General features: G+C 67.1%; 52 protein-coding genes, 1 tRNA gene and 2 pseudogenes (1 of these 55 only partly in view). 36 read left to right on the top strand and 19 right to left on the bottom strand.

Features of this window, described 5'->3' with window-relative positions; all coding sequences use genetic code 11:
- The 6 genes from MMB92_RS21820 to ftsB all read left to right on the top strand — a co-directional run.
- A protein-coding gene (locus tag MMB92_RS21820) for a DNA internalization-related competence protein ComEC/Rec2 (RefSeq protein ID WP_277562916.1) crosses the window boundary here: on the top strand, positions 1–686 show its end. It extends 1,795 nt beyond the left edge of the window; 686 of the gene's 2,481 nt are visible here — the last part of the coding sequence; its start codon lies beyond the left edge, outside the window; its stop codon occupies positions 684–686.
- 228 nt (positions 687–914) lie between these two features.
- Positions 915–1,760, top strand: coding sequence for an alpha/beta hydrolase (locus MMB92_RS21815; RefSeq protein WP_006493957.1), 846 nt, complete (start codon positions 915–917; stop codon positions 1,758–1,760).
- Between the two features lie 179 nt (positions 1,761–1,939).
- On the top strand, positions 1,940–3,598 hold the full coding sequence (locus MMB92_RS21810; RefSeq protein ID WP_006478404.1) for a CTP synthase: 1,659 nt from the start codon (positions 1,940–1,942) through the stop codon (positions 3,596–3,598).
- Positions 3,595–4,449, top strand: a complete 855-nt coding sequence (kdsA, locus tag MMB92_RS21805) for a 3-deoxy-8-phosphooctulonate synthase (RefSeq protein WP_006485302.1) — start codon at positions 3,595–3,597, stop codon at positions 4,447–4,449. The genes MMB92_RS21810 and kdsA overlap by 4 nt, the downstream gene beginning before the upstream one ends.
- A gap of 106 nt (positions 4,450–4,555) precedes the next feature.
- On the top strand, positions 4,556–5,839 hold the full coding sequence (eno, locus tag MMB92_RS21800) for a phosphopyruvate hydratase (RefSeq protein WP_006478406.1): 1,284 nt from the start codon (positions 4,556–4,558) through the stop codon (positions 5,837–5,839).
- An 81-nt stretch (positions 5,840–5,920) separates the two neighbouring features.
- On the top strand, positions 5,921–6,346 hold the full coding sequence (ftsB, locus tag MMB92_RS21795; RefSeq protein WP_006485304.1) for a cell division protein FtsB: 426 nt from the start codon (positions 5,921–5,923) through the stop codon (positions 6,344–6,346).
- 92 nt (positions 6,347–6,438) lie between these two features.
- Here ftsB and MMB92_RS21790 read toward each other — a convergent pair whose 3' ends face one another.
- From MMB92_RS21790 to MMB92_RS21780, 3 genes are all read right to left on the bottom strand, one after another.
- Positions 6,439–6,804 carry a hypothetical protein gene (locus MMB92_RS21790; protein ID WP_060265349.1) on the bottom strand — a complete coding sequence of 122 codons (366 nt, stop codon included), beginning with the start codon at positions 6,802–6,804 and terminating at the stop codon, positions 6,439–6,441.
- A gap of 137 nt (positions 6,805–6,941) precedes the next feature.
- Complete coding sequence (hslO, locus tag MMB92_RS21785; RefSeq protein ID WP_006485303.1) at positions 6,942–7,892, bottom strand: Hsp33 family molecular chaperone HslO; 951 nt, start codon at positions 7,890–7,892, stop codon at positions 6,942–6,944.
- A 25-nt stretch (positions 7,893–7,917) separates the two neighbouring features.
- Positions 7,918–8,442, bottom strand: coding sequence for a gamma carbonic anhydrase family protein (locus MMB92_RS21780; RefSeq protein ID WP_006478410.1), 525 nt, complete (start codon positions 8,440–8,442; stop codon positions 7,918–7,920).
- 143 nt (positions 8,443–8,585) lie between these two features.
- Here MMB92_RS21780 and MMB92_RS21775 point away from each other — a divergent pair, with 143 nt between their 5' ends.
- From MMB92_RS21775 to MMB92_RS21725, 11 genes are all read left to right on the top strand, one after another.
- Positions 8,586–9,443: a ferritin-like domain-containing protein gene (locus MMB92_RS21775; RefSeq protein ID WP_012492704.1), complete on the top strand. Its 858-nt coding sequence runs from the start codon at positions 8,586–8,588 to the stop codon at positions 9,441–9,443.
- A 177-nt stretch (positions 9,444–9,620) separates the two neighbouring features.
- Positions 9,621–10,511 carry an alpha/beta hydrolase gene (locus tag MMB92_RS21770; protein ID WP_043206048.1) on the top strand — a complete coding sequence of 297 codons (891 nt, stop codon included), beginning with the start codon at positions 9,621–9,623 and terminating at the stop codon, positions 10,509–10,511.
- An 81-nt stretch (positions 10,512–10,592) separates the two neighbouring features.
- Entirely contained in the window at positions 10,593–11,423 is an 831-nt protein-coding gene (locus MMB92_RS21765) for a 3',5'-nucleoside bisphosphate phosphatase (RefSeq protein WP_034178618.1), read from the top strand.
- Positions 11,424–11,492: 69 nt separating this feature from the next.
- Positions 11,493–12,125: an L-threonylcarbamoyladenylate synthase gene (locus MMB92_RS21760; protein WP_059722818.1), complete on the top strand. Its 633-nt coding sequence runs from the start codon at positions 11,493–11,495 to the stop codon at positions 12,123–12,125.
- Positions 12,126–12,172: 47 nt separating this feature from the next.
- On the top strand, positions 12,173–12,835 hold the full coding sequence (locus MMB92_RS21755; RefSeq protein ID WP_006487048.1) for a site-2 protease family protein: 663 nt from the start codon (positions 12,173–12,175) through the stop codon (positions 12,833–12,835).
- Positions 12,836–12,843: 8 nt separating this feature from the next.
- Positions 12,844–14,046, top strand: a complete 1,203-nt coding sequence (locus tag MMB92_RS21750) for a tryptophan--tRNA ligase (protein WP_006487046.1) — start codon at positions 12,844–12,846, stop codon at positions 14,044–14,046.
- An 8-nt stretch (positions 14,047–14,054) separates the two neighbouring features.
- A complete protein-coding gene (locus MMB92_RS21745) occupies positions 14,055–14,657 on the top strand; it encodes a class I SAM-dependent methyltransferase (RefSeq protein WP_012492702.1) in 603 nt (200 codons plus the stop codon).
- A 46-nt stretch (positions 14,658–14,703) separates the two neighbouring features.
- Positions 14,704–15,606, top strand: coding sequence for a 4-hydroxy-tetrahydrodipicolinate synthase (gene dapA / locus MMB92_RS21740; RefSeq protein ID WP_006487058.1), 903 nt, complete (start codon positions 14,704–14,706; stop codon positions 15,604–15,606).
- Between the two features lie 111 nt (positions 15,607–15,717).
- Positions 15,718–16,863, top strand: coding sequence for an outer membrane protein assembly factor BamC (gene bamC, locus MMB92_RS21735; RefSeq protein WP_006487057.1), 1,146 nt, complete (start codon positions 15,718–15,720; stop codon positions 16,861–16,863).
- Between the two features lie 4 nt (positions 16,864–16,867).
- Positions 16,868–17,644, top strand: coding sequence for an MBL fold metallo-hydrolase (locus MMB92_RS21730; RefSeq protein WP_058901597.1), 777 nt, complete (start codon positions 16,868–16,870; stop codon positions 17,642–17,644).
- A gap of 101 nt (positions 17,645–17,745) precedes the next feature.
- The gene (locus MMB92_RS21725; RefSeq protein WP_006487056.1) at positions 17,746–17,949 is read left to right on the top strand and encodes a hypothetical protein; all 204 of its coding nucleotides are present in this window, start codon (positions 17,746–17,748) and stop codon (positions 17,947–17,949) included.
- Here the strand turns inward: MMB92_RS21725 and MMB92_RS35300 are convergent.
- Positions 17,950–18,196: pseudogene (locus tag MMB92_RS35300) on the bottom strand (hypothetical protein). It lies immediately after the preceding gene.
- A 56-nt stretch (positions 18,197–18,252) separates the two neighbouring features.
- Positions 18,253–19,473, bottom strand: a complete 1,221-nt coding sequence (locus MMB92_RS21720) for a cupin domain-containing protein (protein WP_006487051.1) — start codon at positions 19,471–19,473, stop codon at positions 18,253–18,255.
- A gap of 32 nt (positions 19,474–19,505) precedes the next feature.
- Between MMB92_RS21720 and MMB92_RS21715 the strand changes: the two genes are divergently transcribed.
- Positions 19,506–20,048 (top strand): peptidylprolyl isomerase, encoded by a 543-nt coding sequence (locus MMB92_RS21715; RefSeq protein WP_006498638.1) that lies wholly within the window; start codon positions 19,506–19,508, stop codon positions 20,046–20,048.
- Here the strand turns inward: MMB92_RS21715 and MMB92_RS21710 are convergent.
- Together MMB92_RS21710 and mutS are read right to left on the bottom strand one after the other, a co-directional pair.
- Positions 20,028–21,275, bottom strand: a complete 1,248-nt coding sequence (locus tag MMB92_RS21710; RefSeq protein ID WP_006498639.1) for a hypothetical protein — start codon at positions 21,273–21,275, stop codon at positions 20,028–20,030. The two genes, MMB92_RS21715 and MMB92_RS21710, sit on opposite strands and share 21 nt — an antisense overlap.
- 4 nt (positions 21,276–21,279) lie before the next feature.
- The gene (gene mutS / locus MMB92_RS21705; RefSeq protein WP_062884442.1) at positions 21,280–23,937 is read right to left on the bottom strand and encodes a DNA mismatch repair protein MutS; all 2,658 of its coding nucleotides are present in this window, start codon (positions 23,935–23,937) and stop codon (positions 21,280–21,282) included.
- A 352-nt stretch (positions 23,938–24,289) separates the two neighbouring features.
- On the opposite strand from mutS, the gene MMB92_RS21700 reads away from it, so the two are divergent.
- Positions 24,290–24,616, top strand: a complete 327-nt coding sequence (locus MMB92_RS21700) for an EthD family reductase (protein ID WP_006484001.1) — start codon at positions 24,290–24,292, stop codon at positions 24,614–24,616.
- Positions 24,617–24,738: 122 nt separating this feature from the next.
- On the opposite strand, the gene MMB92_RS21695 is transcribed toward MMB92_RS21700, so the two are convergent.
- Positions 24,739–26,361: an NAD(P)/FAD-dependent oxidoreductase gene (locus MMB92_RS21695; RefSeq protein WP_006483988.1), complete on the bottom strand. Its 1,623-nt coding sequence runs from the start codon at positions 26,359–26,361 to the stop codon at positions 24,739–24,741.
- A 307-nt stretch (positions 26,362–26,668) separates the two neighbouring features.
- Positions 26,669–27,472 carry an inositol monophosphatase family protein gene (locus MMB92_RS21690; RefSeq protein WP_006493635.1) on the bottom strand — a complete coding sequence of 268 codons (804 nt, stop codon included), beginning with the start codon at positions 27,470–27,472 and terminating at the stop codon, positions 26,669–26,671.
- A gap of 282 nt (positions 27,473–27,754) precedes the next feature.
- On the opposite strand from MMB92_RS21690, the gene MMB92_RS21685 reads away from it, so the two are divergent.
- Together MMB92_RS21685 and cysE are read left to right on the top strand one after the other, a co-directional pair.
- Entirely contained in the window at positions 27,755–28,579 is an 825-nt protein-coding gene (locus MMB92_RS21685) for an RNA methyltransferase (RefSeq protein WP_006483995.1), read from the top strand.
- A 295-nt stretch (positions 28,580–28,874) separates the two neighbouring features.
- Positions 28,875–29,648 (top strand): serine O-acetyltransferase, encoded by a 774-nt coding sequence (cysE, locus tag MMB92_RS21680; RefSeq protein WP_277562915.1) that lies wholly within the window; start codon positions 28,875–28,877, stop codon positions 29,646–29,648.
- A gap of 58 nt (positions 29,649–29,706) precedes the next feature.
- On the opposite strand, the gene MMB92_RS21675 is transcribed toward cysE, so the two are convergent.
- The 4 genes from MMB92_RS21675 to MMB92_RS21660 all read right to left on the bottom strand — a co-directional run bounded on the left by MMB92_RS21675 (position 29,707) and on the right by MMB92_RS21660 (position 32,452).
- On the bottom strand, positions 29,707–30,507 hold the full coding sequence (locus MMB92_RS21675) for a UDP-2,3-diacylglucosamine diphosphatase (protein WP_006483982.1): 801 nt from the start codon (positions 30,505–30,507) through the stop codon (positions 29,707–29,709).
- 27 nt (positions 30,508–30,534) lie between these two features.
- On the bottom strand, positions 30,535–31,026 hold the full coding sequence (locus tag MMB92_RS21670) for a peptidylprolyl isomerase (protein WP_006483987.1): 492 nt from the start codon (positions 31,024–31,026) through the stop codon (positions 30,535–30,537).
- A gap of 88 nt (positions 31,027–31,114) precedes the next feature.
- The gene (locus tag MMB92_RS21665; protein ID WP_062884444.1) at positions 31,115–31,690 is read right to left on the bottom strand and encodes a peptidylprolyl isomerase; all 576 of its coding nucleotides are present in this window, start codon (positions 31,688–31,690) and stop codon (positions 31,115–31,117) included.
- Between the two features lie 39 nt (positions 31,691–31,729).
- Positions 31,730–32,452, bottom strand: coding sequence for a tetratricopeptide repeat protein (locus MMB92_RS21660; protein WP_077021989.1), 723 nt, complete (start codon positions 32,450–32,452; stop codon positions 31,730–31,732).
- Between the two features lie 234 nt (positions 32,453–32,686).
- Between MMB92_RS21660 and cysS the strand changes: the two genes are divergently transcribed.
- The 6 genes from cysS (at position 32,687) to MMB92_RS21630 (ending at position 39,298) form a co-directional block, all read left to right on the top strand.
- Positions 32,687–34,084 (top strand): cysteine--tRNA ligase, encoded by a 1,398-nt coding sequence (gene cysS, locus MMB92_RS21655; protein ID WP_006484007.1) that lies wholly within the window; start codon positions 32,687–32,689, stop codon positions 34,082–34,084.
- 43 nt (positions 34,085–34,127) lie between these two features.
- Positions 34,128–34,955, top strand: a complete 828-nt coding sequence (locus MMB92_RS21650; RefSeq protein ID WP_006484005.1) for a DNA-3-methyladenine glycosylase — start codon at positions 34,128–34,130, stop codon at positions 34,953–34,955.
- Positions 34,956–35,058: 103 nt separating this feature from the next.
- Entirely contained in the window at positions 35,059–36,030 is a 972-nt protein-coding gene (locus tag MMB92_RS21645; protein WP_006478433.1) for an acetyl-CoA carboxylase carboxyltransferase subunit alpha, read from the top strand.
- A 46-nt stretch (positions 36,031–36,076) separates the two neighbouring features.
- On the top strand, positions 36,077–37,498 hold the full coding sequence (gene tilS / locus MMB92_RS21640; protein ID WP_062884446.1) for a tRNA lysidine(34) synthetase TilS: 1,422 nt from the start codon (positions 36,077–36,079) through the stop codon (positions 37,496–37,498).
- 342 nt (positions 37,499–37,840) lie between these two features.
- Positions 37,841–39,094 (top strand): aspartate kinase, encoded by a 1,254-nt coding sequence (locus MMB92_RS21635; RefSeq protein WP_012492698.1) that lies wholly within the window; start codon positions 37,841–37,843, stop codon positions 39,092–39,094.
- Between the two features lie 110 nt (positions 39,095–39,204).
- Positions 39,205–39,298: transfer RNA gene (locus tag MMB92_RS21630), tRNA-Ser, on the top strand.
- Between the two features lie 243 nt (positions 39,299–39,541).
- Here MMB92_RS21630 and MMB92_RS21625 read toward each other — a convergent pair.
- Positions 39,542–39,807 (bottom strand): annotated as a pseudogene (locus MMB92_RS21625) (hypothetical protein); the annotation flags it as partial.
- Positions 39,808–40,265: 458 nt separating this feature from the next.
- Here MMB92_RS21625 and MMB92_RS21620 point away from each other — a divergent pair.
- The 5 genes from MMB92_RS21620 to cyoD all read left to right on the top strand — a co-directional run bounded on the left by MMB92_RS21620 (position 40,266) and on the right by cyoD (position 45,907).
- On the top strand, positions 40,266–41,795 hold the full coding sequence (locus MMB92_RS21620; RefSeq protein ID WP_080324470.1) for an NADH-quinone oxidoreductase subunit M: 1,530 nt from the start codon (positions 40,266–40,268) through the stop codon (positions 41,793–41,795).
- Between the two features lie 273 nt (positions 41,796–42,068).
- Positions 42,069–42,956 (top strand): ubiquinol oxidase subunit II, encoded by an 888-nt coding sequence (gene cyoA, locus MMB92_RS21615; protein WP_012492697.1) that lies wholly within the window; start codon positions 42,069–42,071, stop codon positions 42,954–42,956.
- Positions 42,957–42,959: 3 nt separating this feature from the next.
- The gene (cyoB, locus tag MMB92_RS21610) at positions 42,960–44,966 is read left to right on the top strand and encodes a cytochrome o ubiquinol oxidase subunit I (protein WP_006498653.1); all 2,007 of its coding nucleotides are present in this window, start codon (positions 42,960–42,962) and stop codon (positions 44,964–44,966) included.
- The gene (gene cyoC, locus MMB92_RS21605) at positions 44,966–45,574 is read left to right on the top strand and encodes a cytochrome o ubiquinol oxidase subunit III (RefSeq protein WP_006483998.1); all 609 of its coding nucleotides are present in this window, start codon (positions 44,966–44,968) and stop codon (positions 45,572–45,574) included. Before cyoB ends, cyoC begins: the two co-directional genes overlap by 1 nt.
- A complete protein-coding gene (gene cyoD / locus MMB92_RS21600; RefSeq protein ID WP_006478441.1) occupies positions 45,575–45,907 on the top strand; it encodes a cytochrome o ubiquinol oxidase subunit IV in 333 nt (110 codons plus the stop codon). It abuts the gene before it with no gap.
- Positions 45,908–46,015: 108 nt separating this feature from the next.
- Here cyoD and MMB92_RS21595 read toward each other — a convergent pair whose 3' ends face one another.
- The gene (locus tag MMB92_RS21595; protein ID WP_058901589.1) at positions 46,016–46,315 is read right to left on the bottom strand and encodes a DUF4148 domain-containing protein; all 300 of its coding nucleotides are present in this window, start codon (positions 46,313–46,315) and stop codon (positions 46,016–46,018) included.
- A 217-nt stretch (positions 46,316–46,532) separates the two neighbouring features.
- Between MMB92_RS21595 and MMB92_RS21590 the strand changes: the two genes are divergently transcribed.
- Genes MMB92_RS21590 through MMB92_RS21580 form a run of 3 tightly spaced genes read left to right on the top strand, consistent with a single transcriptional unit; the run spans position 46,533 to position 49,295 of the window.
- Positions 46,533–47,207 carry a response regulator transcription factor gene (locus MMB92_RS21590; RefSeq protein ID WP_006483985.1) on the top strand — a complete coding sequence of 225 codons (675 nt, stop codon included), beginning with the start codon at positions 46,533–46,535 and terminating at the stop codon, positions 47,205–47,207.
- A gap of 11 nt (positions 47,208–47,218) precedes the next feature.
- Positions 47,219–48,610, top strand: coding sequence for a HAMP domain-containing sensor histidine kinase (locus MMB92_RS21585; protein ID WP_006484004.1), 1,392 nt, complete (start codon positions 47,219–47,221; stop codon positions 48,608–48,610).
- A 19-nt stretch (positions 48,611–48,629) separates the two neighbouring features.
- On the top strand, positions 48,630–49,295 hold the full coding sequence (locus MMB92_RS21580; RefSeq protein ID WP_006483996.1) for a winged helix-turn-helix domain-containing protein: 666 nt from the start codon (positions 48,630–48,632) through the stop codon (positions 49,293–49,295).
- Between the two features lie 82 nt (positions 49,296–49,377).
- On the opposite strand, the gene MMB92_RS21575 is transcribed toward MMB92_RS21580, so the two are convergent.
- From MMB92_RS21575 to MMB92_RS21560, 4 genes are all read right to left on the bottom strand, one after another.
- Positions 49,378–49,635, bottom strand: coding sequence for a DUF4148 domain-containing protein (locus MMB92_RS21575; RefSeq protein WP_006498655.1), 258 nt, complete (start codon positions 49,633–49,635; stop codon positions 49,378–49,380).
- Positions 49,636–49,745: 110 nt separating this feature from the next.
- A complete protein-coding gene (locus tag MMB92_RS21570) occupies positions 49,746–51,161 on the bottom strand; it encodes an efflux transporter outer membrane subunit (RefSeq protein ID WP_034201572.1) in 1,416 nt (471 codons plus the stop codon).
- Positions 51,154–52,329, bottom strand: coding sequence for an efflux RND transporter periplasmic adaptor subunit (locus tag MMB92_RS21565; protein ID WP_275523343.1), 1,176 nt, complete (start codon positions 52,327–52,329; stop codon positions 51,154–51,156). The genes MMB92_RS21570 and MMB92_RS21565 overlap by 8 nt, the downstream gene beginning before the upstream one ends.
- On the bottom strand, positions 52,319–55,537 hold the full coding sequence (locus MMB92_RS21560; protein WP_006498658.1) for an efflux RND transporter permease subunit: 3,219 nt from the start codon (positions 55,535–55,537) through the stop codon (positions 52,319–52,321). The genes MMB92_RS21565 and MMB92_RS21560 overlap by 11 nt, the downstream gene beginning before the upstream one ends.
- Positions 55,538–55,831: 294 nt before the next feature.
- Here MMB92_RS21560 and MMB92_RS21555 point away from each other — a divergent pair, with 294 nt between their 5' ends.
- Entirely contained in the window at positions 55,832–56,188 is a 357-nt protein-coding gene (locus MMB92_RS21555) for a hypothetical protein (protein ID WP_012328786.1), read from the top strand.
- The last annotated feature ends 245 nt before the right edge of the window (positions 56,189–56,433 follow it).

The raw sequence follows: 56,433 nt of genomic DNA, 5'->3' as shown, positions 1-56,433 counted from the left end.
GTACGCGGATCGTCGCGCCGGCGTTGCGGGCGCGCGGCATCTCGACGATCGATTCGCTCGTGCTCAGTCATGCGGATGCCGATCATGCGGGCGGCGCGGCGGCCGTTTATGCGGCGGCCGACGTGCGCCAGTTGCTGGCCGGCATTGCGCCGAAGAGCCGGCTGTGGCGCGACGCGCAGGCCGCCGGCGTGGCCGATCGGCTGCCGTGCGCGGCCGGGCAGCGCTGGACCTGGGACGGCGTCGCCTTCACGATGTTGTGGCCGCCGGGCGGCCGGAGCGCGGGTTCGTCGAACGGGCAGTCGTGCGTGCTGCGCATCGACGCGGGCGGCACGTCGGCACTGCTGACGGGCGACATCGAGGCCGGCGCCGAGCGCCGGCTGGTGGCCGATGCGCGCGATGCGCTGGCCGCGCAGATCCTGGTCGTTCCGCACCACGGCAGTCGCACGTCGTCGATGGAGCCTTTCCTCGATTCGGTCGGGCCGCGCGTCGCGGTATTTCCTGTAGGCTATCGCAATCGTTTCGGGCATCCGCACCGGACCGTGCTGGCCCGCTACGAGGCGCGCGGGATTCCGCTGCCGCGTACCGATCGCGACGGCGCCGTGCGGTTCGACGTCGCGCCGGCCGGCGGCGGGTTCGGATTCGCGCGCTATCGCGACGAGCGGCGCCGCTACTGGATGGACCGGTGAGCGCGAAGGCCGGCGATCAGGATAGAGAACTCGGGGCCGGCGTGCCGTGCGTGGTGCCGACGGAGTACGAAGCATGGGACTGGCGTGAGAGCCGAGGCGCCAACGCCAGTCGACCACGAAGCATAAGACGGGAGCAAGTGCTGAAGCCCGATTCCCGTCGTCCGCGAAGCATGGGACGGGAGTAACCGCTAAAGCGCTAACTCCCGTCGACAAAGGAGACATCGGCGTTTGAAGGACATCCTCCACTTCTCGCATGCGAACGGCTTCCCGGCGTCGACGTACCGGACGATCTTCGCCGAACTGGCCGACGACTACGAGCTGCGCTACATCGAACGGATCGGCCACGATCGCCGCTACCCGGTGACGCGCGACTGGCCGCATCTCGTCGAACAACTGCTCGACGACATCGGCCGCCGCTACGAGCGCCCGGTCTGGCTCGTCGGCCATTCGCTCGGCGGCTACCTGTCGCTGATGGCCGCGCTGAAGAAGCCGCAGTGGGTGCGCGGCGTCGTGATGATCGATTCGCCGATCATCGCGGGCTGGCGTGCCGGCGCGCTGCGCGCGAGCCAGTGGGCGGGGCTCGACGAGCGGCTGTCGCCGGCCGCGGCGACGCGCAACCGGCGCACGCGCTGGACGAGCCGCGACGAAGTCTGGCGGCATTTCCGCGAGAAGCCCGCGTTCGCGCGCTGGGACGAGCGGATGCTGGCCGACTATATCGACTACGGAATCCCGCAGGCCGGCGCCGACGGCGAGCGCGCGCTCGCGTTCGACCGGCAGGTCGAATACCTGATCTACCGGACGCTGCCGCACACGCTCGGCCCGCGGCTCGCGCACGGCGCGCCGGTGCCGCTCGGCTTTCTCGCGGGCACGCGCTCGCGCGAGGTGCGGCAGGTCGGGCTCGATGCGACGCGCCGCGCGACGCGGGGGCGCATCGAATGGCTCGAGGGCAGCCACCTGTTCCCGATGGAGCGGCCGATCGAGACCGCCCGCGCATTGCAGCGGATGCTGAATTCGCTGAAGGCCGACGAGGGCGGCGTTTCGCAGGCCGGCGCGCCGCTCGCGAAGCGCGCCTGACGTTTCGTCGGCCGGCCGGAGCGCTTGTCGGCGCATGCGCGCGGCGCGACCGGGCGGCCGGTTCGCGCCGCCGCGCACGGCCGGCGCGGGTCGGCACGAAAGGGCGCGATCATCACGTCAATTGCTGAGAGAAGGGCGGGCTTTACGGTATAATCCGTTTTTCCCGCGAGCATCCAGCGATGACCAAATATGTTTTCGTCACCGGCGGCGTAGTTTCTTCCCTTGGCAAGGGTATTGCCGCCGCTTCCCTCGCCGCGATCCTCGAATCGCGCGGTCTGAAAGTCACCCTCCTCAAACTCGATCCCTACATCAACGTCGACCCCGGCACGATGAGCCCGTTCCAGCACGGCGAAGTGTTCGTGACGGAAGACGGAGCGGAGACCGACCTCGACCTCGGCCACTATGAGCGCTTCATCAGCACGAAGATGCGCAAGGCCAACAACTTCACGACCGGCCAGATCTACGAATCGGTGATCCGCAAGGAACGCCGCGGCGACTATCTCGGCAAGACCGTGCAGGTGATTCCGCACATCACGAACGAAATCCAGGCGTTCATCGAGCGCGGGGCGGCATCGGCCACCTGCGGCGAGCCGGACGTCGCGATCGTCGAGATCGGCGGCACGGTCGGCGACATCGAGTCGCTGCCGTTCCTCGAGGCCGCGCGCCAGATGAGCCTGCGCCTCGGCCGCAACAGCGCGTGCTTCGTGCACCTGACGCTCGTGCCGTACGTCGCGACGGCCGGCGAGCTGAAGACGAAGCCGACCCAGCACAGCGTGCAGAAGCTGCGCGAGATCGGCATCCTGCCGCACGTGCTGCTGTGCCGTGCGGATCGCCGCATCCCCGACGACGAATCGAAGAAGATCTCGATGTTCTCGAACGTGCCCGAAGACGCCGTGATCTCGGTGTGGGACGCCGACAGCATCTACAAGATTCCGCAGATGCTGCACGACCAGGGCCTCGACCGGATCATCTGCGAAGAGCTGAAGCTGTCGCCGAAGGACGCCGACCTGAGCATGTGGTCGGCGCTCGTCGAGAAGCTCGAGAACCCGAAGCAGGAAGTGACGATCGGCATGGTCGGCAAGTACGTCGACCTGACCGAGTCGTACAAGTCGCTGATCGAGGCGCTGCGTCATGCGTCGATCCACACGTCGACCAAGGTCAACATCGAATACATCGACTCGGAAGAGCTCGAGACGAACGGTGTCGACAGCCTCAAGCATCTCGACGCCGTGCTGGTGCCGGGCGGTTTCGGCCGTCGCGGCACGGAAGGCAAGATCGCCGCGGTTCGCTACGCGCGCGAGTCGAAGGTGCCGTACCTCGGCATCTGCCTCGGCATGCAGCTCGCGGTGATCGAATTCGCGCGCGATGTCGTCGGCCTGAAGCAGGCGAACAGCACGGAATTCGATCCGGACACGCCGGAGCGCGTGGTCGCGCTGATCACCGAATGGTACGACCGCGAAGGCAAGGTCGAGACGCGCACCGAGGAATCCGACCTCGGCGGCACGATGCGCCTCGGTTCGCAGCGCTGCCCGATCAAGCCGGGCACGATGGCGGAAGAAATCTACGGCAAGGACGTGAACGAGCGCCATCGCCACCGTTATGAAGTCAATAACCGCTTCGTGCCCCAGCTCGAAGCCGGCGGCCTTATCATCAGCGCCCGTACCCCGAGCGAGGATCTGCCGGAAATGATGGAGCTGCCGCGCTCGATGCACCCGTGGTTCGTCGGCGTCCAGTTCCACCCGGAATTCACGTCCACGCCGCGTGACGGCCATCCCCTGTTCAAGTCGTTCGTCGAAGCCGCGCTCGCCAACAAGCAAGCGCGCGGAGTGCAAGCATGAAGCTGTGCGATTTCGAGGTCGGTCTCGACCAGCCTTTCTTCCTGATCGCGGGAACCTGCGTCGTCGAATCGGAGCAAATGACGATCGACACGGCGGGCCGCCTGAAGGAGATCTGCGAGAAGCTGAACGTTCCGTTCATCTACAAGTCGTCCTACGACAAGGCAAACCGCAGCTCGGGCAAGTCGTTTCGCGGCCTCGGAATGGACGAGGGCCTGCGGATCCTGTCCGAGGTGAAGCGCCAGCTCGGCCTGCCGGTGCTGACCGACGTGCATTCGATCGACGAGATCGAGCAGGTCGCGTCGGTCGTCGACGTGCTGCAGACGCCGGCGTTCCTGTGCCGCCAGACCGACTTCATCCATGCGTGCGCGCGCTCGGGCAAGCCCGTCAACATCAAGAAGGGCCAGTTCCTCGCGCCGCACGACATGAAGAACGTGATCGACAAGGCGCGCGACGCCGCACGTGAAGCCGGTCTGTCGGAAGACCGTTTCATGGCGTGCGAGCGCGGCGTTTCGTTCGGCTACAACAATCTCGTGTCGGACATGCGTTCGCTCGCGATCATGCGCGAGACGAACGCGCCGGTCGTGTTCGATGCGACCCACTCGGTGCAATTGCCGGGCGGGCAGGGCACGAGCTCGGGCGGCCAACGCGAATTCGTGCCGGTGCTCGCCCGTGCGGCGGTCGCGACGGGCGTCGCGGGCCTCTTCATGGAAACGCATCCGAATCCGGCCGAGGCGAAGTCGGACGGCCCGAATGCGGTGCCGCTGAACCGGATGGGCGCGTTGCTGGAGACCCTCGTCACGCTCGACCAGGCGGTGAAGCGCAATCCGTTCCTGGAAAACGATTTCAATTAAAGATCGAATGAACCTTGCGACGGCTTCGCGCGTCTGTAGCGAAAGCGGTTCCGGCACGCACGCCGTCGCAGTTTGAAGAATCCATCGTCATTCTCAGAGGAAACCCATGAGTGCAATCGTAGATATCATCGGCCGCGAGATTCTGGATTCGCGCGGCAACCCCACCGTCGAATGCGACGTGCTGCTCGAATCGGGCACGATGGGCCGCGCGGCGGTGCCGTCGGGCGCGTCCACCGGCTCGCGTGAAGCGATCGAACTGCGCGACGGCGAAGCCGGCCGCTACAACGGCAAGGGCGTGCTGAAGGCGGTCGAGCACATCAACACCGAAATCTCCGAAGCCATCATGGGCCTCGACGCGTCGGAACAGGCGTTCCTCGACAAGACGCTGCTCGAGCTGGACGGCACCGACAACAAGTCGCGCCTCGGCGCGAACGCGATGCTGGCCGTGTCGATGGCCGTCGCGAAGGCGGCCGCCGAAGAGGCCGGCCTGCCGCTGTACCGCTACTTCGGCGGTTCGGGCGCGATGCAACTGCCGGTGCCGATGATGAACATCGTCAACGGCGGCGCGCACGCGAACAACAGCCTGGACATCCAGGAATTCATGATCGTCCCGGTCAGCCAGCCGACGTTCCGTGAAGCGCTGCGTTGCGGCGCGGAAGTGTTCCACGCGCTGAAGAAGATCCTGAGCGATCGCGGCATGAGCACGGCCGTCGGCGACGAAGGCGGTTTCGCACCGAACTTCGGCAGCAACGACGAATGCCTGTCGACGATCCTGCAGGCGATCGAGAAGGCCGGCTACCGTGCGGGCGAAGACGTGCTGCTCGCGCTCGACTGCGCGGCATCCGAGTTCTACCACGACGGCAAGTACCAGCTCGCGGGCGAAGGCCTGCAACTGTCGTCGGCCGAATTCACCGACTACCTCGCGACGCTCGCCGACAAGTTCCCGATCGTGTCGATCGAGGACGGCATGCACGAAAGCGACTGGGACGGCTGGAAGCTGCTGACCGACCGCCTCGGCAAGAAGGTGCAGCTGGTCGGCGACGACCTGTTCGTCACCAATACGCGCATCCTGAAGGAAGGCATCGAGAAGGGCATCGCGAACTCGATCCTCATCAAGATCAACCAGATCGGTACGCTGACCGAAACGTTCGCGGCAATCGAAATGGCGAAGCGCGCGGGTTACACGGCCGTGATCTCGCACCGTTCGGGCGAAACGGAAGATTCGACGATCGCGGACATCGCGGTCGGCCTGAACGCCGGTCAGATCAAGACGGGTTCGCTGTCGCGCAGCGACCGTATCTCGAAGTACAACCAGCTGCTGCGCATCGAGGAAGATCTCGGCGACATCGCGAGCTACCCGGGCAAATCGGCTTTCTATAACCTGCGCTAACGCGCTACTATCGGGTTCGTCATCTCGACGCCGCTCTGTGCCTGTGCGCGGAGCGGCGCTTCTTATATCTGCGTCTCTTACATGCGGCTTGTCACTGTCGTCCTGATTGCCTTGCTGGCGCTCATTCAGTACCCCCTATGGTGGGGACACGGCGGCTGGCTGCGGGTGCATGAATTGCGTCAGCAGCTCGACGACCAGCTTCAGAAGAACGCGGACGAGAAGCTGCGCAACGAGCGCACGGCCGGCGAAGTGCAGGATCTGCAGAGCGGCACCGCGGCGATCGAGGAGCGTGCGCGCTACGAGATGGGCATGGTGAAGGACGGCGAAGTGTTCGTGCAGTTCGTGTCGCCGAATGCGCCTGCGGGGCCGGTGAACAACACGCCGTCGAATACGTCGACGCGCGGCGCTGTGTCCGCGGCGCCGGTGCGGGTCGTGCCGAATCCGCAGTCGATCGCGAAGCCGTCGCGGCATCACGGCGGCGACAAGGGCAAGGCGGCGCATCACTGAGCGCGATACCTCGAACCCATTGAAAAAGCGCGGGAAATGCCGCGCTTTTTTATTTCCTGTGAGTCGTCAATCGATCGGGCGACGCCTGCTGCTCACCACCACCAGCCCGGGTAGCCGTAACTGACGCCCGTGCCCCAGCGATTGCCCCATCCGCCGTAGTACCCGCTGTAGACCGTCACGGGCGGCGGCGAGTAATAGGCCCACGCGCGCGCGGCCGCTTCGGCTGCCATTGCGCTGTTCTGCTCGCGCAGGACCTGCTGGTCGATCTCGTCGTAGCGCTTGCGTTCGGCGCTCGACAGCACGGGCGGCTGGCCGCCCGACGCGCCCGGCTCGGGCAGGCGGCTCAGGATCGTGGAAGTCGGCGGCGGCATCGCGCAGCCTGCAAGCGCGAGCGTGCCGGCGGCCATGCTCGCCAGGGCGATGGTGCGGAGGGTGCCAAAGGGGCGGAGGTGACTCATGTGTTTCTCCTGCAGCGCGCCGGCCGTGGAAAACGGCTCGTGCCGAAGGTCGGGCCTCCGGCGCCGGAGCCGCGCGTGCGGCGCTCGTGCGTCATTATGCGCCCGTGCCGCGCCGGCGGCGGGCACGGGCGCGCGGCTCAGTGACGCTGGTCGGTCGCGGGCGCGATGCCGGTCTCGACACCGGGCGCCGCGAACAGCTGCGCGACGTCGACCGGATCGAATTCGTAGCGCTGGTTGCAGAACTCGCAGTGGATCTCGACGTGGCCGCGCTCGACGATCACGCTGTCGACTTCCTCACGACCGAGCATGCGCAGCATCGCGCCGACCTTCTCGCGCGAGCACGAACACTGGAAACGCGTGCCGGCCGGTTCGAAGTGCTGCACGTTTTCCTGCCAGAACAGCCGGCGGAACACGACTTCCGGTTCGACCTCGAGCAGCTCCTTCGCGGACAGCGTGCCGCCGAGCGTGCACACGCGTTCCCACGTGTCGATATCGGTTTCGGCGTTGCGCGGCACGATGCCGCCGTCGCCAGGCAGCTTCTGCAGCAGCATGCCGACCGCGCGGTCGCGATCGGCCGCGAGCCACAGCCGCGTGTCGAGCTGCTCCGAGTGGTGCATGTAGTGCTCGAGTACCTGCGACACCGATTCGAGCGGGCCGTCGACGCCGTTCAGCGGCACGATGCCCTGGTACGGCTGCTGGCCCGGCAGCTTGTCGGCCGGATCGAGCGTGATCACGCAGCGGCCGTGGCCGCTTGCGTTGACGAGCGCCGCGAAGCTCGTGTCGTCGCCGATCGTCTGCGCGGCGTCGCCGGAGAACTTCGCGGTGGCCCGCATCGACAGATCGGACCCGCACTGGACGACCAGCATCTGGACCGGCCCGTCGCCGAAGATCTGCATGATCAGGGTGCCGTGAAATTTCAGGTTCGCGGACAGCAGCGCGCACGCGGCCATCATCTCGCCGAGCACCGTGCGCACCGGGGCAGGGTAGTCGCGGCGGGCGAGCACTTCCTGCCACGTGTTGCGCAGCGAAACGATCTCGCCGCGCACGGGCGCCGCATTGAACATGAATTTCTGTAACTGGTCGCTCACTCTTCTTCCTTGAAATCCGTGCGAATCACCCGATCCGCACGAGTTGCTCCTTGAAATGCGCGCGTCGCTCGACATAGGTCTTCGCGTTGGCGCGCAGCCGCGCGACGTCTTCCGCCGACAGCTCGCGCACGACTTTTGCCGGTGCGCCGAGAATCAGCGAGTTGTCCGGGAACGTCTTGCCTTCCGTCACGACCGCGCCGGCACCCACCAGACAGTTGCGGCCGATGACCGCGCCATTCAAGACCACCGCCTGAATCCCGATCAGCGAACCTTCGCCGATCGTGCAGCCGTGCAGCATGGCCTGGTGCCCGATCGTCACGTTCTCGGCAATCGTCAGCGGAAAGCCCGGGTCGGTATGCAGGACCGCGCCTTCCTGGACGTTGCTGCCCGCGCCGACCGTAATCGTCTCGTTGTCGCCGCGAATCGTCGCGCCGAACCACACGCTCGCGTTTTCCTCGAGCACGACCTTGCCGATGATGGCCGCCGTGTCGGCGACGAATACGCTTTCGTGGATCGTCGGGGCCGTCTCGCCCAGCTTGTAGATCGTCACGGAGTCTCCTTGTCTCTTCGATGATGGGCGCCGGTAGAATGGCGCGTCCGGTTTGCCCGGCGCCAGGCGCCGCGGAACAAACGCATATTGTAAACCGTCGCGTGCCGATGCTCCCGCGATGCGTACGCAAGGTGTCCCCGTTTATGAGCATGGAGTCTTCCTCTTTCGGCCAGGCGCCGGCCTGTGTGCGTCGCGTCGCGCTCGACGCGCTGCGTATTGCCGAGCCGGCGGCCAAGGCCGCGCGGGTGCGCGCGCTGCACGATGCGCTGCGGGCCGGGCAGGCCGCGATCGCGCCGTCGCTGCAACTGCGCGAACCGGCCGATCTGCCCGGGCGCCCGGCGCGACCGCCGCTCGTCGAGCCGCGCCAGCTCGAGCGGCGCAGCATGCGCTCGCCCGAAGGGCGCGCCGTGCTGTTGCACGCGCTCGCCCATATCGAATTCAATGCGATCAACCTGGCGCTCGACGCCGTCTGGCGCTTCGCGGGCATGCCCGACGCGTTCTATGCAGACTGGCTGAAGGTCGCGGCCGAGGAGGCCTATCATTTCACGCTGCTGTCCGACCGGCTCGCAGCATTCGGGCACGCATACGGCGATTTTCCCGCGCACAACGGGCTGTGGGAGATGTGCGAGCGAACCAGGGGCGATGTGCTCGCGCGAATGGCGCTCGTGCCGCGGACGCTCGAGGCCCGCGGGCTCGACGCGTCGCCGCCGATCCGCGCGCGGCTCGTGCAGGCGGGCGACGATGCGTCGGCCGCGATCCTCGACGTGATCCTGCGCGACGAAATCGGCCATGTCGCGATCGGCAACCGCTGGTTCCGCCATTTGTGCGATGCTGCCGGCCGCGACCCCGTGCCGACCTATCGGCAGCTCGCCGAGCAATACCACGCGCCACGGCTGCGCGGCCCGTTCAATTTCGATGCGCGGCGCGATGCCGGCTTCGAGCAGGCCGAACTCGACGAACTGGCCGCGCAGGACGCGGCGGACGGGCGCGCCGCGCATTAGCCGGATCCCGTCCGGCTGGGCCGGGTTGGCCGCCGGCCGGCTTGCGCAGCCGGCCCATGGCGCCTTCCTGCCAGGCTCCGTAAGACCTCGCCGCTAGAGCGGTACCTCGATTGCCGGCCGCCGGAACCGGGGCGCCGCCGCTATAATCGAACGACCATTCTTTTTTTGGCGGCTGCAATGAGTGCCTCGAGTTCTGTTTCCGATTTCGTCACGGTGCGCGGCGTCCAGCTGCATGTGCGGCGCTGGGGCCGGCCCGATGCGCCGACGCTGTTCATGCTGCACGGCTGGATGGACGTCGCGGCGTCGTTCCAGTTCGTCGTCGATGCGCTCGCGGGCGACTGGCAGGTGATCGCGCCCGATGCGCGCGGCTTCGGGCTGTCCGACTGGCCGGTCGCGCGGCAGGGCGGCGGCCACTACTGGTTCCACGAATACCTCGGTGACCTCGATGCGCTCGTCGACCGCTACGCGCCGACCGGCGAGGTCAACCTGGTCGGACACAGCATGGGTGCGAACGTCGTGTGCCTGTACGCCGGCGCCCGGCCGGAACGCGTGCGCCGGGTGGTCGACCTCGAAGGGTTCGGGCTCGCGCCGGCCCGCGCCGAACAGGCGCCGCGCCGGCTGCGCGGCTGGCTGGACGAGCTGCGCGAGCCGCCCGCGCTGCGGCCGTATGCGTCCCTCGACGACGTGGCGGCGCGCCTGATCAAGACCAATCCGCGGCTCGACCCGCGCCGCGCCGCGTTTCTCGCCGCGCACTGGTCGAAACGCGGCGACGACGGCCTCTACCACTTGCTGGCCGATCCGGCGCACAAGATGCCGGGCCCGCTGCTGTACCGGCTCGACGAAGTGATGGCGATCTGGAAGCAGGTGCGCGCGAAGGTACTGCACATCGAGGCGGTCAATTCGCCGACGCTCGCGCATCTCGCCGGCGACATCCCGCTACCCGAATTCAAGGCGCGCTTCGACGCATTCCCCGACTGGCGCGAGAAGCTCGTCGAGGATGCCGGCCACATGGTGCATCACGACCAGCCCGAGCAGATCGCGGCGTTGATCGAGGCGTTCTGCGCGTAGGCGCGCGGCGCCGCGGCAGGGCAGGCGGGCGGCGCAATTGCCGCGTTGCAGTAGAATGAGGCCTTACCTGCCATGCCGACAATGAACGCCGATCTCCACTGCCATTCCAATGTTTCCGACGGGTTGCTGTCGCCTGCCGACGTCGCGCGCCGCGCGCATGCGGGCGGCGTGACCCTGTGGGCGCTGACCGACCACGACGAGATCGGCGGCCAGGCGGCGGCGCGCAGCGAGGCGGAAGCGCTCGGCATGCGCTACCTGAGCGGCGTCGAGATCTCGGTCACGTGGGCATCGCGCACCGTGCACATCGTCGGTCTTCACATCGATCCCGCCCATCCGGCGCTGGTCGACGGCCTGTACCGCACGCGCCACGGCCGCGCGGCGCGCGCGCTGGCGATCGCGGAGCAGCTCGCGACGCTCGGCATTCCCGGCGCGTACGAAGGCGCGCTGAAATACGTATCGAATCCCGACCTGATTTCGCGCACGCACTTCGCGCGCTTTCTCGTTGAAAACGGCCATGCCGAATCGACGTCGGACGTATTCGACCGCCTGCTCGGCGACGGCAAGCCCGGCTTCGTCCCGCATCGCTGGGCGTCCCTGTCCGACGCGGTCGGCTGGATCCGCGCGGCGGGCGGCGAAGCGGTGGTCGCGCACCCGGGCCGCTATCGCTATACGCCGGTCGAATTCGACGCGTTCTTCGGCGAGTTCATCGATCTCGGCGGCCGCGCGATCGAGGTCATCACGGGCAGCCACACGCCCGACCAGTACCGCGAATACGCGGACGTGGCGCGCCGCTTCGGCTTCGAAGTGTCGCGCGGCTCGGATTTCCATGCGCCCGGCGAGGGCCGCATCGAGCTCGGCAGCCTGCCGCCGTTGCCGCCCGACCTGACACCGGTCTGGGAGCGCTGGCTCTGACGCCGGGCGGCTTCGGGCCGCCCGCGTTGCCGATGCGCGCATCCGACTTCTCCCTCTTTACGTGTCCCCATGTCCCAGTTCTTCAGGATTCATCCGGATAATCCGCAGCCGCGCCTGATCAAGCAGGCGGCGGAGATCGTCAGCAAGGGCGGCGTGATCGCGATGCCGACCGATTCGAGCTATGCGCTCGCGTGCCATCTCGACGACAAGGACGCGGTCGAGCGCGTGCGCCGGATTCGCGGCCTCGACGAGAAGCAGCACCTGTCGCTGCTGGTGCGCGACCTGTCGGAGCTCGCCAACTTCGCGATGGTCGACAACCGCCAGTACCGGCAGATCAAGTCGGTGACGCCGGGCCCGTACGTGTTCATCCTGCAGGCGACGAAGGAAGTGCCGCGCCGGCTGTCGCATCCGTCGCGCAAGACGATCGGGCTGCGCGTGCCCGATCACGCGATCACGCTCGCGCTGCTGGAGTCGCTCGGCCAGCCGCTGCTCGGCACCACGCTGATCCTGCCGCCGGACGACGAACCGCTGAACGATCCCGACGAAATCCGCACGCGGCTCGAGAAACAGGTCGACCTCGTGATCGACGGCGGCGCGTGCCCGCGTGAGCCGTCGACGGTGATCGACCTGACCGGCGACGCGCCCGAACTCATCCGCGCGGGGCGCGGGGCACTCGAACCGTTCGGACTCTCGGCCGCATGACGCGCGGTGCCATTTTTGCGCGAGTGCGCTTGTTACAATAACGCGATATGGATGCTTCCCTGATACAGACCATCGCCGTCTACGCGCTGCCCGTGATCTTCGCGATCACGCTGCACGAGGCCGCGCATGGCTACGCCGCGCGTCTGCTCGGCGACAATACCGCCTACGTGATGGGGCGCGTGTCGTTCAATCCGATGCGCCACATCGATCCGCTCGGCACGATCGCGATTCCGCTCGCGATGTACTTCCTGACCGGCGGCGCGTTCCTGTTCGGCTATGCGAAGCCGGTGCCGGTGTCGTTCGGCAACCTGCGCAATCCGCGCTGGGGCAGTTTGTGGGTCGCGCTCGCTGGGCCCGCGTGCAACTTCGTGCAGGCGCTCGTCTGGGGCCTGCTGACCCTCGTGCTGCCGGCCGTGGGTGTCGACGAGCCGTTCTTCACGCGGATGGCGCTCGCCGGCGTCAGCGCGAACCTCGTGCTCGGCGTGCTGAACCTGTTTCCGCTGCCGCCGCTCGACGGCGGCCGCATCCTGGCGGCGCTGCTGCCGACCAGGCAATCGATCGCGCTGTCGCGCATCGAGCCGTACGGTTTCATCATCGTCCTCGTGCTCGTCACGACGGGCGTGCTGACGAACTTCTGGCTGCGTCCGCTCGTCAATGTCGGCTACGCCGTCCTGAGCGCCATCCTGTCTCCCTTCGCCTCGCTTTTCTAACGACAATCATGTTCCCAGAACGTATTTTCTCCGGCATGCGACCCACCGGGTCGCTGCACCTCGGTCATTACCACGGCGTGCTGAAAAACTGGGTGAAGCTGCAGTCCGAGTACCCGTGCTTCTTCTGCGTCGTCGACTGGCACGCGCTGACGACGCACTACGAGACGCCCGAGGTCATCGAGAAGAACGTGTGGGACGTGCTGATCGACTGGCTCGCGTCCGGCATCGATCCGGCGCAGGCGACGCTGTTCATCCAGAGCAAGGTGCCCGAGCACGCGGAACTCGCACTGCTGCTCGGCATGAGCACGCCGCTCGGCTGGCTCGAACGCGTGCCGACCTACAAGGAGCAGATGGAGAAGCTGAAGGACAAGGACCTGTCCACCTACGGCTTCCTCGGCTACCCGGTGCTGATGGCCGCCGACATCCTGCTGTATCGCGGCTCGCTCGTGCCGGTCGGCGAGGACCAGGTGCCGCACGTCGAGATGACGCGCGAGATCGCGCGCCGCTTCAACTACCTGTACGGCCGCGAGCCCGGTTTCGAGGAGAAGGCGCTCGAAGCCGCGAAGAAGCTCGGCGGCAAGCGCGCGAAGCTCTATCACGAACTGCGCAATGCGTACCAGCAGGAGGGCGATGACGAGGCGCTCGAACAGGCGCGCGCGATGCTGCAGGAGTCGCAAAGCCTGTCGATGAGCGACCGCGAGCGCCTGTTCGGCTATCTCGAAGGCGCGCGCAAGATCATCCTGGTCGAGCCGCAGGCGCTGCTGACCGAAGCGTCGCGGATGCCGGGCCTCGACGGGCAGAAGATGTCCAAGTCGTACGGCAACACGATTGGCCTGCGCGAAGACGCCGAGACGATCACGAAGAAGGTCCGCACGATGCCGACCGATCCCGCGCGCGTGCGCCGCACCGATCCGGGCGATCCCGACAAGTGCCCGGTGTGGCAGCTTCACCAGGTCTACACGGACGAAGCGACGCACGAGTGGGTGCAGAAGGGCTGTCGCTCGGCGGGTATCGGCTGCCTCGACTGCAAGCAGCCGGTCGTCGAAGGCATCCTGCGCGAACAGCAGCCGATGCTTGAGCGTGCGCAGAAGTACATGGACGATCCGTCGCTGCTGCGCGCGATCGTCGCGGACGGTTGCGACAAGGCGCGCAAGTACGCGACGGAAACGATGCGCGACGTGCGCGACGCGATGGGCCTGTCGTACAACTGATCCGGCGCATGAGCGAATCCGTCATCGCCGCCGCGGGCGGTCACGTCGGCCAGGCCGGGCCGTCGCGCTGGGTCGCGCAATGGGCGCGGCTCGTGCCGGCCGGCGGCGCGGTGCTCGACGTTGCCGCGGGCGGCGGCCGCCATGCGCGCTGGTTCGCGTCGCGCGGGCATCCGGTCGTCGCGCTCGACCGCGATCCGGCCGCGCTCGCCGCGTTGCGCGCGATTCCCGGCGTCGACGCCCGCGAGGCCGATCTCGAAGGCGCGCCATGGCCGCTGCCGGCCGGCGAGCGGTTCGCGGCCGTGATCGTCACGAACTATCTGCATCGCCCGCTCTGGCCCCATCTGCGCGATGCCGTGGCGCCGGGCGGCGTGCTGATCTACGAAACTTTCGCGCAAGGAAACGAAACGGTCGGAAAACCGTCCAACCCCGCGTTCCTGCTCGCCCCGGGCGAGCTGCTGGACGCCGTGCACGGCCACCTGCGGGTGGTCGCGTACGAGGACGGTTTCATCGCCGCGCCGCGCGAGGCGTTCGTCCAGCGTCTGAGCGCAGTGCGCGAGGGCGCGACCCCGAAGGCGGGGGCGGGAATTCCACGTTACGAACTGCCCGGCTAATCCGCTACAATCTCAACGTTTACCGGTACACAATCAATCGCGTTTCATGGCTAACGGCACCCAAGACGGCATTCAAATCCGCGGCAGCATCCCCGCGATCGTCACCCCGATGCTCGAAGACGGCAGTCTCGACCTGCCGGCGTTTCGCAAACTGATCGACTGGCACATCGCGGAAGGCACCGATGCGCTGGTCGTCGTCGGTACGAGCGGCGAATCGGCAACGCTCAACGTCGAAGAGCACATCCTGATGATCCGCACGGCGGTCGAGCATGCGGCGAAACGCATCCCGATCATCGCGGGCGCGGGCGGCAATTCGACCGCCGAGGCGATCGAGCTGACGAAGCATGCGAAGGCCGTCGGCGCGGACGCGACGCTGCAGGTCGTGCCGTACTACAACAAGCCGACGCAGGAAGGCATGTACCGCCACTTCCGGACGATCGCCGAAGCGGTCGACCTGCCGGTGATCCTGTACAACGTGCCGGGCCGGACGGTCGCGGACATGGCGCACGAGACGACGCTGCGCCTCGCTGACGTGCCGGGCATCATCGGCGTGAAGGAAGCGACCGGCAACATCGATCGTGCCGCGCACCTGATCAAGGCTGCGCCGAAGCACTTCGCGATCTACAGCGGCGACGATCCGACCGCGATCGCGCTGATGCTGCTCGGCGGCCACGGCAACATCTCGGTGACCGCGAACGTCGCGCCGCGCGCGATGAGCGAGCTGTGCCGCGCGGCGCTGGCCGGCGACGTGCAGACAGCCCGCGCGCTGCACATGAAGCTGCTGTCGCTGCACAAGAACCTGTTCATCGAAGCGAACCCGATCCCGGTGAAGTGGGCGCTGCAGGCGATGGGCAAGATGCAGGGCGGCATCCGGCTGCCGCTCACGGCGCTCGACGAGCGCTGCCACGATGCCGTGCGTTCGGCCCTCGTCGAGGCCGGCGTCCTCTGATGCCGAGGCGGCCGCGTCCTGCGGCCGCCGGCTCGACCCCTGATCAACCCGCACCGGCCGGCTCCGTCCGGCGCCGCTCCTGACGAGCGTTCTAGCAAGACGAAGGATTTCATGAAACGTTTCGCCTTTTCCTCTCGCGCCATCCAGCTGTCGGTGGTGGCGCTGGCGCTGGGCGCGCTCGCTGGCTGCGATACGCTGAACGACTACCTGGCCCCTGACCGGGTCAACTACAAGAACACCGGGTCGGCGCCGCCGCTCGCGGTGCCGAGCGACCTGAAGCCGGTCCCGACGACGCAGCAGTTCGTCGCGCCGCCGACCAATGCCGGGCTCGGCACGCTGCCGCCGCGGGCCACGACGCAAGCAGGCAATGCGACCGACGGCATCCCGAGCGCGCAGGATCCGCTTGGCATGCATATCGAGCGCGACGGCGATCGCCGCTGGCTCGTCGTCGACGGCCGCACGCCCGAGCAGCTGTGGCCGATCCTGAAGGAATTCTGGCAGGAGAACGGCTTCTCGCTGAAGACCGATGCGCCGTCGACGGGCATCATGGCCACCGACTGGGCCGAGAACCGCGCGAACATTCCGGACGACTGGTTCCGCCGCACGATCGGCCGGGTCATCGATTTCGCGTATTCGTCGGGCACGCGCGACCGCTTCCGCACGCTCGTGAACCGCACGTCGGACGGCAACACCGACATCTCGATCACGCACAGCGCGATGGAAGAAATGATGGTCGGCCCGCAGGGCGGCACGTCGTCGCGCTGGGAAGAGCGTCCGCGCAATCCGGTGCTCGAAGCCGTGTTCCTGTCGAAGCTGATGCAGAAGTTCGGCCTGACCGACGCGCAGGCGAAGCAGCTGTTGACCGATGCGCGTCCCGCGACGGCGCCGGCGCAGGTCAGCGATACGAGCGGCGGCGCGGCGACGCTGCAGCTGGCCGAGTCGTTCGACCGCGCGTGGCTGCGCGTGGGCCTGGCGCTCGACCGGACCAACTTCACGGTCGACAATCGCGATCGCGAGAAGGGCGTGTACACCGTGCGCTACGCGAATTCGATGGAAGAGCTCAAGCGTGACGGCCTGTTCGGCAAGCTGTTCTACGGTGGTCCGTCGGCAGCCAAGCCCGGCAAGGAATATCTGATCAACGTGCGTGCACAGGGCAATGGCGGCACGCAGGTCGCGGTGGTCGGCGCGAATGGCCAGATCGACAACTCGTCGGACGCGCAGAGGCTCATTTCGCTGCTGCACGCGCAGCTGAACTGAGCGCGTGCGATTCGCCAGCCTCGGAAGCGGCAGCGAAGGCAACGCGCTGGTCGTCGAGGCCTCGAGCGGCACGACGACCACCCGCGTGCTGCTCGACTGCGGCTTTTCCGCCAAGGAGGTCGAGCGCCGGCTCGGCCGACTGAATCTCGGCGTCGCCGATCTCGACGCGATCCTCATTACCCATGAACACAGCGACCACGTCGGCAGCGCGCTGACGCTCGCGCGTCGCGCGTCGTTGCCGCTCTACATGAGCTGGGGCACCGCGCGTGCGGTCGGCGCGGACGAGGTCGATGTCGATCTCCACGTGCTGTGGGGCGACGAGACGGCCGCGATACGCGATCTGGCCGTGATGCCCTATACGGTCCCCCACGACGCGCGGGAACCGCTCCAGTTCGTCTTCATGGACGGAAACCGCCGGCTCGGCGTGCTGACGGACGTCGGGATGGCCACGCCGCACATCACGGCCGTCCTGAGCGGCTGTGACGCGCTGGTGCTCGAATCCAACCACGATACCGCGATGCTGGCCGCCAGCCGCTATCCGCAGTCGCTGAAGGCGCGGATCGGCGGCAACCACGGCCACCTGAGCAACGACGCGGCGGCCGAGATTCTCGCGTCGCTCGAACGCAGCCGTCTCCAGCACCTGGTGGCGGCCCATCTGAGCCAGCAGAACAACCTGCCAGAACTGGCCCGCCAGGCGTTTGGCGGTGTGCTCGGGACGGACGGGGAAGACGTGATCGTGGCCTCGCAGGACGCGGGCTTCGACTGGCTGATGCTCGGATAGCGGGGGAGGGCCGCCGCGGCGGCTCGACACGGCTGCCGGGTGCTCGATTCGAAAGCGGCAGACGTAAAAAAACCGGCCCTCGGGCCGGTTTTTTTCAGCTGATGCTGAAGGCTTACTGGCTTGCGCCCGAAGCCGGAGCAGCCGTCGCTGCCGAAGCAGCCGACGCCACTGCAGCAGCAGCGTCGCTCGCAGCAGCCGTTGCCGACGAAGCAGCAGCCGAAGCGTCGCTCGCAGCACCAGCAACTGCCGAAGCAGCCGACGAAGCAGCAGCAGCCGCGTCGCTTGCAGCCGACGAAGCAGCTTGATCAGCGCTCTTGTTGCAAGCAGCCAGTGCAACAGCAGCCAACAGGGAAGCTACGAGGAGGGATTTCTTCATGATCACGTCCTTTTATGGTTAAAGGTAAGCAACAGCGCGAAACAATACCGGTAATGTGCTCCAACACCGACCTGGGCCGCTGGTGGAGATGCACTTCTTAGAGCGTGAATCTTCCCTACGGCTTGGGCGGAAATTATATGCACTTTCCTATCGACCGTCGACAAATGCGGGGTCAATACGTTGTCTTTCCCATACAGAATTTGATCTGTACGGGCATACGGGGCGACTCACACTAATTCCGGTTTCCGACCCGTATCCAGCCCGCACGATACCACTCGTGCAACAAGGCTGTCATTGAAGGAACCCGGGATAGTGTTACAAACCGTTTCGCCTCCATCTGGCGTTGATTGGCCAGTTCGGGCAGCCATTCACCGGCTTGCTCGAGCGGTCCTTCCTCGCCATTAATGAAGTACGAGCGCGCGTTATACATCAATGCGGCCCTTCTGTCGAGACACACGCCACGGCGTGACGCTTGCGTGACGAACGCGGCTTCGGACAGCGGACGCTCGGGCGGGTCGAAAACGACGTTGGATTTGGGCTCGCTCAGGTAGCAGCCGAGGAATTCGGCGACGTCGCGCTTGCGCCAGCGGATCGCATCGACGATCTCGGCGACACGTTCGACCATGGCCGGCGGCAGTTGCGCGGGCGCGTCGACGGCCGGCTGCTTCGGATCGCGGTAGAGGTCGTCCCCGTTCGCGTCGCGCAGGCCGCCGCGCTCCGCGAGGTAGTACAGGAACTGGGCGCCCAGCTCGCCGACGGACGGGGCCCGGAAGCCGATCGAGCAGGTCATGCATTCGCCTTCGGCGACGCCATCGTGCGCGATGTGCGGCGGCAGGTACAGCATGTCGCCGGGTTCCAGCACCCATTCGTCGCTCGGCTCGAAGTTTTCGAGGATCTTCAGCGGCACGTCCGGCTGCAGCGACAGATCCTTCTGCGCGCCGACCCGCCAGCGGCGCCGGCCTTCGACCTGCAGCAGGAATACGTCATACGAATCGAAGTGCGGGCCGACGCCGCCGCCGTCGGTCGCATACGAGATCATCAGGTCGTCCAGCCGCGCGTCGGGGATGAAACGGAAGCGGTCGAGCAACGCGCGCGCGGCGTCGACGTGCAGGTCGAGCCCCTGCACGAGCAGGGTCCAGGATTTGCGCGTGACCGAAGGCAGCGAATCGGGCTCGAACGGACCGTGCGCCAGTTGCCACTTGTTACGAAAATGGGTGATCAATCGCGATTCCGCGTCATAGTCGGCGGCGAGCTCGAACAATGCATCGCGCGTGACCGGCGACGTGACGCCGGGGATCGCCTGGCGGATCAGCAGCGGCTTCTTTTGCCAGTAGCCGCGCATGAATTGCGCCGGCGTGAGGCCGCCGAGCAGCGGCGTGGGAAGATCGGAAGGCGGCGCGCCGAGCGGGGCGGCAGCGGCATCCCGCGGTTCGGCTTGAGACCGGTTGCGCATCGTATAATGAGACTTGTATTTGGGAGAATTGGATGAAAATCGCAAAAAACACCGTCGTGTCGGTCACTTACAAGCTGTCGGACGCACAGGGCAATCTGATCGAGGAAAGCGACGAGCCGATGGTCTATCTGCACGGCGGCTATGATGGCACGTTCCCCAAGATCGAGGAACAGCTCGACGGCCACGAGGCGGGCTACCAGGCACAGGTTCAGCTCGAGCCGCAGGACGCGTTCGGCGACTACGATCCCGAACTCGTGAAGATCGAGCCGCGCGACCGTTTTCCCGAGCCCCTCGAGGTCGGCATGCAGTTCGAAGGCACGCCGGAAGACGGCGACGAGGAAGTCGACTCGCTGATCTACACGGTCACCGATATCGCCGAAGACAAGGTCGTGCTCGACGGCAATCACCCGCTGGCCGGCATGGCGCTGCGTTTCGCGCTGACCGTGAAGGACGTCCGCGAAGCCACCGAAGACGAAATCGAGCACGAGCACGCGCATGGCGCGGAAGGGCTCGAGATCATCGACGAGGACGACGACGAAGACGGCGAAGCGCCGTCAGGGCGTACCCTGCACTGAGCTTGCCGGCAGGCCCGGCGCCGGCCCCGATGCGGGAGGCGGTGCCGGCCACGACGCGCCGCCCGGTGCGGCGCCGTCGCCCTGCAGCGGCGGCGCGACCGACGACGCGTCGGGCAGCGCCGGCAGCGCAGGAATTTCCGGCATCTGCGGCAGCGGCACGTCGTCGCGCGGCACGAGCGGCAGCGTGGGCGGCACCGGCAGGTTCTTCGGCACCTCCTGGAGGCTCACGTTGAAGATCGTCTGCCGCGCCGGCGAGACGCTCACCTTCACCCACTGATTCGCCGGATGGCGCGGTCCGATCGCGACGCGCGTCACGTTTCCTACCAGTTCACCGTCGTCGGCATGCAGCGGACGATCGATCAGAAAGCCGTTCGCCAGCGGTTCGCCACTCGCATGCATCACCAGGATCGGGCCGCGGAATGTCGCCGCCGCCTTCACCAGCGTTCGTTTCAGCTCACGGAAGCCGTCGCGCACGCGCGGCCGGTTGAAACGCAGCCATGCGAAGCGCTCCGCGCGTTCATAGCGTTCGAACTGTGGATCGCCTTCGAAAATCACCACCATCGCGCGCGCCTCGCGCCGCTTCGCATATTCGGCTGCGTGGTCGATCCAGAAGCCGTTCGCGATGATGCGATCCTCGAATTCGCCGTTGCGGCCGCCCGCCGTCAAATAATGATTGTTCGGCGCCGGTGCATTGAGGGCGACGTAGACGATGTCGTCGCGCATCCAGCGTGCGTTCTCGCGATACGGCCGGAACCGCGCGACTTCGCTCTCGCGCGTGATCTGCAGCGCACCGGGGTCGGGCAGCGCCGAATCGGCGAGCAGCGTCTGCCGCAGGAAATCGAGCCGCTCGACCGGGTCGTAGCCGCCGCCGGCCGCCGTGTTGCAGGCGATCCAGTCGTCGTGGCCGGGAATGAACACGAGCGGCACGCGTGCTGAATCCAGGATCGCGCCGCGCTGCGAATACAGCGCGTCGCGGCATGCTTCCTTCGAGCCTTTGAGATCGCCCGCGTAGACGACGAACGCGAGGTTGCGTTCGCGTGCGATCGCATCGAGCAGCCGCTGCGCGGCCGGCTCGTCCGCCGGGACGTTGATGACGCCCGACACGACGGCGAACGAGTAGGGCGCCGCGCTGCGCTTGGGGGGCGCGGCCAGCGCATCCGCCTGCGCGAAGGCAAGCGCCGCCGTGACGAGCGCGGCGGCGGCGCGGGCTGGCAGGCCCCGCGGCATGCGCTTACGCGTGCCCGTCGGCATCGTGCGACCGGACCAGCGTGCGCAGCTCGTACAGCAGGTCGAGCGCCTCGCGCGGCTTGAGATCGTCGGGATCGATGTCGCGCAGCTTTTCGAGCACCGGATGCGGCGTGTCGGGCAGCGCCGGCGCGTCCGCGCATTCGAGGTCGTCGATTGCCGCCGGCGGCGCGCTGAACAGGTCGAGTTGCGGCGTGTGCTGGGACGCCGACTGCTGTTCGAGATACGCGAGGTGCTTGCGCGCGGCGCGGATCACCGGTGCCGGGACGCCCGCGAGCTGCGCGACCTGAAGGCCGTAGCTCTGGTTCGCCGGGCCCTCGTTCACCGCGTGCAGGAACACGATCCCGTGGCCGTGCTCGACGGCCGACAGATGGACATTCGCCGCTTGCGGGAACTCGGCCGGCAGTTGCGTCAGCTCGAAGTAGTGCGTCGCGAACAGCGTGTAGCACGCGTTGTGCGCCAGCAGGTGGCGCGCGATGGCCCAGGCGAGCGCAAGGCCGTCGAAGGTCGACGTGCCGCGGCCGATCTCGTCCATCAGCACGAGGCTTTGCGGCGTCGCGTCGTTGAGGATCGCCGCGGCTTCGGTCATCTCGACCATGAAGGTCGAGCGGCCGCCCGCGAGATCGTCGGCCGCGCCGATGCGCGTGAAGATCCGGTCGATCGGGCCGAAGCAGGCCGACTTCGCCGGCACGTAGCTGCCGACGTACGCCATCAGCGCGATCAGCGCGGTCTGCCGCATGAACGTCGACTTACCACCCATGTTCGGCCCGGTGATCAACAGCAGCTTGCGTTCGGGACCGAACCGGCAGTCGTTCGCGATGAACTGCTCGACCTGCGCTTCGACGACAGGATGGCGACCCTGTTCGATTTCGATGCCGATCTCGTCGGTGAAGGTCGGCGCGACCCAGTCGAGCGCGCGTGCGCGTTCGGCGAAGGCGGCGAGCAGGTCGAGCTCGGCGAGGGCCGAGGCGACGCGCTGGCATTCGGGGATGAACGGCAGCAGCGCCTGCAGCACCGAGTCGTACAGCGCGCGCTCGCGCGCCAACGCGCGTTCCTGCGCGGACAGCGCCTTGTCCTCGAAGGTCTTCAGTTCCGGCGTGATGTAGCGCTCGGCGTTCTTCAGCGTCTGGCGGCGGCGGTAATCGTCGGGCACCTTGTCGGTCTGGCCGCGCGTGACCTCGATGTAGAAGCCGTGCACCTTGTTGTATTCGACACGCAGGTTCGCGATGCCGGTGCGCGCGCGCTCGCGCGCTTCGAGATCGATCAGGAACTGACCGCAGTTCTCCGAAATGTCGCGCAGCTCGTCGAGCTCGGCATCGTAGCCGCGCGCGATCACGCCGCCGTCGCGCACCATCGCGGCCGGCTCGGTGGCGATCGCGCTCGTCAGCAGGTCGAGGCATTCGGCGGGCGGCGCGAGCGCCGCGTCGACGCGCGCGAGCGCATCGGCGTTCGCGACGATCGCGCTGATGCGCTCGCGCAGCGCCGGCAGCGCGGCGAACGTGTCGCGCAGGCTCGACAGGTCGCGCGGGCGCGCGGACAGCAGCGCGAGCCGCCCGGTGATCCGTTCGACGTCGGCGATCTGGCGCAGCGCGCTGCGCAGCGCATCGAGGCTCGCGTTGGCCGGCGCGTCGAGCAGCGCGCCGATCGCCTGCTGGCGCGACTGCGCGGCGACCGACGCACGCGGCGGGTGATGCAGCCAGTGACGCAGCAGACGGCTGCCCATCGTCGTGCAGCAGGTGTCGAGCAGCGAATACAGCGTGGGCGACTCGGTGCCGCGCAGCGTCTCGGTCAGTTCGAGGTTGCGGCGCGTGGCCGGGTCGAGCCCGATGTATTCGGTTTCGTTCTCGACCTTCAGGCTGCGCACGTGCCGCAGTTGCTGGCCTTGCGTGGCCGCGGCATAGAGCAGCAGCGCGCCGGCCGCGCCGCACGCGCTCGTCAGCGAATGCGCACCGAATCCGTCGAGGCTCGCGACATCGAGCTGGTCGCACAGGCGCTGCGTGCCCGACGCGATGTCGAAGTGCCAGGCCGGCACGCGCTTGCTGGCGCCCGCGCCGGCCGGAATGGCGTCGGTTGCACCGTCCGGCGTCAGGATTTCGGCCGGCCGGATGCGTTCGAGCGCGGCGGCAAGCTGCTCGGGCTCGATTTCGGCGAGCCGCAATGCGCCGCTCGCGAGGTTCAGCCACGCGAGGCCGATATTGACCGCGACGCCACGCTTGTTGTGGCCGGTGCACATCGCGAGCAGGTAGACGTCGTTCTTGTCGGACAGCAGCGCGGCATCGGTCAGCGTGCCGGGCGTGACGACGCGCACGACCTTGCGTTCGACCGGGCCCTTCGACGTGGCCGGATCGCCGATCTGCTCGCAGATCGCGACCGATTCGCCCATCTTCACGAGCTTCGCCAGGTATTGCTCGACCGCGTGATGCGGGACGCCGGCCATCTTGATCGGTGTGCCGGCCGACGCGCCGCGCTGCGTGAGGGTCAGGTCGAGCAGGCGCGCCGCTTTTTCCGCATCCTCGAAGAACAACTCGTAGAAGTCGCCCATCCGGTAGAAGACGAGCGTGTCCGGATGATCGGCCTTGATGCGCAGGTACTGCTGCATCATTGGGGTGTGGCCGGCAAAGGCCTCGGGCGACAGCGTGGTCATAGATCAGGCATGAAGTTGTTGCTTGGGTTGCCCGAGTTTACCAGTGGCGTCGACGTGAACGTGCGAAGTTGGCCATTCGGCCGATTGCCGGTGGTGCCGGGCAGTCGCGATTTGAAAGACGGCTTCTCCCGGCTGCCGACCTGCAAAGCATCTGACAGCACCGAGCCGCTGCGGCATCATGGGGCACCCGTTGCCACCGAACTGGCAAGACGGGTTCACCGGTGCTTACAATCGCAAGAACGAGTACACCGATTCCGGAACAAAGGTCGGCCATGCCTGTATCGGCGACCTCGGCCTCGTCTCGCGGGCGGCGGCGCCTCGATTACCGTGCCGCAACAGGAGAACCAATCCGATGATCAAAGTCAGTGTCATGTATCCGTACACCGCAGGCGCGCGATTCGACCATGCGTACTACCGCGAGACGCATATGCCGATGGTGAAACAGCGACTCGGCGCGGCATGTCTGTACTACACGGTGGACAAGGGCATCGCAGGCGGTGCGCCTGGCGCCGACCCGGTTTACGTGGCCAAGTGTGACTTCGTCTGTACGTCCGTCGAAGCTTTCCAGGCAGCCCGCGACCCGCACGCGCAGGAGATCATGGCCGACATCGCCAATTACACGGATATACAACCGGTGCTGCAAATCAGCGAGGTGGTCGTGGAGCGTTCGGAAGACTGACCGAGGTTCGGCTATCGCCCGGCACCGCATCCGCGTATGGCGTGGCGCCCGCGCTGTCGCGGCGCAGGCAGGCCGGCCGCGCCCAGGTCACGAACCTGCGTGCGCCGGCCCTGTCCCGCAGTTCAGGACGCGTGTCCCGACATCAGGCTGAGCGCCACCGCTTGCGCGACTTCGATACCGTCGATCGCGGCCGAATAGATGCCGCCCGCATAGCCGGCGCCTTCGCCGGCCGGATACAGGCCTTCGACGTTCATGCTCTGGTAGTCGTCCTTCCGGCGAATCCGGATCGGCGACGACGTGCGTGTCTCCACACCGGTGAGCACGGCGTCGTGCATCGCGAAGCCGGCGATCTTCTTGTCGATCTCGGGCAGCGCCTCGCGGATCGCTTCGATCACGTAGTCCGGCAGCGCGGTGCTGAGGTCGGTCGGATTCACGCCGGGCTTGTACGACGGCTCCACGGAGCCCAGCGACGTCGACGGCCGGCCCGCGATGAAATCGCCGACCAGCTGGCCCGGCGCGCGGTAATCGCCGCCGCCGAGTTCGAACGCGCGTTCCTCCCATTTGCGCTGGAACGCGATGCCGGCGAGCGGGCCGCCCGGATAGTCGTCCGGCGTGATGCCGACGACGATGCCCGCATTCGCATTGCGCTCGGCACGGGAATACTGGCTCATCCCGTTGGTAACCACGCGGCCCGGCTCCGAGGTCGCGGCGACCACCGTGCCGCCCGGGCACATGCAGAAGCTGTAGACCGCGCGCCCGTTGCTGCAGTGGTGGACCACCTTGTAGTCGGCCGCGCCCAGCTGCTTGTGACCCGCGAACTTGCCGAAGCGGCTGCGGTCGATCAACCCCTGCGGATGCTCGATGCGGAAACCGAGCGAGAACGGTTTCGCTTCGATATAGACGCCGCGGTCGTGCAGCATCTGGAACGTGTCGCGCGCGCTGTGGCCCACGGCCAGCACCACGCGGTCGCACCGCAACGTTTCCCCGTTCGACAGCTTGAGCGCGCGCACCTTGCCCTGGTCGATTTCGATATCGTCGACACGGGTTTCGAAGCGCACTTCGCCGCCGAGTTCGTGGATCGACGCGCGCATTTTTTCCACCATGCTGACGAGGCGGAACGTGCCGATGTGCGGGCGGCTCAGGTACAGGATGTCCTCGGGCGCGCCGGCCTTGACGAATTCGTCGAGCACCTTGCGGCCATAGTGGTTCGGATCCTTGATCTGGCTGTACAGCTTGCCGTCGGAGAACGTCCCTGCGCCGCCTTCGCCGAACTGCACGTTGGATTCGGGATTGAGCACGCTCTTGCGCCACAGGCCGAACGTGTCCTTGGTGCGTTCGCGCACGGCCTTGCCGCGTTCGAGGATGATGGGACGGAACCCCATCTGCGCGAGGATCAGCCCCGCGAACAGGCCGCACGGCCCCATGCCGATCACGACCGGGCGCAGGAAATCGGCGTGTTCGGGCGCCTTCGTGACGAAGTGGTACGCCATGTCGGGCGTCACGCCGCAATGCGGCTTGCCGGCGATGCGCTTGAGCGCGGCCGCTTCGTCCTTGACTTCGACATCGACGATATACGTGAGCTTGATGTCCGCGCGCTTGCGCGCGTCGTGCGCGCGGCGGAACACGGTGTAACGGAGCAGCCCGTCTGCCGCCACGCCAAGCTCCGCGAGGCGCGCGCGAATCGCGGCCTCGAGCGCGCTCTCGGGGTGGTCGAGGGGGAGTTTAATTTCGCTTAGCCGTAACATGAGGACTCGGATGCGATTGCCACGGCGCCGTGGCGGTGTTGATACAGGCGGGGCCGGCATGCCGGCGGCGGCGTTGTCGCCGCGCGGGCATGCCGGACGCAAACCCTTCGCTGGCATTGCGCGACCAGCGGCGCGGGCGGCGATACGCCGGCCGGCCCCAGGCAACTCGGGCAACTTCAGGATAGGCGCACGAAGCGACCCGTGTGCACGGAAGATTGTCCCGCGTTCCGGGGCGATCGGCGCGCCAGCGTGACGATGCCTGCGAGCGGTTTGCGCGAAAGCCGCGCCACGCGGGCGCGGCCCGGGCTTACTCCGCTGCCGGATGCACGCGGCTGTAGCGGTTCAGGATCGGGATCATCTGCGCGTAGATCTTCGGGTTCGCGGCGACGATCTCGTGGCGATGCAGGAAATCGGCGTCGCCCGTGTAGTTCCCGACGAGGCCGCCGGCCTCGGTGATCAGCAGGCTGCCCGCTGCCATGTCCCACACGTTGATGCCTTGCTCGAAGAACGCGTCGAGGCGGCCGGCCGCGACGTTCGCGAGATCGAGCGCCGCCGCGCCCGGACGGCGCAGGCCCGTGCAGGCCTGCGTCATTTCGGTGAAGAGGCGCGCGTAGGCGTCGAGGCCGTCCTTCTCGCGGAACGGGAAGCCCGTGCCGACCAGTGCGTCTGCCAGGCGGTCGCGGCGGCCGACGCGGATGCGGCGGTCGTTCAGGTATGCGCCGCGGCCGCGGGTGGCCGTGAACAGGTCGTTCTTGTTCGGATCGTAGACGACGGCCTGCGTGACGACGCCCTTGTGCTCGAGCGCGATCGATACGCAGTAATACGGGAAGCCGTGGATGAAGTTGGTCGTGCCGTCGAGCGGATCGATGATCCACTTGAATTCGGATTCGTTGTCGGATTCGCCCGATTCCTCCGCGAGGATCGCGTGGTCGGGGTAGGCGGTCTTCAGCGTCTCGATGATCGCGTCTTCGGCGGCCTTGTCCACTTCGGTGACGAAGTCGTTCTGCTGCTTCTTGCGGATCTCGATCAGGTCGAGATCGAGGGACGCGCGATTGATGATCTGTCCGGCGCGGCGCGCAGCCTTGACAGCAATGTTGAGCATGGGATGCATGAGCCTGGATCCTGTAGCCGGCGGCACGGGCCGCCACGAAGTGGGACAACCGCCCGGAACGGCGCAAGCGTGCCGGGGCGAGGTGAGACGCGAATTGACAAAGAGCGGGGTACGACCCGCGCTGCGCCGCGGCGCAACGCGTAAAGGCATGATTTTACCCGATTTTTGGTGGTTTCAGGCGACCGGAATGCGGGGAAACCCCCACTGGCCATCCGGACGAGTGGGTTTGCGGGAGCGATGGCGATACCATACGGCCATTCTGATGAACCGAGTCGTCTCGTAGTGGAAACCCCGCAGAACACCGCCGCGCCGTCCGAATCGGGCGCGGCCTCGTCCCCGCCGCCGTCCGGCGGCTTCACGTCCACCCGCTTCGTGCTCGTCGAGCCGAGCCATCCCGGCAACGTCGGGGCGGCCGCCCGCGCGCTGAAGACGATGGGCTTCTCGCGCCTCGTGCTGGTCGCACCGCGCGTGCCGCACGTGCAGAGCGATCCGGAGGCGATCGCGATGGCCAGCGGCGCGGACGACGTCCTCGCGTCCGCGCATGTCGTGTCGACGCTCGGCGAAGCGCTGTCCGGCGTGCACTGGTCGATCGCGCTGACCGCGCGTACGCGCGAATACGGGCCGCCGCGGCTCGCGCCGCGCGCGGCCGCCGCGCAGGCGAGCGCGCAGGTCGGCACGGGCGACATCGCGCTCGTGTTCGGCAACGAGCGTACGGGTCTCGCGAACGAGCATGTCGAGCAGTGCAGCGCGCTCGCGCACATTCCGGCGAATCCGGCCTACAGTTCGCTGAACCTCGCGCAGGCCGTGCAGGTGCTCGCGTACGAGTTGCGCGTCGCGTTTCTCGAGCAGGCGAGCGAGCCGTCGGCGCAACCGCCGGCCGAAGCCGGCACGCTCGCGCAGAGCGACGAGATCGAGCGGATGTACGTGCACCTCGAGCATGCGCTGATCGCGCTCGACTTCCTCGATCCGCGCAACCCGAAGAAGCTGATGCCGCGGCTGCGGCGGCTGTTCGCGCGCACGGGCCTCGAGCGCGAGGAGGTCAACATCCTGCGCGGCGTCGCGAAGCACATCCTGCTGAAGTCGGGCAAACCGGGCGGCGACGCGTAAGCGGCCGGCGCGCTGATCGCGGGGTGCGGGGCGTCCGACGGATGCGGCGGGTGGTGGGTGGCGGGCAGGCCATGCGGTGATCCGCCGGAAGCGACGAACCCTGCAGTTTCGCCCGACGGGCCTCCCCGGAAACCCGTCCCGGCCGAATACCCGCGCCGGTGGCGGGGTGAACGCGCGACCGCGTGCGGCGGCGCGCGACTGGCCCTACAATCGCCGGACGTCATAAGCAAATTACCCGGCGCGATAACGGCCGGCATTGCCGGCGATGCGCGCCGGCCTTTTCCCAGATCACATCATGTTCACGAGACTGCGCGAAGACGTTGCAACGATTCGCGAGCGGGATCCCGCCGCTCGCAGTGCGTGGGAAGTGCTGACCTGTTATCCGGGGCTGCATGCGCTCGTGCTGCACCGTTTCGCGCACGCCTGCTGGCGCGCGAAGCGCTACTGGCTCGCGCGGTTCGCGTCGCAGGCCGGCCGGTTCCTGACCGGGATCGAGATCCACCCCGGCGCGACGATCGGCCGGCGCGTGTTCATCGATCACGGCATGGGTGTCGTGATCGGCGAGACGGCGATCATCGGCGACGACTGCACGATCTATCAGGGCGTGACGCTGGGCGGCACGTCGCTCACGCGCGGCGCGAAGCGCCATCCGACGCTCGAGGCCGGCGTGATCGTCGGCGCTGGCGCGAAGGTGCTCGGCGGTTTCACGGTGGGTGCGGGCGCGAAGATCGGCTCGAACGCGGTGGTCGTCAAGCCGGTGCCGCCCGACGGCACGGCGGTCGGCAACCCGGCGCGCATCGTGATGCCGGCGCAGCCGAAGCCGCAACCCGAGCGCGCGGCATTCTGCGCGTACGGGATCACGCCGAACGCCGACGATCCGATGTCGCTTGCGATTCACGGGCTGATCGATCACGCGGCGAAGGAAAGCCGTCGCGTCGACGAGATCGTCGCGGCGCTCGAACGGCTCGGTACGCATCTGGAAACGCTGCAGGGCGCCGATGCGGCGCGCCTCGACCTGCGCAGGCTGTCCGCGGTGCTGGAAGGCAAGACGGTCGAACGCCAGATGTAACGAACGAGCAGGGCGCCCACGGCTGCCGGTCGATGCGACGACAGCGGCAGCGGTGGCGTCAGTCGAGCGGCATCGCGTGGATGCCTTCCGCGTCGACGCGCAGATAGCCGCCGCGCGGCGTGCCGTGATCGAGATCCCAGTCGGGCAGTACCCAGCGGATTCCGCCCGGTTCCGCGTGGCGCGCGGGGCGGTGCGTGTGGCCGTGAATGATCACGCTTGCGCGACTTTTCCGGAACAGCGCGGCCACGCCTTCCCGCGTGACGTCGTAGATTGCTGACACGGGGCGCATGCGGCCGGCTTCGCTGTTCGAGCGCATGCGCTGCGCGAGCGCGCGGCGCCAGCGGAACGGCCACGCGAGAAACAGCCATTGCGCGACGCGGTTGCGCGCGACGCGCCGGAACAACTGATAGCCGCGATCGGCCGTGCATTGCGCGTCGCCGTGCGCGAGCACGATGCGCTGGCCGAACGCCATGATCAGCGAGGGGTCGGGCAGCAGCATCGCACCGGCCGCCTTCATGAAGCGCCGGCCGAGCAGGAAATCGCGGTTGCCGTGCATCACGTAGAGCGCGATGCCGCGCTCCGAGAACGTGTGCATCAGCGCGGCCATGCGCGCGGCGAACGGATCGTCGTCGAGGATGTCGTCGCCGATCCAGTATTCGAACAGGTCGCCGAGGATGAACACCGAATCGGCGCTGTCGGCGGTGTATTTCACGAAATGCTCGAACGCGGCGACCGTCTTCGGAATCGCTTCGCTCAGGTGCAGATCGGAGAGAAACAGGAACGGGCGTGCGGCTTGCGCGTACTCGCGCTCGCCCGGCACGCCCGCGGAGACGCTTCGCGGCGGACTCTCCTGCAACATCGAAGTGCCTCCGTGACGGCTGGTGCGTCAGACCACCACGGCCTTTTCGATCACGACGTCGTCGGTCGGCACGTCCTGATGGAAGCCCGCGTTGCCCGTCTTGACGCCCTTGATCTTGTCGACCACGTCCTGGCCCTCGACGACCTTGCCGAACACCGCGTAACCCCAGCCCTGCGGCGTCGGCGACGAGTGGTTCAGGAAGTCGTTGTCGTTCACGTTGATGAAGAACTGGGCGGTCGCCGAGTGCGGATCGTTCGTGCGCGCCATCGCGATCGTGTAGTTGTCGTTCTTCAGGCCGTTGTTCGCCTCGTTGTCGATCGGCGCGTCGGTCGGCTTCTGCTTCAGGCCCGGCTCGAAGCCGCCGCCCTGGATCATGAAGCCGTTGATCACGCGGTGGAACACGGTGCCGTCGTAATGGCCCTTCTTCACGTAGTTCAGGAAGTTTTCGACCGTCTTCGGTGCCTTCGCGGCGTCGAGTTCGAGCTTGATCACGCCGTGGTTCGTATGCAGTTCAACCATGATGAATTCCTTCGGTGAGGCGGTTTAAATGGCACGCGGCCGGTCGTGCGACGCGGCCGCGTGTGGCGCCGGACGTGCCGGCAGGTGCTTACTTCGAGACGATGCTCGCCGATTCGATCACGACCGGTTGCGCCGGCACGTCCTGCATCGGGCCGCGCGAGGTCGTCACCACGCCTTCGATCTTCTTCACGACGTCGAGGCCCGACACGACCTTGCCGAACACCGCGTAGCCGTTGCCGTCCGGGTTCGGATAGTCGAGGCCGCTGTTGTCGACCGTATTGATGAAGAACTGCGCGGTGGCCGAATTCGGATCGCTCGTGCGCGCCATCGCGATCGTGCCGGTCAGGTTCTTCAGACCATTGCGGCTTTCCAGCGGGATCGGCGCGCGGGTCGGCTTTTCCTCGAAGTTGGTCTTGTAGCCGCCGCCCTGGATCATGAAGCCCTTGATCACGCGATGGAAGATCGTGCCGTTGTACTGGCCGGCCTTCACGTAATCGAGGAAGTTGGCGACGGATTTCGGCGCCTTCTCCGGATAGAGCTCGACGCGGATGTCGCCCTGCGAGGTCTTCAGCTGCACGACGGGGTGCGCGGTGGCCGTTTGCGCGAACGCGGGCGCGGTCGCGAGAAGGGCGGCGCCGCCAAGCGCCAGCAACAGACGTTTCATTGCGATCCTCAGGTTGGGAGGGAAGGAAGGGCGCGCCGCTTATTGCGACGGCGCGACGTACGGTGCCGCCAGTGCGCCCGACGGACCGTTGAACTGGAACGTCGGCGACATCGGCAGCGTGGTGGTGCTCACGTTCGCGGCGGCGCGGTCGATGTAGGCGCGCGTGGCCGGCGTCGTCGCGCGGGCGTTCGGCGCGGCTTTCGGCGGCGACACGATCTTCTGGAGATCGGCGAGGCGCTGCGCGGTCGCGCCGCTCGTGCGGCCGAGCGATTGCGCGCGCTTGTACGATTCGGAAGCGAGCCGCAGGTAGAGGTCGCCGAGGTTCTCGTACGCGAGCGAGTAGCTCGGGTTCGATTGCGTCGCGGTGACGAGCGCGGTGCGCGCTTCGTCATAGCGGCCGTGCTTCGCGTAGAGCGCCGCGAGGTTGTTGTACGGCTCGGGCAGTTCGGGGTACGCCTGCGTGATCGCGACGAACTGCTGGATCGCGTCGTCGTCGCGGTTCAGGCGGGCCAGCACGGTGCCGCGCTTGAACTGCGCCTGCACGTCGTGCGGATTCGACGCGATGCGCGCGTCGAGCTGCGCGAGCGCCTGCTTCCACTGCTTGCCGGCGATCGACGCGTCGATTTCGGGGGTGCCGTCGGCGACCGCCGGGGCCTTCTGCGCATGCGCCGCGGGAGCCGCGAAAAGCGTCAGCGCGACGCCCATGACGGTGGTCGCAACGAGGGTCGCAGCGCTCGGCGCGCGGCCGCGATGAGGTTTCATAGGCGTAAATCGGAATGTTATACTCCGAGCCATTCTAACAAAACGTCTGCGCGTTCCGGCGAGCGGCAGACAGTCTTTCTTAGCCTCTCGTGGCCGTCACCGCTGTGCTTGCAGCCTGACCGCCCCATGTGATATCGAGGACGCGCGGCCTGGCGCCGCAGCAGATGGTCCGTCCGTTTCACATGCTGGGCGAGCTTCGCCAGGGCGGTTTCCTTCGGCTCACGGTTCATCTCTATGGAATCACTGCGCATCTACAACACGCTCGCGCGTGACAAGCAAGTTTTCGTGCCGCGCCAGTCCGGCGAAGTGCGGATGTACGTATGCGGGATCACCGTCTACGACTATTGTCACGTGGGCCACGCGCGCATGCTGGTCGTGTTCGACCTCGTCCAGCGCTGGTTGCGTGCGATCGGCTATCGGGTCACGTATGTGCGCAACATCACCGACATCGACGACAAGATCATCCGCCGCGCGGTCGAGAACGGTGAGACGATCAAGTCGCTGACCGACCGCTTCATCGGCGCGATGCACGAGGACGAAAGCGCGCTGGGCATCCAGCGGCCCGACATCGAGCCGCGCGCGACGCAGTTCATCCCGCAGATGCTCGGCATGATCGAGACGCTCGAGACGAACGGCTACGCGTACCAGGCGAGCGACGGCGACGTCAATTACTCGGTGCGCAAGTTCACGAACTACGGGAAGCTGTCGGGCAAGTCGCTCGACGATCTGCGCGCGGGCGAGCGCGTCGCCGCGAACGACGCGAAGGAAGATCCGCTCGATTTCGTGCTGTGGAAGCGTGCGAAGCCGGAAGATCCGGAAGGCGCGTCGTGGGCGTCGAAGTACGGAATGGGTCGCCCGGGCTGGCACATCGAGTGCTCGGCGATGGGCTGCTCGCTGCTCGGCAATCATTTCGACATCCACGGCGGCGGGCAGGATCTGCAATTCCCGCACCACGAGAACGAGATCGCGCAGAGCGAGGGCGCGACCGGCGAGACGTTCGTCAATTACTGGATGCACAACGGCTTCGTGCAGGTCGACAACGAGAAGATGTCGAAATCGCTCGGCAACTTCTTCACGATCCGCGAGGTGCTCGAGCGTTACGACGCGGAAGTCATGCGCTTCTTCATCGTGCGCACGCACTATCGTTCGCCGCTCAATTACAGCGACGTGCATCTCGACGATGCGCGCGCGTCGCTCACGCGTCTGTACACGGCGCTGAAGGACGTCGACGCCGATACGCTCGCGCTCGACTGGAACGAGCCGCACGCGCAGCGTTTCGCGGCCGCGATGAACGACGATTTCAACACGCCGGTCGCGGTGGCGACGCTGTTCGAGCTGGCGGGCGAAGTCAACCGCACGCGCGACGCGTCGCTCGCGCGGCAACTGAAACAGCTGGCGGGCCTGCTGGGCCTGCTGGGCCGCGAACCGCGCGCGTTCCTGCAGCAGGCGTCGGGCGCCGCGCAGGCGGGCGGGCTCGCGGCCGACGAGATCGAAGCGAAGATCGCCGCGCGCGTCGCGGCGAAGCAAGCGAAGGACTATGCCGAAGCGGACCGGATCCGGGCGGAATTGCTCGAAGCCGGTATCGCACTTGAAGACAAACCGGGCGGATCGACCGAATGGCGTCGCGTATGAGCGCGGTGCGTTCCACTGACCGATCCGTCAGGTAGGAGGCAAGATGGCAACGGCCAGAAAAGCGCCGGTCAGGCGCGCGACCCCGGTCGCCGCGCGTCCGGCAGCCAAGCGTGTACCGGCGGCGAAGTCGGACGCGACGCGCGCCGTGCCGAACGGCGCGCTGAACGGTCATGCGCAGCCGGCGGCCGCGCTGCCGGCCGCCGACGCGGCCCGCAAGACACGTGCGTCCGAAGCGGACGGCGAGGAGGTCGTCGTGCGTCCTGCCTATTGGGACAAGGCATGCGCGGACCTCGTCAAGCGCGACCGGATCCTGAAGAAACTGATTCCGAAGTTCGGTCCCGCGCATCTCGTGAAGCGCGGCGACCCGTTCGTCACGCTCGCGCGCTCGGTCGTCGGCCAGCAGATTTCGGTGCCGTCCGCGCAGTCGCTGTGGGCGCGCATCGAGGACGCCTGTCCGAAACTCGCACCGCAGCCGGTGATCCGGCTCGGCGCGGACAAGCTGATCGCGTGCGGGTTGTCGAAGCGCAAGACGGAATACATCCTCGATCTCGCGCAGCATTTCGTGTCGGGGGCGCTGCACGTCGACAAATGGATGTCGATGGACGACGAGGACGTGATCGCGGAACTCACGCAGATCCGCGGCATCAGCCGCTGGACGGCCGAGATGTTCCTGATCTTCAACCTGTCGCGGCCGGACGTGCTGCCGCTCGACGACCCGGGCCTGATCCGTGCGATCAGCGTCAATTACTTCAGCGGGGAACCCGTCACGCGCAGCGAGGCGCGCGAGGTTGCGGCCAACTGGGAGCCGTGGCGCACCGTCGCGACCTGGTACATGTGGCGCAGCCTCGATGCGCCCGACGCCGACGCCTGAGTGTCGGCTATCGGGTTTTAAACATCAATAGTTGAGAGCCGGTTTTGAGCGTCGCCCGCGCGGGTAGAATACGCGCTGCCGCAAGACCCAAGGATTCGAACACATGAAGACCACGTTTCTGGATTTCGAACAGCCGATCGCCGAACTCGAGGCCAAGATCGAAGAGCTGCGATTCGTGCAGGACGACTCGGCTGTCGATATTTCGGAAGAAATCGAGCGGCTGTCGAAGAAAAGCCAGCAACTGACGAAAGACCTCTACGCGAACCTGTCGCCATGGCAGGTTTCGCAGATCGCGCGGCACCCGCAGCGGCCGTACACGCTCGATTACGTTGCGGAACTGTTTACCGATTTTCACGAGCTGCATGGCGACCGCGCGTTCGCGGACGACCTGTCGATCGTCGGCGGTCTCGCGCGCTTCGGCGGCCATCCGTGCATGGTGATCGGTCATCAGAAGGGCCGCGACACGAAGGAGCGCGCCGCGCGCAACTTCGGGATGCCGCGCCCGGAAGGCTATCGCAAGGCTGAACGGCTGATGCGTCTGGCCGAGAAGTTCGGGCTGCCGATCTTCACGTTCGTCGATACGCCGGGCGCGTACCCGGGCATCGGCGCAGAAGAGCGCGGCCAGTCGGAGGCGATCGGCCGCAACCTGTACGTGATGGCCGAGCTGAAGACGCCGATCATCACGACGGTGATCGGCGAGGGCGGCTCGGGCGGTGCGCTGGCGATCGCGGTGGCCGACACCGTGATGATGCTGCAGTTCTCGACCTACTCGGTGATCTCGCCGGAAGGCTGTGCGTCGATCCTGTGGAAGAGCGCCGCGAAGGCGCCGGAAGCAGCGGAAGCGCTCGGCCTGACCGCGCACCGCCTGAAGGCGCTTGGCCTGATCGACAAGATCATCAACGAGCCGCTCGGCGGCGCGCATCGTGATCCGAAGGGCATGGCCGCGCTGCTGCGCCGTGCGCTGGCCGATTCGCTGCGCCAGTTCCAGGGCATGAGCATCGACGCGCTGCGCGAGCGTCGCTTCGAGCGCCTGATGGCCTACGGCAAGTTCAAGGAAACCACGCCGGGCGCATGACCGGCTGCGTATTCAATTCACGCGCCGTTGCGCGCGTGTCCCGCTCGTGATCCCGCCCACCGAATTCTCCGCCGACCGCGCCGTACTCGACGCGGTCGGCGTTGCGCTTTCCAGCCTGCCGCCTGATGCGCGCATCGCGATCGCCTACAGCGGCGGCCTCGATTCGACCGTGCTGCTCGACGCGGCCGTGCGCGTCGCGGGCGCCTCGCGCTGCGTCGCGCTGCACGTGCATCACGGCCTGAGCGCGAACGCGGACGCCTGGGTCGCGCATGCCGAAGCGGAAGCGGCGCGACTCGGTGTCGCATTCGAATCGATGCGCGTCGACGTGCCGCGCGACAGCGGGCTCGGCATCGAGGCGACCGCGCGCGAGCGTCGCTACGCGGCGCTCGACGCGATGGGCGAACGCCACGGCGTGGCGACGCTGTGGCTCGCGCAACATGCGGACGATCAGGCCGAGACGGTGCTGCTGCAACTGTTGCGCGGGGCGGGAATCGCGGGGCTTGCCGCGATGGCGCCGCGTTATCGCCCCGACGGCGTGAGCATCGAGCGTGTGCGCCCGTTGCTGCGGCTGTTGCGCGCACAACTCGAGCGCTATGCGGAGCAGCATGCGCTGACCTGGATCGATGACGAATCGAACGGCGATACGCGCTATGCGCGCAATGCGCTGCGCCTCGACGTGCTGCCTGCGCTGGCCGTGCATTTTCCGGGTTTTCGCGATGCGCTCGGTCGCGCTGCCCAGCATGCGGCCGCCGCGCAGCGGCTGCTCGACGATCTGGCCGAGCTGGATTTCGCCGTCGCCGCGCGCGACGACGGGCGGGCGCTGTCGCGCGACGCGCTGATCGGATTCGACGATACGCGCGGTGCGAATCTGCTGCGCTTCTGGATGCGCCGGCTCGGTTTGCCGGGCGCGTCGGCTGCGCGGCTCGCCAACATGATGCGGCAACTGCGTGCCGCGCACGACGCGCATGCGCTGCGCGTCGATCACGCGGGGCAGTGCCTGAGGCTCTATCGCGATGTCGTGTACTGGGAAGCGGGCGACAGCAGCGAACCGGCCGACGACGGCACCGGTACGCCGCGCCCGGAGGCGGCGCTTGCATGGGACGGGCAGGAAGTGTGGCATCTGCCGGGATGGCGCGGCACGTTCGTGTTCGCGCCGGCCGACGCGGGGAGCGCCGATGCGGTGCCGGAGGCGCTGCTGCGCGGTGCGCGGCTGGCTGCGCGCGCCCGGGCGGGCGGCGAACGGATGCGTACGTCGCCGGGCGGGCCGGGTCGGACGCTGAAAAACCTGTTCCAGGAGCGCGGCGTGCCGGCCTGGCAGCGCGACGTGCCGCTGCTGTTCGCGGGCGACCGGCTGATCTACGTGCCGCGGCTGGGCGTCAATCGCGACATCGACGTGCCTGACGGCGCGACGTCCGGCGCCGCCGCATGGCGCCGGATCGAATGGTGTCCCGACCTGCTGATCGCGTAGCGGCGGCAGCCTGCCGGCGGCGCGATGGCGTGCCCGTTTTCACCATTTGGTAAACAGCGCCGGAACGGCCGCCGACACGGCGTGCGGCTTGTCAAGCGGGCTTCTATCGGGTACGCTCGGTCGTTTGCTCGGCTCGATTTTTGAGCGTTTTGTGCAGGTTTTCCGCGTGACGTACCCGGTTTGCGCGGCCTGATCGGCCTTCCGGGCAAAATCCGTCACGCTTGCGTGTTGCGTCCCAGCCGTCCCCCTCGTCGTCCGTCCACAGCCACAAGCCGCGTGACCGAACGGCTACGCGGCCTGCCCAGCGCGCCCGTGCGGTTTCTCCTCCAGTTCAGAACGACAATGGCACTCATCGTACACAAATACGGCGGCACTTCGATGGGCTCGGTCGAGCGCATCAAGAACGTCGCGAAACGCGTCGCAAAATGGCATCAGGCCGGGCACCAGATGGTGGTCGTGCCGTCGGCGATGTCCGGCGAAACCAACCGTCTGCTCGGTCTCGCGAAAGAGATTTCGAGCCAGCCGAGCCCGCGTGAGCTCGACATGATCGCGTCGACCGGCGAGCAGGTCAGCGTCGGCCTGCTGTCGATCGCGCTGCAGGAAATCGGCGTCGAGGCCGTGAGCTATGCCGGCTGGCAAGTGCCGATCAAGACCGACAGCGCGTTTACGAAAGCACGCATTCACTCGATCGACGACGAGCGCGTGAAGGACGATCTGAACGCGGGCAAGGTCGTGATCATCACGGGCTTCCAGGGCGTCGATCCGGACGGTCACATCACGACGCTGGGCCGGGGCGGCTCGGACACGTCGGCGGTGGCGGTGGCGGCTGCGCTGGGTGCCGAAGAGTGCCTGATCTATACCGACGTCGACGGCGTCTACACGACCGATCCGCGTGTCGTCGAAGAGGCGCGCCGCCTCGATCGCGTGACGTTCGAGGAGATGCTGGAAATGGCCAGCCTCGGCTCGAAGGTCCTGCAGATCCGCTCGGTCGAATTCGCCGGCAAATACCAGGTGAAGACGCGTGTGCTGTCGAGCCTGACCGATCCGCTGATTGCGCTCGACGAAGAAATGCGCTCGGGCACCCTGATTACTTTTGAAGAAGACGAGACCATGGAAAAGGCAGTCATTTCCGGCATCGCGTTCCAGCGCGACGAAGCACGCATTGCTGTGATGGGCGTGCCCGACAAGCCGGGCATCGCATATCAGATCCTCGGCCCGGTGGCCGATGCGAACGTCGACGTCGACATGATCATCCAGAACCAGAGCGTCGAAGGCAAAACCGACTTCACGTTTACGGTCGGTCGCGGCGACTACCAGAAGGCGATGGATATCCTCACCAACCAGGTGCAGGGCCATGTGAGCGCCGAGCGCGTGCAGGGTGACCCGAAGGTGTCGAAGGTGTCGGTCGTCGGCGTCGGCATGCGGTCGCACGTGGGCGTCGCGAGCAAGATGTTCCGCACGTTGTCGGAAGAGGGCATCAACATCCAGATGATCTCGACGTCCGAAATCAAGATTTCGGTGCTGATCGACGAGAAATACATGGAGCTGGCCGTCCGCGCGCTGCACAAGGCATTCGAACTCGACCAGGCATCGTGAATTTTTCGTGATGCATTGAAGAAAATGCATCACGGAAATTGACGGGCGGTTCGAAACCCTATATTATTTCGTTCTCGTCGCACTGCCTCCCTGGTGCGAGCGAAAGTTTGGGAGACGTGGCCGAGAGGTCGAAGGCACTCCCCTGCTAAGGGAGCATCTGGGCCAAAACCTGGATCGAGGGTTCGAATCCCTCCGTCTCCGCCAAAAGCGGTGACAAAGCCCCGCAAGTTCTCGGACTTGCGGGGCTTTTTCTTTTTCAGTCCTCAGCGGGCCCATCAGCAAGAATGCGCTGGACGTAGGTGGGTACCGGTTGACGCCGCGTGGTATTGCGCGCTGCCGTCGCGCGCGAGGGCAGCGCTTGACGATTGCTCGTTCCGGACACGCCGGGGAAAAGACCCATCCGAGATGCTTCGGAACGCGCCTGAAGCGGCGGATGCGGCTGCTGAGCAGCACAGCTGCGGTCTCAAGCGGTAAGCCGCCGATCTCCGCAAGGTCTCGATAACACTCCCGATCTCCTCGGATTGCATGACCTGATAGCGCGCAGAGACAACCGACAGCAGTGCTTCGGTATCCGAACGATAGAGGGCCTTCCGTTCGTGAAACGCGTGAATCGAGCCGAGGCTGCGATTGCCAGCGGCGACGAAGCGCACTTCGTCTTGTTCGATCCGCCCGTTCATGCCGGCGGCACGCTTCCAGACTTCGAGCCGGCGCCGGATCGTGCTTGCCCGGCCGATCCTCGCTCAAATGCACGCGGCACGAAATGAAATAACAATGAAAGGTTATTTGTAAGGAGCGAGGCGCCGAGCGACCGGGGCACAGCCGAACACCGATCATGCTGTTCCGGCCCTCCGAAATGACCGGTTGACATCAAAAATGCGGCGCTGCGTCGATTTTCATCGCGCACGGCATCAAGCAATACGAAAAATTACTCAAACAAATCAGTGAACTACGCTGCCGCCGAAAATCGATGCTCTGCTGCGCTGCAGAAAATAATCAATCGTCTTATGCTGGTTAACCCGATCGCATTTGAGCGGCGTCAAGTTTTCCGGTGATGCCGCTTTACATTTTGCCAACATTGGCGATTCACGAAATCTACCTGTCGATTTGATTTCGTTCCTTTCGTCGCGCCTTTCCCCGATGCAGGGCGCGACCTCCTCAAGGCCCTGTTGACATGCATGATTTCCCCTTCCTGAGCCTGGCCATCTGGGTTCCGATACTGTTCGGCGCGGGCCTGCTGCGCGCCGGTTCCGACCAGCAGGCACGCCGGATACGACTGATCGCGCTGGTCGGCGCGATTGCCGGGCTGGCGGCCGTGGTTCCGCTCGTTGCCGGCTTCGATGCGCATTCGGCCGCGATGCAGTTCGTCGAAAGACGCGACTGGCTGGCGGCATTCAATTCCGGGTGGCGGGTCGGCATCGACGGCGCGTCGCTCTGGCTCGTCGTGCTGACCGCATTCACGACACTCGTGGTGGTGGTGGCGTCGTGGGAGTCGGTCACGGTGCGCGTCGCGCAGTACTACGCGTCATTCCTGATCCTGTCGGGGCTGATGGTCGGCGTGTTCGTCGCGCAGGACGGGCTGCTGTTCTTCATCTTCTTCGAGGCGACGCTGATCCCGCTGTACTTGCTGATCGGCACGTGGGGGCGCGAGCGACGCGTGTATGCGGCCGTGAAGTTCTTCTTCATCTCGTTCGCCGGCTCGCTGTTGCTGCTGATGGCGATGCTGTACCTGTACGCGCAGTCGCATACGTTCGACATGGCCGTGTGGCGCACGCTGCAGCTCGGTTTCGCGCCGCAGTTGCTGGTGTTCCTCGGCTTCTTCGCCGCGTTCGCGGTCAAGGTGCCGATGTGGCCGGTCCACACGTGGCTGAGCGACGTCTACACGGACGGCCCGACGGGCGCCGCGCTGATGCTCGCGATGCTCAAGCTCGGCGGCTACGGGTTCCTGCGCTTCGCGCTGCCGATCACGCCGGACGCGAGTCACTTCTTCGCGCCGGCCGTGATCGCGCTGTCGCTGTTCGCGATCGTCTACGCGAGCCTCGTCGCGCTCGCGCAGACCGACCTCGGCAAGCTGCTCGCGTATTCGACGGTCGCGCACATGGGGATCGTCACGCTCGGCCTGTTTCTGTTCAATCGGATCGGCGTCGAAGGCGCGATCGTGCAGCTCGTGTCGTACGGCTTCGTGGCGGGCGCGATGCTGCTGTGCGTGAACGTGCTCGTGGACCGCACCAAGCAGCGCGAGATCGCCGCGTACGGCGGCGTGGCGGGCGTGATGCCGCGTTTCGCGACCTTCACGCTGCTGTTCGCGATGGCCAACGTCGGCCTGCCGGGCACGTCGGGGTTCGTCGGCGAGTTCATGGTGATCATGGGCGCGATCCGCTTCAACTTCTGGATCGGCGCGATCGCGGCGCTCACGCTGATCCTCAGCGCGTCGTACACGCTGTGGATGCTCAAGCGCGTCGTGTTCGGCAAGGTCGCGAGCCAGCGGATCGCGAAGCTCGCCGACCTGAACCGTCGCGAGATCGTGATGTTCGCGTCGCTCGCGCTGATCGTGCTCGCGGTCGGCATCGATCCGAAGCCGTTCACCGATGCGATCGATCCGACCGTCGGCAGGCTGATCCAGGAAGCGAGCCATTCGAAGGTGCCGGCAGGGGGTGGCCCCACGCCGGCGCTGCCGTCGTACATGGCGTCGACGCACGACTGATCCCGGCACGTCGAGCCGCGCAAGCGCGCCGCCTCACGCGGCGCACGTCGTTGCGCGCGCATCGATCGCGGTCCGGCACGGCGCGTGCCGGGCCCGCTTCCGGCTGCGTGAAATTGCCCCGCGACAATGTGACTCACGGCAGATTTTGCAATGATGATTTGCCGCATGCACCGGTTTTTCATCGCACTCGCGCGACGTATGATTCGGCCAATTTCGTGAATCGAATGCGCATCGGGCGTACGCAAACGGATTCAATGACCCTCGGGCTGTGTGATGAAAAGAAGAGCTTCAAGAGGCTGGTCGGCGCTGATGTCCATGGGCGCGGCATTGAGCCTGTCAGGTTGTAATTTAGATGTACTAAATCCGAAAGGAAGCGTGGGTGCGGCCGAAAAGGCGCTGATCGCGACGTCCACCTGGGCGATGCTGATCGTCGTCGTGCCGGTGATCCTGCTCACGCTATGGTTCGCGTGGCGTTACCGCGCGTCGAACCGCAACGCCGCCTATGCGCCGAACTGGTCGCACTCGACCGCGATCGAGGTCGTGATCTGGACCGTACCGACGCTGATCATCCTGTTCCTCGGGGTGCTCACGTGGAAGACCACCCACGAGCTCGATCCGTACAAGCCGCTCGAATCGGCGGTGAAGCCGCTCGACGTCGAGGTGGTCGCGCTCGACTGGAAGTGGCTGTTCATCTATCCGGAACTCGGTATCGCGTCGGTGAACCAGCTCGCGATTCCGGTCGGCACGCCGGTGAACTTCCGCATCACGTCGGATTCGGTGATGAACTCGTTCTTCATCCCGCAGCTCGGCGGCCAGGTCTACGCGATGGCCGGCATGCAGACGCGCCTGCACCTGATCGCCGACGAGCCCGGCAACTACGCGGGCACGTCCGCCAACTTCAGCGGCCGCGGTTTCTCCGACATGAAGTTCCGCACGCTCGCCGAGCCGCGCGAGCAGTTCGATGCGTGGGTGCAGAAGGTGAAGGCGTCGCCGGACCGGCTCGACGCGACCTTGTACGGCAGCGTCGCGCAGCCGAGCGAGAAGGCGCCGGTGCGCTACTTCTCGTCGGTCGATCCGCGGCTCTTCCACAACATCATCGCGAAATACAACGATGGCCACGTCCTCGACCTGAAGGACGCCGCCTGCGGCACGAAGGGGTAACGCATGTTCGGCAAACTCACACTTTCGGCGATCCCGTTCGATCAGCCCATCATCATGGGGGCCGGCGCCTTCATGGGGCTGGTCGTGCTGGGCATTCTCGCCGCGCTGACGATCACCGGCCGCTGGAAATGGCTGTGGACGGAATGGCTGACCACGGTCGACCACAAGAGACTCGGCGTGATGTACATCATCGTCGCGCTGATCATGCTGCTGCGCGGCTTCGCCGACGCGATCATGATGCGCATGCAGCTCGCGCTCGCGTACAACGCGCCCGGCTACCTGCCGCCGCACCACTATGACCAGATCTTCACGGCACACGGCGTGATCATGATCTTCTTCATGGCGATGGTGTTCATGGTCGGCCTGATGAACCTGGTCGTGCCGCTGCAGATCGGCGCGCGCGACGTCGCGTTCCCGTTCATCAACTCGCTGTCGTTCTGGATGACGGCGGTCAGCGCGATCCTGATCAACGTGTCGCTCGTGATCGGCGAATTCGCGCAGACGGGCTGGCTCGCGTACCCGCCGCTGTCGGAGCTGCAGTTCAGTCCGGGGGTAGGGGTCGACTACTACCTGTGGGCGCTGCAGATCTCCGGGGTCGGCACGCTGCTGACCGGCGTGAACTTCTTCGTGACGATCATCAAGATGCGCGCGCCGGGCATGACGCTGATGAAGATGCCGGTGTTCACGTGGACGGCGCTCTGCACGAACGTGCTGATCATGGCGTCGTTCCCGATCCTGACCGCGACGCTCGCGCTGCTCGGCCTCGACCGTTACCTCGGCATGCATTTCTTCACGAACGAAGCCGGCGGCAACGCGATGCTGTACCTGAACCTGATCTGGGCGTGGGGCCATCCGGAGGTGTACATCCTGATCCTGCCGGCGTTCGGGATCTTCTCGGAAGTCATCGCGACGTTCGCGAAGAAGCCGCTGTTCGGCTACAAGACGATGGTGTACGCGACCTGCGCGATCATGGTGCTGTCGTTCCTCGTGTGGCTGCATCACTTCTTCACGATGGGCTCGGGCGCGAACGTGAACGCGTTCTTCGGGATCATGACGATGATCATCGCGATTCCGACCGGCGTGAAGGTGTTCAACTGGCTGTTCACGATGTACCGCGGCCGGATCGAGTTCACGACGCCCGTACTGTGGACGATCGGCTTCATGGTCACGTTCACGCTCGGCGGCATGACCGGCGTGATGATGGCGATCCCCGGCGCGGACTTCGTGCTGCACAACAGCCTGTTCCTGATCGCGCACTTCCACAACGTGATCATCGGCGGCGTGCTGTTCGGCTATCTCGCGGGCTTCAACTACTGGTTCCCGAAGGCGTTCGGCTTCAAGCTGAACGAGAAGCTCGGCAAGGCCGCGTTCTGGTTCTGGCAGGTCGGCTTCTACGTCGCGTTCGTGCCGCTGTACGTGCTCGGCTTCATGGGCATGACACGCCGCCTGAACCACTACGACAACCCGGCCTGGCATCCGTGGCTGCTGGTCGCCGCATTCGGCGCCGTGCTGATCGCGATCGGCATCGCATGCCAGCTGTTGCAACTGGTCGTCAGCATCCGCAACCGTCACCTGCCGGAATACCGCGACACCACGGGCGATCCGTGGGGCGGCCGCACGCTGGAATGGGCGACGTCGTCGCCGCCGGCCGACTACAACTTCGCGGTGATCCCGCAGGTGCGCACGCTCGACGCGTACGCGGACATGAAGGCGCGCGGCGAAGGCCGGCCGAACCCGGCGGCGATTCGCGACATCCACATGCCGTCGAATACCTGCGCGGGCCTCGTGATCGCGATCTTCAGCCTGGTGCTCGGCTTCGCGCTGGTGTGGCACATCTGGTGGATGGCGATCGGCGGGCTCATCGGAATCATTGCGACGCTCGTGATCTACAGCTCGCGCGATAACGACGGCTATTACATCCCTGCGTCGACGGTGCGCAAGACCGAAGACAAGCAGCCGACGCAGCGCACGGCCGCGCGCGTCGACGACGTGGAACTGGAGGCCAACTGATGTTGCAGAAAACCTTGAGCGCGACCCTGCTCGAGCACGACGACCATCCGCCGTCGCATTCGGTGTTCGGGTTCTGGCTGTACCTGATGACCGACTGCGTGATCTTCGCGGCGCTGTTCGCGACGTTCGCGGTGCTCGGTCACCAGTACGCGGGCGGGCAGACCGCCAAAGAGCTGTTCGACATTCCGGGCGTCGCGGTCGAAACCGCCGCGCTGCTGCTGTCGAGCATCACGTACGGTTTCGCGATGCTCGCGGCATACAAGCAGCAACGCGGCGCGCTGCTCGCGTGGCTCGCGGTGACGTTCGTGCTCGGCGCGGCGTTTCTCGCGATGGAACTGCGCGAGTTCTCGCACCTGATCGCGGAAGGCGCGGGCCCGCAGCGCAGCGCGTTCCTGTCGGCGTTCTTCACGCTGGTCGGCACACACGGGCTGCACGTGACGGCCGGCCTGCTGTGGATGCTCGTGCTGGCCGCGCAGATCGTGTTCCGTGGCGGCGACCTGACCGATCGCGACCTGCGGCGCCTGACGTGCCTGAGCCTGTTCTGGCACTTCCTCGACATCGTGTGGATCTGCGTGTTTTCCTTTGTCTATCTCGCGAGCGTGATCTAAATGGCCCATTCGCATTCGTCTCAACTCGAAGAAGGGCACGGCAGTGTCGGCGGCTACGTCGCCGGTTTCATCCTGTCGGTGCTGCTCACGGCCGCGTCGTTCGGCCTGGTGATGGGCGGTGTGCTGTCGCCGCATGCGTCGCTGATCGGGCTGGCCGTGCTCGCGTTCGTGCAGATCGTCGTGCACCTCGTGTACTTCCTGCACATGAACGGCTCGTCGGGCCAGCGCTGGAACGTGATGGCGTTCAGCTATACGGTGCTGACCGCCGCGATCGTGATCGTCGGCACGCTGTGGGTGATGCACAACGTCAGCATGAACATGATGTCGCGGTGAGCGGCAGCGTCGCGCATCGGGTTCGTATCCATGCGTGTTCATGAAGAAAAGGCGGCACGCAGGTGCCGCCTTTTTGCTTTTCCGGCTGCGTCGCGCCGGACCGTACAGTCAGTGCGGCGTGCCCGCGTCGGCGGTCAACGCATGCGTGCAGTCGGCGCGGTACTCGGCGGCGAGCCGATGCTTCGCGCCGTCGAGATCGTCCGGGTAATACGGGCTCGCATGGGCGGGGTCGTAGCCGACCTGTTCGAGCTCGGTCAGCTCGCGCACGAGGTCCGCGCGCGTGACATCGTGGCCCGTGTGCACGAACGGGTACGCATTGCATTCCTGCGGGGTGAGGTGCGGCCCCGCGAACGCGACGGTGCTGGCGCAGGCGAGCAGCATGCAGGCGAGGGTGGTCGACGGTTTCATCCGGTAGCTCCTGGTTTCGCGGCCCGATGCCGCATGACGTGAGCGTAGGCGGCACCGGCCGCGGGGCGGGCGACGCCTGGATGAAACATGTTTCACGCGTGCGGCCGCGCGGCCGGATGAAGCTATTTTCATCTGGCGCCGCACGGCGCTCGCGGCGCTTACGATAGCGTCGGGCGCGTCGTGCGCGCCCGTCTTGAGGTTCATTGCGAGGGCAATCATGCGAGTACTGACGGTCGAGGACGATGCGGTGACCGCGAACGAAATCGTCGGCGAACTGACCGCGCGCGGATTCGAGGTCGACTGGATCGACAACGGTCGCGAAGGGATGATGCGGGCGATGAGCGCCTCGTACGACGCGATCACGCTCGACCGGATGCTGCCGGGCGCGGACGGCCTCGCGATCCTGACCGCGATGCGCACGGTCGGCATCGACACGCCGGTGCTGATGCTGAGCGCGCTCGGCGACGTCGACGAGCGGATTCGCGGGCTGCGCGCGGGCGGCGACGATTACCTGACGAAGCCGTTCGATTCGGGCGAACTGAGCGCGCGCATCGAAGTGCTGCTGCGCCGCCGGCAAGCCTCGGGCGTGCCGCAGCAGACGCTGCTGAAGGTCGGCGCGCTCGAGCTCGACCTCATTTCGCGCTGCGCGCGTCGCGGCGCCGACGAGATTCCGCTGCTGCCGACCGAGTTCCGCGTGCTCGAATTCATGATGCGCAACGCGGGCCAGACGATCACGCGCACGATGCTGTTCGAGGCCGTGTGGGGCTATCACTTCGATCCCGGCACCAACCTGATCGACGTCCACATGGGCCGGCTGCGCAAGAAGATCGATCCGCCTGGCGCGAACCCGATGATCCAGACGGTGCGCGGATCGGGCTACATGCTCGCTTGACGGAGGCACGGATGGACGCAGCTCGCGCGGCGAATTTCACGCGCCGCTGGCATACGACGACGTTTCGCTGGCTGTGCGCGTACGCGGCGATCTTCTCGGTGTCGCTGCTGCTGCTCGCGGGCGTGATCAGCGTTGCCGCGACGCATACGATGACACGCGACACCGACGACGTGCTCGCGTGGCAACTGATCTATTTCGATTCGATTCCCGATGCCGAGCTGCCGCTCGCGATCCATCGGCGGCTCGAGCACGAGCACATGCACACGAATTTCTACGGGCTGTTCGATGCGAGCGGGCGCCGCGTGGCCGGTGACATCGCGACGCCGCCGGCGCTGCGCACCGATCGCCACGGCCGGACGCTGAACCGCACGCTTGCGCCGCTCGACGGCCAATCGTCGCCGATCGCGCGCGCGATGGCCGTGCGCCGCGACAACGGGATGACGCTGGTCGTCGCGCGCGACCTGTCGCATTTCATCCAGATCCGCGACGTCGCGATCCGCGGGCTCGTGGTCGGCGGCGTGATGATCCTGATCGCCGGCATCGCGGGCGGCAGCATGCTCGGCATGCGGCAGATGCGCCGCGTCGCCGCGATCCGGCGCGTCACGCGGCAGATCGCCGAAGGCGATCTCGGCAAGCGGCTGCCGGTCGGCCGCTACGACGAACTCGATCTGCTCGCGCATCTCGTGAACCACATGCTCGATGAAGTCGAGCGGCTGATGGGCGAGGTGCGCCATGCCTGCGACGGGATCGCGCACGACCTGCGCACGCCGCTCGCTCGCGTGCATACGATGCTGGCGCGGCTCGCCGACCAGCCGGTCTGCGCCCACGATCCCGCGTCGGCGGCGCTGCTGGCTTCGGCGCGCGACGAGACCGACCGGCTGCTCGAACGTTTTCGCGCGATGCTGCGCATCTCCGAGATCGGCACGCTGAGCCGGCGCGGCGGCTTTGCCGCGGTCGACGTCGCCGTCTTGCTGCGCGACGTGTGCGAGCTGTACGAGCCGCTGGCCGAGGCCGTCGACGTGTCGTTCGAGCTCGAGGCGGCCACGGTCGACGGCATCCATGGCGATCGTGCGTTGCTGTTCGAGGCGTTCAGCAATCTCGCGGACAACGCGATCAAGTTCACACCGCCGGGCGGCCACGTGCGCGTCGTGCTCCAGACGACGCCGCATGGTCCGCTCGTCCGGTTCGAGGACACCGGGCCCGGCATTCCGCCCGGTGAGCGCAATGCGGTGCTCGAACGCTTCTATCGCGGCGAGCGCACCCGCCACGTGAACGGTTCGGGGCTTGGATTAAGTATCGTGTCGGCGGTGATGCGCGTACATGGTTTCGCGCTGCGGATCGGCGATGCGCAGCCGGCCGGCGCGGCGATCACGGTCGAATGCTGGCCGCGTTCGCTCGCATGAGCGCGCAGGAGACCGATCGATGCGCATCCTGCTGATTGCTCCGCCGAATCCGGACGTGTCGCGGCTCGACAAGGCGTTTCGGGAAAGCATGCACGGCGTCGAACGCGTCGACGAATGGCGCGATGGCTGTTTCGCGGCGACGCAGGACCGGTTCGACGCGATCGTGATCGTCGCCACCGATGGCGCGGCCGCGCCGGCGGTTCTCGATGGCTTGCCGCTGCTCGCCGCATCGGCCGGCAGCGCGACGATCGCCGCGATCGTTGCCGGCGCCACGTCCGCCCAGCGCGCGCAGATGCTGAAGGCGGGCTGCGACGTATGCCTGGCCCATCCATGCTCGTTCGTCGAATTGCACGAGCGGTTGCGCGCGCTGTGGCGCCGTGCGGGCGTGATCGCGATGCGTGACTCGATCCGGCTCGACACGGCGACGCGCGCACTCGAGGAGCGGGGCCGGCGGCTCGCGCTCAGCGCACGGGAGTTTCGCGTGGTCGAATGCCTGCTGCGGGAAGCGGGGCGGCCGGTCGGCCGCGACGCGGTGCTGCGCTATGCGTGGGGCGACGCCGACATCGAACCCGAAACGGTCAATGCGCTCGTCGTACGGTTGCGGCGCAAGCTGGTCGCGCATGCGTTCTCCGCGCGGATCGAAACGGTGGCGCGATACGGCTTCCGGTTCGACACGGGCGGCTGACGGAGGGGTGCCGCGCCCCGTTTCGTCAAGACAGGCATGCCGCACGTCGCGCGGCATGCCCGGTCACGTGAGGCGGGACCACTCAATGCGAATAGAGCTCGCGATTGAGCCGCTCGAGCTGGCCATCGCGCTCGGCGTGGACCAGTTCGCGATAGACCTGCGCGCGCGTCAGCGGGGCGGCCTGCGGTGCATTCCATGCCGATTGCTGCGACACCGGTGCGGGCGTCGACGATGCGAGCGTCTGCGGGGCAATTGCCGCGTCGGCTTGCGTTGCGCTGGCCTGGCCGGGCAGGGCGACGCAGAGCGCCGAGAGGAGGGTGGCGAACATCAAGGTTTTCATGGCGTGATCCTTTTCAGGTGGCAGGGGCCGTCGCCGCGATGGCGATGCCGGCATGACACACGTTATCGGGCACACCCCGACGGACGCCGGGCGTGCCGATGAAGAAACGTTCATGAACGCGCGCCGCGCCAGCCGCCGCCGAGTGCGCGTACGAGCCCGACGGATGCCTGCAGGCGCCGCGTGTCGACATCGAGCGCCGCGATCTGCGTATCGAGTTCGGTCGTCTGCGCGGTGACCACGTCGAGATAGCTGACCGCGCCGTCGCGATAGCGCGACATCGCGAGCATCAGCGACTGCCGCGCCGCGACGAGCGCCGCGTCGTCCTGATCCGCTTCGTCGCCGAGGCGGTGCAGCAGCGCGAGATCGTCCTCGACTTCGCGGAACGCCTGCAGCACGACGGACCGGTAGCGCGCACCCTGTTCGGCGAACTGCGCACGGGCGTGGCGCACGCCGGCCGCGCGCAGGCCGCCGTCGAACAGCGTCATCGCGAGACGCGGCCCGACCGACCAGATCTCGTTCGGCGCGGCGAGCCACGGCGAGAACGTATCGCTCTGGAAGCCCGCGTCGAGGCCGAGCGACAGGTCCGGGAAAAAAGCCGCGCGCGCGACGCCGATTCGCGCGTTCGCGGCCGCGACGCGGCGCTCGGCGGCGGCGACGTCCGGCCGGCGTTCGAGCAGCGTCGAGGCAAGTCCCGTCGGGATCGGTGGCACGCCGGGCAGTGCCGCGGCGGACGGCAGCGTGAACGTCGATGCCGACGCGCCGACGAGCGCCGCGATCGCGTGCTCGTCGAGCGCGCGGCGGGCGGCGATGTCGGACGCGCGGGCCTGGGCGAGCGCGAGTTGCGTCTGCGCACGCGCCACGTCGAGCCCCGAAGCGAGGCCGCCGCGATGGCGGCTGACGGTCAGTTGCCACGCGCGGCGGTACGTGTCGATGGTTTGCGTGAGCGTGTCGGCTTCGCGGTCGAGACCCGCGAGATCGAAGTAGGTACTCGCGACGCCGGCCTGCAGGCTCAGCTGGACCGACGCGAGATCGTCGGCGGCCGCCTGCGCGTCGTCGCGGCCGGCCGCGACCGTATTGCGGACCTTGCCCCACAGATCGACGTCGTAGCCGATGCCGGCCGCGAGCGTGTTCGATTCGTAGACGTCAGGCTGGCCGCTGCCGCGCAACGGCCGGCGCGCCGACTGCCGGTCGCGGTCGGTCTCGGCCCCGATGCCCACGGTCGGCAGCAGCGCCGCATGGGCTTCGTCGAACAGCGCGGCAGCTTCGTCGTGCCGCGCGACGGCGGCGGCGAGATCGGGATTCGCGCGCGCGACGAGCGGTTCGAGCCGGTCGAGCGTCGCGTCGCCGTACACGCGCCACCAACCGTCGCGCGGCAGGCGGTCGGCCGGCGCGGCGTCGATCCACGGGCCCGTTTCACGAAACGCGGCCGGCACCGGAACGTCGGGCGCGCGATACGTCGGCGCCAGCGAACAGCCGGCCAGCAGTGCGGCGCTGCCCAGCAACGCGGCGAGAAGACGGTCAGCCATGCGCGTGCTCCGTCGTGGCCGCGCCGGCGACGCGCACGGGGTCGCCGTCCGCGAGCGAATCGGGCGGATTGTCGATCACGCGATCGCCCGCCGCGAGCCCCGACGCAATCTCGACGCGCGTGCCGAGGTCGGTCCCGATCGACACGTTGCGCAGCCGCGCGTGCCCGTGTGCATCGAGCACGGCGACCTGCAATCCGTCGTGACGAAAGATCAGCGTGCTGGCCGGAATCGTCAGCCCATGCGCGGCGCCGGGCATCGCGATCCGCACCTGCGCGTATTCGCCGGGAAACAGTGTGCCGGCCGGATTGGCGATCGAAAACTGCGCGAGCAGCGTGCCGGAAGCGGGATCGATCGACTGCGCGGAATCCGCGAGCACGGCGTCGAACGTCATGCCGGGGCGCTCGGGCACGGTCAGCGCGACATGCATGCCCGCGCAGATCGCGGCCGCGTCGTCTTGCGGCACGTGGATGTACAGGCGCAGACGCCGCGCGTCCGACACGGTGAAGAGTTCGGCGCCGTTGCCGCTGCCCGCGTCGATCAGCGCGCCGACATCGGTCTTGCGGGCGGTCACGACGCCGTCGAACGGCGCGGTGAGCCGCTTGAACGATTCGAGCGCTTCGAGCCGCCGCAGGTTGGCGGTGCTCGCCGCGACGGCCGCGCGCTTCGCGTCGAGGTCGCTGCGTTTCTCGTCGGCTTCCTGCTGCGACACGGAATCCTGCGCGAGCATCTCGGCCCAGCGGGCGGCCGTGACGGCCGCGAGCCGCTCGTTCGCGTTCGCGCTCTGCAGGTCGGCTCGCGCCTGCTGCAACTGCTGGTCGAGATCGGGCGTGTCGATCGACGCCAGCAACTGACCGGCCTTCACGTGCGCGCCGATGTCCGCGTACCACGCATGCAGGTAGCCCGGCACGCGTGCATAGATCGGCGCGTCGACATACGCGTCGAGGCGGCCCGGCAGCACGAGCGCGTCGGCCGCGGCCGGCTGCGGCGCGACCGTCGCGACGGTCGGGACCGCCTGTTGCACCGTCCACGCGGCGACCGCGTGCGCATCGTGCTGGCGGGCAAACACACCGGCGGCCGCGGCGACGAGTGCGACCACGGCGCCCGCGATCGCGAGTGGTTTCAGGTAACGCGGCGTGCCGGGGGGACGGACTTCGAATTCAGTGGACATGCTGTTCTCCCGGAGTGACGGAAAGGGATTCGGAGCGCGGCGCGCGATCGCGCCGGTGAACGAGGCTGAACACGACGGGCACGAACACCAGCGTCGCGGCGGTCGCGCACAGCAGGCCACCGATGACCGCCCGGCCGAGCGGCGCGTTCTGTTCGCCGCCGTCGCCGAGACCGAGGGCCATCGGCGCCATGCCGATGATCATCGCGAGCGCCGTCATCATCACGGGCCGAAAGCGCGTGAAGCCGGCCTCGAGCGCGGCGACGGCCGCATCGGCGGTATGCGCGAGCCGTTCGCGCGCGAAGGTGACGACGAGGATGCTGTTCGCGGTCGCGACGCCCATGCACAGGATCGCGCCCGTCAACGCCGGCACCGACAGCGGCGTGCGCGTGACGAACAGCATCCAGACGATGCCGGCGAGCGCGGCGGGCAGCCCGCTCACGATCACGAACGCGTCGCGCCACGAATGGAAGTTCACGACGATCAACAGGTAGATCAGCAGTACCGCGCCGGCCAGGCCGGCAAGCAGGCCGCCGAACGCGCTGTTCATCGTCTGCACCTGGCCGCGCATCGTCACGCGCGAGCCTTTCGGCAGGTCCGCCGCGCTCGCGTGCAGCACGCGTTCGATGTCGGCGCTGACCGCGCCGAGATCGCGGTCCTGCGTCGTCGCGAAGATGTCGTACAGCGGCGCGATGTCGTAGTGCGACACGACCGCATCGGTCTGTCCGCGCACGATCGTCGCAAGGCCGCCGAGCAGTTGCGGCGCGCCCGCGCGGCCGGTGACGGGCAGCGCACGCAGGTCCGACAGTGACGTCATCCGGTACTGCGGGGTCTGCGCGACGATCGGATAGGACACGCCGTTGTGTGGATCGAGCCAGTAGGTCGGCGACACCTGGCTCGTGCCGGACAGGCTCGCGACCACCGCATTGGTGACGTCCTGCTCGGTGACGCCGAGCTGCGCGGCGCGGGCCCGATCGACCGACACCGTGAATTGCGGATAGGTCGACGCCTGCTGCACGCGCGGGTCGGCGACGCCGGGCACCGTGCGGATGCGCCTCAACAGCTCGGTCGCATACGCGCGGTTGGCCGCGCGGTCGGGGCCCGTCACCTGCACGTCGATTGGCGCGGGCGCGCCGAAATTGAGAATCTGGCTCACGATGTCGGCGGGCAGGAACGAAAACGTCACGCCCGGAAACGCGCGCGGCAATACGGTGCGCAACTGCTTCACGTAGCGTGCCGTCGGCGCGTGGTCGCCGGTGAGCGACACGAGGATGTCGCCGTCCTGCGGGCCGATCGTGCCGCTGTTGCTGTACGTGAGGTTGATCCCGCTGTTCGGCAAGCCCATGTTGTCGACGATGCTCGCGAGCGCATGCGGCGGCACGACACCGCGCACCGTGCGCTCGACGCGATCGAACAATGCGGCCGTTTCCTCGATGCGCGTGCCGATCGGCGCGCGTACGTGAATCGCGATTTCGCCGGCGTCGACCGACGGGAAGAAATTGCGGCCGAGCCACGGCACCAGCGCGAACGACACCGCCACCGCGGCGAGGAACAGTGCGACGAAGCGGGCGCGGTGGACGAGGGCGAGGCCGAGCACGACGCGGTAGCCCGCGCGCAGCGCCGCGAAGCGGCGCTCGAACCCTTGCTGGAACGCCACCAGCGGATTGCGCGCGCGCGGCGGCGCGAACGGCGCGCCGTGCGGCGCGAGCACGGCTTCCGGATGCGCGGCATGCGGCTTCAGCAGGTAGCGCGCCATCATCGGCACGAACGTGCGGGACAGCACGAACGACGCGATCATCGCGAAGATCACCGCTTCGGCCATCGGCACGAACAGGAAGCGGGCGACGCCGTCGAGCAGCAGCATCGGCACGAACACGATGCAGATGCACAGCAGCGACACGAAGGCCGGCGCGACGATCTGCGACGCGCCGTCGAGGATCGCGCTGCGCACGTCCTTGCCCTGTTCGAGATGCCAGTTGACGTTCTCGATCGTGACGGTCGCATCGTCGACCAGAATGCCGACCGCGAGCGCGAGCCCGCCGAGCGTCATCACGTTGAGCGTCTCGCCCGCGGCCGCGAGCGCGGCGATCGCCGCCAGCACCGCGAGCGGGATGGACGCGGCGATGATCAGCGTCGAGCGCCAGCTGCCGAGGAACAGCAGGATCATCGCGGACGTGAGCGCGGCGGCGATCAGCCCTTCGCGCGCCACGCCGCTCACGGCGCCCTTCACGAATACCGACTGGTCGCCCATCACGACGAGCCGCAGCGACGGCGGCAGCGTCGCCTCGATGCGCGGCAGCTGCGCCTTGACACCCGCGATGATGTCGAGCGTCGACGCCGAGCCGCTCTTCAGCACGCTCATCAGCACCGCGCGGCGGCCGTCGACGCGCACGATGTTGCCCTGCGGCGGAAAGCCGTCGCGCACGTGCGCGACGTCGCGCATGAAGATCACCGCGCCGTTCACGGTGCGGATCGGCAGCGCATTGAGCTGGTCGATGGTCAACGGGCTGTTGTTGAGGCGGATGTTGTACTCGAAGCCGCCGATCTTCTGCGTGCCGGCCGGGATGATCTGGTTCTGCTGCGCGAGCGCGGTCGCGACGTCTTGCGCGGACAGTCCCTTGGCCTGCAGCGCCTGCGGATCGAGGTCGATCTGCACCTGGCGCACCTTGCCGCCGTACGGCGACGGAATCGCGACACCGGCGACGGACAGCAACTGCGGCCGGATCACGTTGGTCGCGTAGTCGCCGAGCTGCTGTTCGTTCAGCGTGTCGCTGGTGAGCGCGAGCTGCAGCACGGGCACGGTCGACGCGTTGTAGTTGAGGATCTGCGGCGGCGTGGTGCCGGGCGGCATCTGTTTGAGCACGGTCTGCGAGATCGACGTGACCTGCGCGGTCGCGGTGCGGATGTCGACGCTCGGCTGGAAGAAGATCTTGACGATCCCGAAGCTGCGGAACGACTGCGACTCGATGTGCGCGACGTCGTTGACCGTCGTGCCGAGCGTGCGCTCGTAGTAGGTGACGATGCGCCCGGACATGTCGGCCGGCTGCAGGCCCGCGTAGTTCCAGACGACGCTGATGACCGGAATCCGGATGTCGGGGAAGATGTCGGTCGGCGTGCGCAGCGCCGCGAGCGGCCCGGCGATCAGGATCAGCAGTGCGAGGACGATGAACGTATAGGGGCGCGCGAGCGCGAGTCGGACGAGTTTCAGCATCGGCGAGGTCTCCGCCGGCGCGACGCGCCGGCCTGTCAGCGAGGTGCCGAAGCGCGGCGGGAGCCCGATTCGGCTCGCGCAGTGTGCGGCGCGCCGCTTAACGCCGGGCGCGACGCAGCATGAAAGATGTTTTAGGAAAGGGTATGGACGGGCAATCGACGTCGATTGTTACAAGACGTTAGCGCGGGCTTCCAGTTGCGATGCCGCGCATCAGTTCTTACAAACTTGAAATATGCGGGGACGGTGCTTGCCGTTATAGTCGAATCACACATGACACAACCAGAAGAGGAATCCATGAAGACTTTGCGTGTTGCCTCGCTCCTGACCGGTATGACGGCCTTGCTCGTGTCGGGCGCAGCAATGGCGGGAGTCAATGTCGGGATCAACGTCGGCGTGCCGGCACCGGTCTACGTCGCGCCCGCGCCCGTGTATGCGCCGCCGCCTCCGCCGGTCGTCTACCAGCCGGCGCCTGTCTATGCACCGGCGCCCGTGTACGCGCCGGCGCCGGCGATCGTGATCGGCTGGCACGGCGACCGCTACTGGGACGGCCGCCGCTACTGGGGCCGCGACGAGTGGTACCGCCGCCATGGCCGCGGCTGGGGCGGCGATCGCGGTCACTGGGATCACGGCCGCCACAACGGCTGGCGTTGATCGACCGGTCGCGCGTGCGTGATGCGCGCGCGACGATCGCTCGTGAGGAAACCGCCCGCGTGGCGGTTTTCTTTTGGCTCGACGGATTGAATGGGTAGAATCGTTCACGTTACTACCCTCATTCGACCGACAGGGCCTCTATGACGAAGGGTTCGCCCCGGGCCGCCGCCGCGCGCGCCCGCCTCGGCGTGCTGCGGGCCGCCGGCCGCGTGGCCGCGGTGCTGGCGCTGCACGCGGCGCTGGCC

It is taken from the genome of Burkholderia sp. IO2, assembly GCF_029522185.1.
Lineage (GTDB): Bacteria > Pseudomonadota > Gammaproteobacteria > Burkholderiales > Burkholderiaceae > Burkholderia > Burkholderia cenocepacia.
The sequence above is the reverse complement of the archived record's forward strand: the minus strand, read 5'-3'. Positions and strand labels throughout refer to the sequence as shown.

Bases quoted from the DNA above. Each gene is read 5' to 3' on its own strand.
- MMB92_RS21620 (WP_080324470.1), top strand. From the start codon at position 40,266: ATGCATGATTTCCCCTTCCTGAGCCTGGCCATCTGGGTTCCGATACTG.
- kdsA (WP_006485302.1), top strand. From the start codon at position 3,595: ATGAAGCTGTGCGATTTCGAGGTCGGTCTCGACCAGCCTTTCTTCCTG.
- MMB92_RS21560 (WP_006498658.1), bottom strand. From the start codon at position 55,537: ATGCTGAAACTCGTCCGACTCGCGCTCGCGCGCCCCTATACGTTCATC.
- MMB92_RS21790 (WP_060265349.1), bottom strand. From the start codon at position 6,804: ATGAGTCACCTCCGCCCCTTTGGCACCCTCCGCACCATCGCCCTGGCG.
- cysE (WP_277562915.1), top strand. From the start codon at position 28,875: ATGTTCACGAGACTGCGCGAAGACGTTGCAACGATTCGCGAGCGGGAT.
- MMB92_RS21575 (WP_006498655.1), bottom strand. From the start codon at position 49,635: ATGAAAACCTTGATGTTCGCCACCCTCCTCTCGGCGCTCTGCGTCGCC.
- MMB92_RS21670 (WP_006483987.1), bottom strand. From the start codon at position 31,026: ATGGTTGAACTGCATACGAACCACGGCGTGATCAAGCTCGAACTCGAC.
- MMB92_RS21720 (WP_006487051.1), bottom strand. From the start codon at position 19,473: ATGCGCAACCGGTCTCAAGCCGAACCGCGGGATGCCGCTGCCGCCCCG.
- MMB92_RS21745 (WP_012492702.1), top strand. From the start codon at position 14,055: ATGAGCGAATCCGTCATCGCCGCCGCGGGCGGTCACGTCGGCCAGGCC.
- MMB92_RS21690 (WP_006493635.1), bottom strand. From the start codon at position 27,472: ATGCATCCCATGCTCAACATTGCTGTCAAGGCTGCGCGCCGCGCCGGA.
- MMB92_RS21555 (WP_012328786.1), top strand. From the start codon at position 55,832: ATGAAGACTTTGCGTGTTGCCTCGCTCCTGACCGGTATGACGGCCTTG.
- MMB92_RS21765 (WP_034178618.1), top strand. From the start codon at position 10,593: ATGAACGCCGATCTCCACTGCCATTCCAATGTTTCCGACGGGTTGCTG.
- cyoC (WP_006483998.1), top strand. From the start codon at position 44,966: ATGTTGCAGAAAACCTTGAGCGCGACCCTGCTCGAGCACGACGACCAT.
- bamC (WP_006487057.1), top strand. From the start codon at position 15,718: ATGAAACGTTTCGCCTTTTCCTCTCGCGCCATCCAGCTGTCGGTGGTG.
- MMB92_RS21590 (WP_006483985.1), top strand. From the start codon at position 46,533: ATGCGAGTACTGACGGTCGAGGACGATGCGGTGACCGCGAACGAAATC.
- dapA (WP_006487058.1), top strand. From the start codon at position 14,704: ATGGCTAACGGCACCCAAGACGGCATTCAAATCCGCGGCAGCATCCCC.
- MMB92_RS21645 (WP_006478433.1), top strand. From the start codon at position 35,059: ATGAAGACCACGTTTCTGGATTTCGAACAGCCGATCGCCGAACTCGAG.
- MMB92_RS21580 (WP_006483996.1), top strand. From the start codon at position 48,630: ATGCGCATCCTGCTGATTGCTCCGCCGAATCCGGACGTGTCGCGGCTC.
- MMB92_RS21565 (WP_275523343.1), bottom strand. From the start codon at position 52,329: ATGTCCACTGAATTCGAAGTCCGTCCCCCCGGCACGCCGCGTTACCTG.
- MMB92_RS21710 (WP_006498639.1), bottom strand. From the start codon at position 21,275: ATGCCGCGGGGCCTGCCAGCCCGCGCCGCCGCCGCGCTCGTCACGGCG.
- MMB92_RS21760 (WP_059722818.1), top strand. From the start codon at position 11,493: ATGTCCCAGTTCTTCAGGATTCATCCGGATAATCCGCAGCCGCGCCTG.
- MMB92_RS21595 (WP_058901589.1), bottom strand. From the start codon at position 46,315: ATGAAACCGTCGACCACCCTCGCCTGCATGCTGCTCGCCTGCGCCAGC.
- MMB92_RS21635 (WP_012492698.1), top strand. From the start codon at position 37,841: ATGGCACTCATCGTACACAAATACGGCGGCACTTCGATGGGCTCGGTC.
- MMB92_RS21755 (WP_006487048.1), top strand. From the start codon at position 12,173: ATGGATGCTTCCCTGATACAGACCATCGCCGTCTACGCGCTGCCCGTG.
- MMB92_RS21810 (WP_006478404.1), top strand. From the start codon at position 1,940: ATGACCAAATATGTTTTCGTCACCGGCGGCGTAGTTTCTTCCCTTGGC.
- MMB92_RS21725 (WP_006487056.1), top strand. From the start codon at position 17,746: ATGCTGAAGGCTTACTGGCTTGCGCCCGAAGCCGGAGCAGCCGTCGCT.
- cyoB (WP_006498653.1), top strand. From the start codon at position 42,960: ATGTTCGGCAAACTCACACTTTCGGCGATCCCGTTCGATCAGCCCATC.
- cyoA (WP_012492697.1), top strand. From the start codon at position 42,069: ATGAAAAGAAGAGCTTCAAGAGGCTGGTCGGCGCTGATGTCCATGGGC.
- eno (WP_006478406.1), top strand. From the start codon at position 4,556: ATGAGTGCAATCGTAGATATCATCGGCCGCGAGATTCTGGATTCGCGC.
- MMB92_RS21675 (WP_006483982.1), bottom strand. From the start codon at position 30,507: ATGTTGCAGGAGAGTCCGCCGCGAAGCGTCTCCGCGGGCGTGCCGGGC.
- cysS (WP_006484007.1), top strand. From the start codon at position 32,687: ATGGAATCACTGCGCATCTACAACACGCTCGCGCGTGACAAGCAAGTT.
- mutS (WP_062884442.1), bottom strand. From the start codon at position 23,937: ATGACCACGCTGTCGCCCGAGGCCTTTGCCGGCCACACCCCAATGATG.
- MMB92_RS21660 (WP_077021989.1), bottom strand. From the start codon at position 32,452: ATGAAACCTCATCGCGGCCGCGCGCCGAGCGCTGCGACCCTCGTTGCG.
- MMB92_RS21750 (WP_006487046.1), top strand. From the start codon at position 12,844: ATGTTCCCAGAACGTATTTTCTCCGGCATGCGACCCACCGGGTCGCTG.
- ftsB (WP_006485304.1), top strand. From the start codon at position 5,921: ATGCGGCTTGTCACTGTCGTCCTGATTGCCTTGCTGGCGCTCATTCAG.
- MMB92_RS21775 (WP_012492704.1), top strand. From the start codon at position 8,586: ATGAGCATGGAGTCTTCCTCTTTCGGCCAGGCGCCGGCCTGTGTGCGT.
- MMB92_RS21715 (WP_006498638.1), top strand. From the start codon at position 19,506: ATGAAAATCGCAAAAAACACCGTCGTGTCGGTCACTTACAAGCTGTCG.
- MMB92_RS21585 (WP_006484004.1), top strand. From the start codon at position 47,219: ATGGACGCAGCTCGCGCGGCGAATTTCACGCGCCGCTGGCATACGACG.
- MMB92_RS21770 (WP_043206048.1), top strand. From the start codon at position 9,621: ATGAGTGCCTCGAGTTCTGTTTCCGATTTCGTCACGGTGCGCGGCGTC.
- cyoD (WP_006478441.1), top strand. From the start codon at position 45,575: ATGGCCCATTCGCATTCGTCTCAACTCGAAGAAGGGCACGGCAGTGTC.
- MMB92_RS21665 (WP_062884444.1), bottom strand. From the start codon at position 31,690: ATGAAACGTCTGTTGCTGGCGCTTGGCGGCGCCGCCCTTCTCGCGACC.
- MMB92_RS21700 (WP_006484001.1), top strand. From the start codon at position 24,290: ATGATCAAAGTCAGTGTCATGTATCCGTACACCGCAGGCGCGCGATTC.
- MMB92_RS21650 (WP_006484005.1), top strand. From the start codon at position 34,128: ATGGCAACGGCCAGAAAAGCGCCGGTCAGGCGCGCGACCCCGGTCGCC.
- MMB92_RS21695 (WP_006483988.1), bottom strand. From the start codon at position 26,361: ATGTTACGGCTAAGCGAAATTAAACTCCCCCTCGACCACCCCGAGAGC.
- MMB92_RS21570 (WP_034201572.1), bottom strand. From the start codon at position 51,161: ATGGCTGACCGTCTTCTCGCCGCGTTGCTGGGCAGCGCCGCACTGCTG.